The organism is Solirubrobacter phytolaccae (assembly GCF_027587195.1).
Taxonomy (GTDB): Bacteria; Actinomycetota; Thermoleophilia; order Solirubrobacterales; family Solirubrobacteraceae; genus Solirubrobacter; species Solirubrobacter phytolaccae.
In genome coordinates, this window is record NZ_JAPDDP010000006.1 from 1 (window position 1) to 57,671 (window position 57,671).

46 protein-coding genes (1 of these 46 running past the window's edge) are annotated in these 57,671 nt (G+C 72.3%); 18 read left to right on the forward strand and 28 right to left on the reverse strand.

What is annotated here, in order from left to right; all coding sequences use genetic code 11:
• A partial coding sequence (locus tag OJ997_RS04675) for a midas domain-containing protein (RefSeq protein WP_270023879.1) occupies positions 1-2,788 on the reverse strand: 2,788 nt, incomplete at its 3' end.
• Positions 2,789-2,958: 170 nt separating this feature from the next.
• Between OJ997_RS04675 and OJ997_RS04680 the strand changes: the two genes are divergently transcribed.
• The 4 genes from OJ997_RS04680 to OJ997_RS04695 are packed head-to-tail and all read left to right on the forward strand — an operon-like array spanning position 2,959 to position 6,829.
• Positions 2,959-4,347: an aldehyde dehydrogenase family protein gene (locus OJ997_RS04680; RefSeq protein WP_270023880.1), complete on the forward strand. Its 1,389-nt coding sequence runs from the start codon at positions 2,959-2,961 to the stop codon at positions 4,345-4,347.
• Entirely contained in the window at positions 4,347-5,168 is an 822-nt protein-coding gene (locus OJ997_RS04685) for a fumarylacetoacetate hydrolase family protein (protein WP_270023881.1), read from the forward strand. Before OJ997_RS04680 ends, OJ997_RS04685 begins: the two co-directional genes overlap by 1 nt.
• Before the next feature lie 3 nt (positions 5,169-5,171).
• Positions 5,172-6,155, forward strand: coding sequence for an alcohol dehydrogenase catalytic domain-containing protein (locus tag OJ997_RS04690; RefSeq protein WP_270023882.1), 984 nt, complete (start codon positions 5,172-5,174; stop codon positions 6,153-6,155).
• Entirely contained in the window at positions 6,152-6,829 is a 678-nt protein-coding gene (locus tag OJ997_RS04695) for an SDR family oxidoreductase (RefSeq protein ID WP_270023883.1), read from the forward strand. The genes OJ997_RS04690 and OJ997_RS04695 overlap by 4 nt, the downstream gene beginning before the upstream one ends.
• On the opposite strand, the gene OJ997_RS04700 is transcribed toward OJ997_RS04695, so the two are convergent.
• The 4 genes from OJ997_RS04700 to OJ997_RS04715 form a co-directional block, all read right to left on the reverse strand.
• The gene (locus OJ997_RS04700; RefSeq protein ID WP_270023884.1) at positions 6,795-7,091 is read right to left on the reverse strand and encodes a DUF3817 domain-containing protein; all 297 of its coding nucleotides are present in this window, start codon (positions 7,089-7,091) and stop codon (positions 6,795-6,797) included. The genes OJ997_RS04695 and OJ997_RS04700 overlap by 35 nt on opposite strands.
• Before the next feature lie 15 nt (positions 7,092-7,106).
• Positions 7,107-10,664: an Ig domain-containing protein gene (locus OJ997_RS04705; RefSeq protein ID WP_270023885.1), complete on the reverse strand. Its 3,558-nt coding sequence runs from the start codon at positions 10,662-10,664 to the stop codon at positions 7,107-7,109.
• Between the two features lie 193 nt (positions 10,665-10,857).
• Positions 10,858-11,805: an NADPH:quinone reductase gene (locus OJ997_RS04710; RefSeq protein ID WP_270023886.1), complete on the reverse strand. Its 948-nt coding sequence runs from the start codon at positions 11,803-11,805 to the stop codon at positions 10,858-10,860.
• Positions 11,802-13,076, reverse strand: coding sequence for a mandelate racemase/muconate lactonizing enzyme family protein (locus tag OJ997_RS04715; RefSeq protein ID WP_270023887.1), 1,275 nt, complete (start codon positions 13,074-13,076; stop codon positions 11,802-11,804). Before OJ997_RS04715 ends, OJ997_RS04710 begins: the two co-directional genes overlap by 4 nt.
• A 184-nt stretch (positions 13,077-13,260) precedes the next feature.
• Between OJ997_RS04715 and OJ997_RS04720 the strand changes: the two genes are divergently transcribed.
• A complete protein-coding gene (locus tag OJ997_RS04720) occupies positions 13,261-14,253 on the forward strand; it encodes a hypothetical protein (RefSeq protein WP_270023888.1) in 993 nt (330 codons plus the stop codon).
• A 38-nt stretch (positions 14,254-14,291) separates the two neighbouring features.
• On the opposite strand, the gene OJ997_RS04725 is transcribed toward OJ997_RS04720, so the two are convergent.
• The 4 genes from OJ997_RS04725 to OJ997_RS04740 all read right to left on the reverse strand — a co-directional run bounded on the left by OJ997_RS04725 (position 14,292) and on the right by OJ997_RS04740 (position 22,227).
• Positions 14,292-16,307 (reverse strand): M14 family zinc carboxypeptidase, encoded by a 2,016-nt coding sequence (locus OJ997_RS04725; protein ID WP_270023889.1) that lies wholly within the window; start codon positions 16,305-16,307, stop codon positions 14,292-14,294.
• 171 nt (positions 16,308-16,478) lie between these two features.
• Positions 16,479-19,877, reverse strand: coding sequence for an amidase family protein (locus tag OJ997_RS38235; RefSeq protein ID WP_270023890.1), 3,399 nt, complete (start codon positions 19,875-19,877; stop codon positions 16,479-16,481).
• A gap of 98 nt (positions 19,878-19,975) precedes the next feature.
• Positions 19,976-20,965 carry a tetratricopeptide repeat protein gene (locus OJ997_RS04735; protein WP_270023891.1) on the reverse strand — a complete coding sequence of 330 codons (990 nt, stop codon included), beginning with the start codon at positions 20,963-20,965 and terminating at the stop codon, positions 19,976-19,978.
• Positions 20,962-22,227 carry an ATP-binding protein gene (locus OJ997_RS04740; RefSeq protein ID WP_270023892.1) on the reverse strand — a complete coding sequence of 422 codons (1,266 nt, stop codon included), beginning with the start codon at positions 22,225-22,227 and terminating at the stop codon, positions 20,962-20,964. Before OJ997_RS04740 ends, OJ997_RS04735 begins: the two co-directional genes overlap by 4 nt.
• Before the next feature lie 70 nt (positions 22,228-22,297).
• On the opposite strand from OJ997_RS04740, the gene OJ997_RS04745 reads away from it, so the two are divergent.
• Together OJ997_RS04745 and OJ997_RS04750 are read left to right on the forward strand one after the other, a co-directional pair.
• On the forward strand, positions 22,298-22,768 hold the full coding sequence (locus OJ997_RS04745) for a DUF1707 SHOCT-like domain-containing protein (protein ID WP_270023893.1): 471 nt from the start codon (positions 22,298-22,300) through the stop codon (positions 22,766-22,768).
• Between the two features lie 9 nt (positions 22,769-22,777).
• The gene (locus tag OJ997_RS04750; protein ID WP_270023894.1) at positions 22,778-23,620 is read left to right on the forward strand and encodes an MBL fold metallo-hydrolase; all 843 of its coding nucleotides are present in this window, start codon (positions 22,778-22,780) and stop codon (positions 23,618-23,620) included.
• On the opposite strand, the gene OJ997_RS04755 is transcribed toward OJ997_RS04750, so the two are convergent.
• Complete coding sequence (locus OJ997_RS04755) at positions 23,604-24,500, reverse strand: epimerase (RefSeq protein WP_270023895.1); 897 nt, start codon at positions 24,498-24,500, stop codon at positions 23,604-23,606. The two genes, OJ997_RS04750 and OJ997_RS04755, sit on opposite strands and share 17 nt — an antisense overlap.
• Before the next feature lie 52 nt (positions 24,501-24,552).
• Here OJ997_RS04755 and OJ997_RS04760 point away from each other — a divergent pair, with 52 nt between their 5' ends.
• Together OJ997_RS04760 and OJ997_RS04765 are read left to right on the forward strand one after the other, a co-directional pair.
• Positions 24,553-25,089, forward strand: coding sequence for an ArsR/SmtB family transcription factor (locus OJ997_RS04760; protein WP_270023896.1), 537 nt, complete (start codon positions 24,553-24,555; stop codon positions 25,087-25,089).
• On the forward strand, positions 25,079-25,792 hold the full coding sequence (locus tag OJ997_RS04765; protein WP_270023897.1) for an SRPBCC family protein: 714 nt from the start codon (positions 25,079-25,081) through the stop codon (positions 25,790-25,792). Before OJ997_RS04760 ends, OJ997_RS04765 begins: the two co-directional genes overlap by 11 nt.
• Here the strand turns inward: OJ997_RS04765 and OJ997_RS04770 are convergent.
• Complete coding sequence (locus OJ997_RS04770) at positions 25,696-26,610, reverse strand: helix-turn-helix domain-containing protein (protein WP_270023898.1); 915 nt, start codon at positions 26,608-26,610, stop codon at positions 25,696-25,698. The genes OJ997_RS04765 and OJ997_RS04770 overlap by 97 nt on opposite strands.
• 59 nt (positions 26,611-26,669) lie before the next feature.
• On the opposite strand from OJ997_RS04770, the gene OJ997_RS04775 reads away from it, so the two are divergent.
• The gene (locus OJ997_RS04775; RefSeq protein ID WP_270023899.1) at positions 26,670-27,098 is read left to right on the forward strand and encodes a pyridoxamine 5'-phosphate oxidase family protein; all 429 of its coding nucleotides are present in this window, start codon (positions 26,670-26,672) and stop codon (positions 27,096-27,098) included.
• Here OJ997_RS04775 and OJ997_RS04780 read toward each other — a convergent pair.
• Positions 27,085-28,206 (reverse strand): Gfo/Idh/MocA family protein, encoded by a 1,122-nt coding sequence (locus OJ997_RS04780; protein ID WP_270023900.1) that lies wholly within the window; start codon positions 28,204-28,206, stop codon positions 27,085-27,087. The genes OJ997_RS04775 and OJ997_RS04780 overlap by 14 nt on opposite strands.
• On the opposite strand from OJ997_RS04780, the gene OJ997_RS04785 reads away from it, so the two are divergent.
• Positions 28,171-28,899, forward strand: a complete 729-nt coding sequence (locus tag OJ997_RS04785) for a ThuA domain-containing protein (RefSeq protein WP_270023901.1) — start codon at positions 28,171-28,173, stop codon at positions 28,897-28,899. The two genes, OJ997_RS04780 and OJ997_RS04785, sit on opposite strands and share 36 nt — an antisense overlap.
• Here OJ997_RS04785 and OJ997_RS04790 read toward each other — a convergent pair whose 3' ends face one another.
• Positions 28,900-30,183, reverse strand: a complete 1,284-nt coding sequence (locus OJ997_RS04790; protein ID WP_270023902.1) for an ammonium transporter — start codon at positions 30,181-30,183, stop codon at positions 28,900-28,902.
• Positions 30,180-32,345, reverse strand: a complete 2,166-nt coding sequence (locus OJ997_RS04795; protein WP_270023903.1) for a sensor domain-containing protein — start codon at positions 32,343-32,345, stop codon at positions 30,180-30,182. The genes OJ997_RS04790 and OJ997_RS04795 overlap by 4 nt, the downstream gene beginning before the upstream one ends.
• A gap of 85 nt (positions 32,346-32,430) precedes the next feature.
• Between OJ997_RS04795 and OJ997_RS04800 the strand changes: the two genes are divergently transcribed.
• The 5 genes from OJ997_RS04800 (at position 32,431) to OJ997_RS04820 (ending at position 38,622) form a co-directional block, all read left to right on the forward strand.
• Positions 32,431-33,195, forward strand: coding sequence for a hypothetical protein (locus OJ997_RS04800; protein WP_270023904.1), 765 nt, complete (start codon positions 32,431-32,433; stop codon positions 33,193-33,195).
• A gap of 37 nt (positions 33,196-33,232) precedes the next feature.
• Complete coding sequence (locus tag OJ997_RS04805; RefSeq protein ID WP_270023905.1) at positions 33,233-34,705, forward strand: calcium-binding protein; 1,473 nt, start codon at positions 33,233-33,235, stop codon at positions 34,703-34,705.
• 87 nt (positions 34,706-34,792) lie between these two features.
• Entirely contained in the window at positions 34,793-36,826 is a 2,034-nt protein-coding gene (locus tag OJ997_RS04810; RefSeq protein WP_270023906.1) for an MMPL family transporter, read from the forward strand.
• A 12-nt stretch (positions 36,827-36,838) separates the two neighbouring features.
• Positions 36,839-37,960, forward strand: coding sequence for a sensor histidine kinase (locus OJ997_RS04815; RefSeq protein WP_270023907.1), 1,122 nt, complete (start codon positions 36,839-36,841; stop codon positions 37,958-37,960).
• Positions 37,957-38,622, forward strand: coding sequence for a response regulator (locus OJ997_RS04820; protein WP_270023908.1), 666 nt, complete (start codon positions 37,957-37,959; stop codon positions 38,620-38,622). The genes OJ997_RS04815 and OJ997_RS04820 overlap by 4 nt, the downstream gene beginning before the upstream one ends.
• Here the strand turns inward: OJ997_RS04820 and OJ997_RS04825 are convergent.
• The 13 genes from OJ997_RS04825 to OJ997_RS04885 form a co-directional block, all read right to left on the reverse strand.
• Positions 38,619-39,527, reverse strand: a complete 909-nt coding sequence (locus OJ997_RS04825) for a hypothetical protein (protein ID WP_270023909.1) — start codon at positions 39,525-39,527, stop codon at positions 38,619-38,621. The genes OJ997_RS04820 and OJ997_RS04825 overlap by 4 nt on opposite strands.
• Positions 39,524-40,087 carry an RNA polymerase sigma factor gene (locus OJ997_RS04830; RefSeq protein ID WP_270023910.1) on the reverse strand — a complete coding sequence of 188 codons (564 nt, stop codon included), beginning with the start codon at positions 40,085-40,087 and terminating at the stop codon, positions 39,524-39,526. Before OJ997_RS04830 ends, OJ997_RS04825 begins: the two co-directional genes overlap by 4 nt.
• A 54-nt stretch (positions 40,088-40,141) precedes the next feature.
• Entirely contained in the window at positions 40,142-43,825 is a 3,684-nt protein-coding gene (locus tag OJ997_RS04835) for a 3-keto-alpha-glucoside-1,2-lyase-like domain-containing protein (RefSeq protein WP_270023911.1), read from the reverse strand.
• Between the two features lie 131 nt (positions 43,826-43,956).
• Entirely contained in the window at positions 43,957-46,008 is a 2,052-nt protein-coding gene (locus OJ997_RS04840; protein WP_270023912.1) for an MMPL family transporter, read from the reverse strand.
• A gap of 24 nt (positions 46,009-46,032) precedes the next feature.
• Positions 46,033-47,442 (reverse strand): sigma-70 family RNA polymerase sigma factor, encoded by a 1,410-nt coding sequence (locus tag OJ997_RS04845; protein ID WP_270023913.1) that lies wholly within the window; start codon positions 47,440-47,442, stop codon positions 46,033-46,035.
• Between the two features lies 1 nt (position 47,443).
• Positions 47,444-47,710, reverse strand: coding sequence for an SH3 domain-containing protein (locus tag OJ997_RS04850; RefSeq protein WP_270023914.1), 267 nt, complete (start codon positions 47,708-47,710; stop codon positions 47,444-47,446).
• A gap of 4 nt (positions 47,711-47,714) precedes the next feature.
• Positions 47,715-48,491, reverse strand: a complete 777-nt coding sequence (locus OJ997_RS04855; RefSeq protein WP_270023915.1) for a hypothetical protein — start codon at positions 48,489-48,491, stop codon at positions 47,715-47,717.
• 76 nt (positions 48,492-48,567) lie between these two features.
• Positions 48,568-49,905: an HD-GYP domain-containing protein gene (locus OJ997_RS04860; protein WP_270023916.1), complete on the reverse strand. Its 1,338-nt coding sequence runs from the start codon at positions 49,903-49,905 to the stop codon at positions 48,568-48,570.
• Positions 49,906-49,954: 49 nt separating this feature from the next.
• Positions 49,955-51,361, reverse strand: coding sequence for a glutamate--tRNA ligase (gltX, locus tag OJ997_RS04865; RefSeq protein ID WP_270023917.1), 1,407 nt, complete (start codon positions 51,359-51,361; stop codon positions 49,955-49,957).
• Between the two features lie 79 nt (positions 51,362-51,440).
• On the reverse strand, positions 51,441-53,975 hold the full coding sequence (gene valS / locus OJ997_RS04870; protein WP_270023918.1) for a valine--tRNA ligase: 2,535 nt from the start codon (positions 53,973-53,975) through the stop codon (positions 51,441-51,443).
• A gap of 38 nt (positions 53,976-54,013) precedes the next feature.
• Positions 54,014-54,649, reverse strand: a complete 636-nt coding sequence (locus OJ997_RS04875; RefSeq protein ID WP_270023919.1) for an alpha/beta hydrolase — start codon at positions 54,647-54,649, stop codon at positions 54,014-54,016.
• A 68-nt stretch (positions 54,650-54,717) separates the two neighbouring features.
• On the reverse strand, positions 54,718-54,918 hold the full coding sequence (locus tag OJ997_RS04880; RefSeq protein ID WP_270023920.1) for a hypothetical protein: 201 nt from the start codon (positions 54,916-54,918) through the stop codon (positions 54,718-54,720).
• Entirely contained in the window at positions 54,911-55,159 is a 249-nt protein-coding gene (locus tag OJ997_RS04885) for a hypothetical protein (RefSeq protein ID WP_270023921.1), read from the reverse strand. The genes OJ997_RS04880 and OJ997_RS04885 overlap by 8 nt, the downstream gene beginning before the upstream one ends.
• A gap of 262 nt (positions 55,160-55,421) precedes the next feature.
• On the opposite strand from OJ997_RS04885, the gene OJ997_RS04890 reads away from it, so the two are divergent.
• The gene (locus OJ997_RS04890; RefSeq protein WP_270023922.1) at positions 55,422-56,972 is read left to right on the forward strand and encodes a 3-keto-disaccharide hydrolase; all 1,551 of its coding nucleotides are present in this window, start codon (positions 55,422-55,424) and stop codon (positions 56,970-56,972) included.
• Positions 56,973-56,975: 3 nt separating this feature from the next.
• Here OJ997_RS04890 and OJ997_RS04895 read toward each other — a convergent pair whose 3' ends face one another.
• Positions 56,976-57,584 carry a TetR/AcrR family transcriptional regulator gene (locus OJ997_RS04895; RefSeq protein ID WP_270023923.1) on the reverse strand — a complete coding sequence of 203 codons (609 nt, stop codon included), beginning with the start codon at positions 57,582-57,584 and terminating at the stop codon, positions 56,976-56,978.
• Positions 57,585-57,611: 27 nt separating this feature from the next.
• On the opposite strand from OJ997_RS04895, the gene OJ997_RS04900 reads away from it, so the two are divergent.
• A protein-coding gene (locus tag OJ997_RS04900; RefSeq protein WP_270023924.1) for a hypothetical protein crosses the window boundary here: on the forward strand, positions 57,612-57,671 show its 5' portion. Its footprint extends 426 nt past the window's final position; the window shows 60 of its 486 coding nt (coding positions 1-60); its start codon is at positions 57,612-57,614; the stop codon falls past the right edge of the window.

Consider the following 57,671-nt stretch of genomic DNA (forward strand, 5'->3'; position numbering starts at 1 on the left):
CCGCCGCCGCCGCCGCGGGCTCGTCGTGCTCTGCCGGTGCCGTGCCGCCGGTCGCGGCCGCCGGCTCGTCGTGCTCCGCCGGTGCCGTGCCGCCGGCCGCCGCCTCCTCCGCCTCCGCGGGCTCGTCGTGCTCCGCCGGTGCCGTGTCCGCACCGGGTCCGGCGCCCGCCACAGGCGCGGCGGGTTCTCCGGCGGGTGCCGCTTCGGGGCCCGCCTGGGCGGCGGGTGCGCTCACGGGCTCAGCGTCGGCCTCTGAGCCGGCCTGCGCCACGGGTGGTGGCGCGTCGCCCTCGTCCGTCACCGCGGGGCCGGCCGCGGCTGCCGGCACGGCCTCAACTTCTGCGGCGGGTTCCGCGTCGGCCTCGTCCGCCGTGCCTTCGGGGCCGGCCGGTGCCGCGGGCGCGGCCTCGGCCGCTTCCGGAGCGGCGTCCGCGGCAGCTTCGATGGGCTCGGCCGTCTCAGCGCTCGCGGCGCCCCCGCTGAGCCCGGCGTCGCCGGCGGGCTCGGCCGTCGCGACGTCTGTAGCCGACTCGGCCGTCTCCGCGCTCGGCTCGGTGTCCGCGGCGGGATCGGCCGTCTCCGCGCTCGGCTCGGCGTCCGCGGCGGGATCGGCCGTCTCCGCGCTGGGCCCAGCGTCCGCAGCCCGCTCGGCCACCTCCGCGCTCGGCCCGGCATCCGCGGCGGGTTCGGCCGTGTCCGTGCTCGGCTCGGCGCTCGCGGCGGGGCCGGCGGTCTCGGCCGCCGGACCGGCGTCCGTAGCGGGCTCGGCCGTATCCGCGCTCGGCTCGGCGCTCGCGGCAGGGTCAGCGGTCTCGGCCGCGGGACCGGCGTCAGTCGCGGGCTCGGCCGTATCCGCGCTCGGCTCGGCGCTCGCGGCAGGGTCAGCGGTCTCGGCCGCGGGACCGGCGTCAGTCGCGGGCTCGGCCGTATCCGCGCTCGGCTCGGCGCTCGCGGCAGGGTCAGCGGTCTCGGCCGCGGGACCGGCGTCAGTGGCGGGTTCGGCCGTGTCCGTACTCGACCCGGCGTCCGCGGCTGGCTCGGCCGTGTCCGCGCTCGGCCCGGCGTCCGCGGCTGGCTCGGCCGTGTCCGCGCTCGGCCCGGCGTCCGCCGCAGGCTCCGCCGTGTCCGCACTCGGGCCGGCGTCCGCGGCAGGTTCCGCCGTGTCCGCGCTCGGCCCGGCGCCCGCGGCAGGCTCGGCCGTGCCCGCCGCGGGGCCGGCGCCCGCGGCCGGGGCGGCCTGCGGCTGGACCGCCGCTGCCGGGTTCGAAGATGCGGCCGCGGCGGGGTTGGGGTGCGCGGCCTCGTCGGACGCGGAGGCCGGCTTCGGCATCGGCGCGGGCTCGATCGGCTTCGCCTTCGCGGCCGCCACATCGGGTTTCGCGGCGGGCTCGGCCGTCGGCGTCGCGAGCTCGGGGTCGGAGTCCGTGTCGGAGTCGGTGTCCTCGCTCGTTTCGCCGCCCGTGGCCTGCTGGAACACGGCCTCGGCTTCCGAGCGCGGGTCGGTGGCGTCGCCGGCCGCGCCCGCCGCGGGCGGAGCCTCGTCCTGGGCCGCGCCCTCCGGGGCCTCGGCGGACGGAGCGGGTGCGGGCTCAGCGGCCTCGGCCTGGTCGTCCTTGTCGCCCGCGACCTCCGCGGACGCCTCCTGCTTGGAGTCGGCGTGCGCCGCGTCGACCTGGGCCGCCGCCTCCGGCCCCTTCGCGCCCACCGCGGGGGCCGGGCCGCCCGGCGCGTTGAGGTCGGCCGCGCCGGGGTCGGCGCCGACGATCGCGTCCACGGCAGCCGCGACCTCGGGCGGCGCCGCGTCGAGACCGGCCGCGGCCGCGACGGGGCCCGGCCCTGCTGCACCGTTCGCCGCGGTGCTGAGGCCGGCGGCGGCAGTAGCCGGGTCGAGGCCGGGAGCCGCGCCAGGGCCGGCCGCACCATTCGTCGCGGCGCCGTTCGCCGCGGCAAGACCAGAGGCCGGACCGGCCGCACCGTTCGGGGACATCGCCGGATCGAGACCGAGCGCCGCCGCAACCGGATCGACGCTCGCGGCGCCGTTCGCCGGGGCAAGACCGGGGGCCGGACCGGCCGCACCGTTCGCGGCCGTCGCCGGATCGAGACCGAGCGCCGCCGCAACCGGATCGACGCTCGCGGCGCCGTTCGCCGGGGCAAGAACGGGGGCCGGACCGGCCGCACCGTTCGCGGCCGTCGCCGGATCGACGCCCGCGGCGCCGTTCGCCGAGGCAAGACCAGAGACCGGACCGGCCGCACCGTTCGAGGCCGCCGCCGGATCGAGACCGAGCGCCGCCGCGACCGGATCGACGCCGGCGCGTCCGTTCGCCGCCCCGCCGTTCGCGGTGGCCGTCGCATCGAGGCCGGCCGTTGCGCCCGCGGCCGGATCGAGGCCCAGCGTGGCCGCGCCAGCGCCGGCCGCACCGTTCGTCGCGCCGTTCGCCGGATCGAGGCCGTTCGCCCCGGGCGCGCCGTTCGTGGGCGGAAGCGCTGGGAACGTGGCCGAGCTCGCGCGACGCTCGGACGCGGCGCGGATCGCGGCCGTGATCGCGTTGTCGCCGTCGTGGGCCTCGGACTTCACGCCCGAGACGTCCGGGTTCGGGGCGGGGCCGCCGTTCTGGGCGAGGTAGGAGGAGACCGCGGTGTTGCCCGCGCTCTGCTGCAGCGCGGAGACCTGGGCGGCGTTCGGGCGGCCGGGCGTGCCGAGGCCGAGGCCGAGCGCGCTCGCGGGAGCGGGCCCGGCGGACTGGACCGGGGCCGCCGGGGCGACCGGTTCTTCGACGTGCTCAGGCACGCCGGGCTGGGTGACCTACGGCAGACGGCACCGGAATCTGGGCGAAGAGTAACCCGGAGAGGTCAACACACGCGGCGCTATCGGGCACCCATAAGTGCAAGCTGCGCGGATCGTGCTTTCCGGCATCCGTCGGAGTGATCTCCGACCCCTTCGTACTAGCGTGCCGAGGTATGAGCACGCAGACGATCGAGAGCCGGTCACCGCAGGATCAGTCCGATGTGGTGGTGTCCGCGCCGGCCGCGGATCGCGAGGCGGTCGCGGCTACGTTTACGCGCGCCCGGGAGGCGCAGAAGGAGTGGAAGCGCAACGCCGTCGTGCGCGCCGACGCGCTCGCGGCCGCCGCTGCAGCCGTGGACGCGGCCAAGGACCAAATCGTCGACCTGATGGTCCGCGAGGTCGGCAAGCCGCTGACCGAATCGGTGATGGAGCACGGCCGCGCGGTCCGCATCCTGCGCTACCAGGCGCAGGCCGCGCTCGACCCCGACGGGGACACGCTGCCCGCCGCGCCCCCCGCCGATCCGCGCACGCTGCTGCTCGCCCGCCGCCGCCCCCGCGGCGTCGCCGGCCTCATCACCCCGTGGAACTTCCCGTTCGCGATCCCGCTGTGGAAGGCCGCGCCCGCGCTCGCGTACGGCAACGCCGTCGTGCTCAAGCCGTCCAGCGACGCGCTCGCCTCCGCGCTCCTGCTCGAGGAGATCCTGGCCAAGCACCTGCCCGAGGGCGTCTTCAACGTCGTCGCCGGCGGAGGCGAGACCGGCCAGGCCGTGATCGAGCAGGCTGACGTCATCTCCTTCACCGGCTCGACCAACGTCGGCCTCCAGGTCGCGCAGGCCGCGACCGCGCGCGGCATCCCCGCACAGGCCGAGATGGGCGGCCTGAACGCGAGCATCGTCCTGCCCGACGCCGACGTCGCCGCCGCCGCGAAGGTGATCGCCGGCGCCGCGATGGGCTACGCGGGCCAGAAGTGCACCGCGACCGGCCGCGTGATCGTCCTCGGCGACCCCGCCGAGTTCACGGACGCGCTCGCCGCCGCCGTCGACGCACTCCCCGTCGGCGACCCCAAGGACTCGAGCACCGTCGTCGGCCCGGTCATCAACCCGCCCGCGCGTGAGGAGCTCGTCACCGCCGCCACGGGCGCGCCGCAGGACGGTGGCCGCGTCGTCACCGGCGGCCAGGCGCTCGACGGCCCCGGCCTGTTCTTCTCCCCGACCGTCGTCGACGGCCAGGAGCCGACCGCCAAGCTCGCGCAGGAGGAGGTGTTCGGCCCGATCGTCACGATCCTGAAGGCCTCGAGCGCCGAGCAGGCCGTCGAGATCTCCAACAGCGTCGCCTTCGGCCTGGTCACCTCCGTCTTCACCAGCGACCTCGACAGCGCGCTGACGGTTGTGGATGGGCTCGAAACGGGGATGATCCGGGTCAACATGCCGACTTCGGGTGTCGACTTCCACGCGCCGTTCGGTGGCGAGAAGCAGTCCTCGTTCGGTCCGCGCGAGCAGGGCAAGGCCGCGCGCGACCACTACACGACGACCCACACGATCACGATCGGTCCCGCCGGCTGATGGCGCTCTGGCGGGTCCAGACCGCGGGCGGGGAGCGCCTCGCCCGCGGGACGGTGGAAGGCGGACCGGTCGAGCTGCTCGACGGCACGCTCGACGCGTTGCTGGCCGCCGGAACCCTCGACGCGCCGGCCGCCGGGCCGGTGCCCGCCGGTTCGGTGATCCTCGCGCCCGTCGCCGGCCAGGAGGTTTGGGCCGCGGGCGTGACCTACCAGGCCTCGCGCACCGCCCGCAATGACGAGTCCAAGGGCGCGCACGACTTCTACGACAAGGTCTACGACGCCGAGCGGCCCGAGCTGTTCTTCAAGGCCGCGCCCGGCAGAGTCCGTGGCCCCAACCAAGCCATCGGTGTCCGCGAGGACTCCGGCTGGGATGTCCCGGAGCCCGAGCTCGCGCTCGTCATCAGCGCGCAGGGCAAGATCCTCGGCTACACGATCGGCAACGACGTCTCGTCGCGCTCGATCGAGGGCGAGAACCCGCTCTACCTGCCGCAGGCCAAGGTCTACAAGGGCAGCTGCGCGCTCGGCCCGTGCATCGTGCCCGTCGACGAGGCCCCGCCGGCGGACGCGCTGGAGATCAGCCTGACCATCTCGCGCGGCGGCGACGCCGTGTTCGAAGGCTCCACCCAGACCGCGCTGCTCAAGCGCGGGCTGGACGAGCTGGTGTCATGGCTCTTCCGCGCGCAGGACTTCCCGGTGGGCGCGGTGCTGTTCACGGGTACGTCGGTGATCCCGGCGATCGAGTTCACGCTGCAGGGCGGCGACGAGGTGCGAATCGCGATCACGGGGCTGGGTGAGCTGGTCAACACCGTGGAGGTCGTATAAGCGATGCGCGCGATCGTCTGGCAGGGCCCGAACGAGATGACCGTGGAGGAGCAGCCGAACCCGCCCGATCCCGGGCCGGGGGAGCTGATCCTGCAGCCCGAGGCGGTGGGCATCTGCGGCTCGGAGATCGAGGGCTACCTCGGCCACATGGGCAACCGCACGCCGCCGCTGGTGATGGGGCACGAGTTCGCGGGCACGGTGATCGCGACCGGCGAGGGCGCGCAGGACCTGCAGGGCGCGCGGGTCGCCGTCAACCCGCTCTCCGGCTGCGACGAGTGCAAGCTCTGCCGCGCCGGCCACACCAACCTCTGCCTCGATCGGATCCTGGTCGGCGTCCACGTGCCGGGCGCGTTCGCGGACTTCGTGAAGGTGCGCGCGGCCGACGCCCGGCGACTGCCGGACGACGTGAGCATGCGCGTCGGCGCGCTGATGGAGCCGCTGGCGAACGGCGTACACGCCGTGCGGCTGGCGCCACCCGGAGCCGAGCGCACCGTCGTGATCGGCGCCGGCACGATCGGCCTCGTCACCCTCCAGGCCGCGCTGCTCGACGGACTGCCGCACGTGGCGACGGTCGAGCGAGACGAGACACGCCGCGCGCGAGCGATGACCCTCGGCGCGCACGCCGACGGCGCCGAGCCGGGTGAGGCGGACCTCGTGATCGACGCGGTCGGCGCCGAAGCCACCCGCCAGCTCGGCCTCACCCTCCTCCGCCCCGGCGGCACCCTCGTCTGCATCGGCCTCGCGAGCGACGACACGACGCTCGGCTTCCACGGCGTGATCCGCAGCCAGCACCGCATCCAGGGCTCCTACGCGTACACGATGCCCGACTTCGACCAGGCCTACGACTGGCTGACAAGCGGCGCCGCCAACCTGGGCGACGACCTCGAGCCGGTCCGCCCGCTCGAAGACGGCCCGGAGCAGTTCGCGCGGCTCGCGAACGGCCCGCCCCCGCCCGAGTTCAAGGTCTTCCTCGCGGGCACCGCATGAGCCGCACGGTCGTCGTGATCGGGGCCTCGAGCGGGATCGGCCTCGCGACCGCCCGCGCGTTCCTCGAGCAGGGCGACACGGTCCACGCGGCGGCGAGACGCGCCATCGACCTCGACGGCGCGACCACGCACCGGCTGGACTTCACCGACCGCGACGCCCTCGAGGCCTTCGCCACCCAGTTCGAGCACGTCGACGCGCTGATCATCGCCGCCGGGACGAACATCAAGGACCGCCGGCTGCACGAGCTCACCTACGAGGGCTGGGACCATGTCCTGAACGCCAACCTCACCGGCCCGTTCAACGCGCTCCACGCTTTCCTGCCCAAGCTCAAGGGCGGCACCGTCGTGATCATCGGGAGCGTCAGCGGCTCCTGGACCGACCGCTCCGGCCCGGCCTACCAGGCGGGCAAGGCGGCGGTGCTGGCGCTCACACGCGGCGCGGGCTTCGAGGTGAACGGCGAGGTGCGCTGCACGGCGATCCTGCCCGGCGTCGTCGACACGGAGATCCTCGACAATCGCCCGGAGCCCCCGGATGCCGAGACCCGCGCGCAGATGCTGCGGGCCGAGGACGTCGCGGCGGCGTGCCTGTTCGCGGTGAACCTGCCGCCGCGCGCGTTCGTCCCCGAGCTGACGATCCTGCCTACGGCGTTGCAGTCGATCGGGAAGACGACGTGAGCCAGCGGTCCACGACGTAGCCGCCGAACGGCACGACCGCGCCGACGAGGATCAACACGAACGTCTTCGTGTCCCAGCGCTGCTCGGGACGCAGCAGGACGGCCAGCGCCACATAAGCGACGAAGAGCGCGCCGTGGACGGGCCCCATGATCGGCACGAGGTCGGTGTCGGTGGTGCGCTTGAGCACCGAGGCCACGAGCAGGATCAGAAAGCTCGTGGCCTCGGCAAGCGCGACGATTCGGAAGTTCTTGAGCGTGATCACGCTCTAGAGGATGGCTTACCCTCGCGCGAACGTCCTCGCCGCGGTCCAGCTCGTCCCGTTCCACTCGCGCCACTGGCCGATCGAGGTCACCACGACGCAGTAGGTCGGGCTGCCGCAGGAGATCTGCGACGCCTTGCCGGTCGTGCCGGCGTGATGGGTCCAGGTCGTGCCGTCGTAGGTCCACATGCCGTTGCCGCCCTGGAAGCCGCCCGACGCGCAGAACGTGCCGGTCGGCGAGCAGGACACGGGGTACAGCTGCAACGTCTGGCCGCCGCTGGTCACGTTCGGCGTCGTCCAGCTCAGGCCGTCGAACACCCACGCCGGGTTGCCGTTGCCGCCGTAGCACTCGAGGGTGCTGCCGGCGACGCAGGCGAGCGCGTTGCCCTCGGACAGGAGGTCGTTGGTGGCCGTGACCGTCGTGCCGTTGAAGTGGCCCGTGAACGGGTTGCCGGTCATGACGCAGTCGTCGACCGCCGGGCACTCGACGCGGTTCCAGCCGTTGCCGTTGGTGGAGCCGTACGCGCTCGACCACGACGTCCCGTTCCACGTCCACACACGCGTCGAGCCGAAGCCGGTGATGCCACCCGCGACGCAGTACGTGATCGTGACGCAGTCGAGGTCGTTGATCTGCATGACCGCGGGCGGGCTCGGCAGCGTCGTCCAGGACGTGCCGTCGAACTTGCGCACGCCACCGTCGTAGCCGGCGGCGAGGCAGTACGTCGCCGTCACGCAGGAGACCCGCTGCCGGTACGCGGTCCCCGGCACCGTCGAGTCGACCGCGGCGCTCCACGTGCCGCTGCCGACCTTCGTGTAGGCCTTGGCGTCGGAGTCCATGGCGAGGCAGAAGCTCGCCGTCGGGCACGAGATGTCGATGAGGTACACGCCGGGCGTGTTGTCGACGAGGATCGACAGCGCCTTGGTCGCCGAGGCGCCGTTCGTGCCGGTGACCATGATCGTGAACGCCGGCGTCCCGGCGACCGTCGGCGTGCCCGTGAGCTGGCCCGTCGACGCGTCGAGCGTCACGCCCGTCGGCAGCGTCCCGGAGCTCACGCTCCACGTGTACGGCGCGGTGCCGCCGAGCACCGCGAGGGTCTCGTCGTAGGGCTCGTTGATCTGCGCCGTCGGCAGCGACGAAGTGGTGATGCTGATGCCCGCGGGCAGGATCTCCAGCGTCAGCGCCTTGGTCGCCGTGCGGCCGTCGCGGTCGGTGGCGGTGACGCTCAGCTGGTTGGTGCCGTCGGCCGACGGCGTGCCCGTGATCTTGCCCGCCGCGGAGACGCTCAGGCCGGCGGGCACGCCGGAGTTGGCCTGCCACGTGTACGGCGCGCGCCCGCCGGACGCGCTCAGCGTCTGGTCGTAGGCGACGCTGATCATGCCCTGCGCGAGGCTCGAGCCGGTGATCGCCACCGGGTCCACGTCGGCGATCGTCAACGCCAGATCCGCGGTCTTGGTGCGCCCGCCGGCATCGGTGACGGTGACGCGCAGTGGCCCGCCGAACGGTGCCGTCGGCGTGCCGGAGAGGCGGCCGGACGCGCTCAGCGTCAGGCCGGTCGGCAGCTGCGCCGCCGCCCACGTGTAGGGCGCGACGCCACCGCTCGCGGTCAGCGTCTGGTCGTAGGCGACGTCGGCCTTGCCGCCCGGCAGCGCACCGGTCGTGACGGCGAGCGGCGGCGGCTCGACCGCGACCGTGAAGGCGCGCGTGGCCGGGCTCTGGTCGACGCCCTGCACGCGCAGCGTGAACGAGTACGAGCCCTCCCGGGTCGGCGTGCCCGAGATCCGGTTGCCGACCAGCGCCAGGCCCGCCGGCAGCGTGCCCGCGCTCACGTCCCACTTGTAGGGAGCGATGCCGCCCGCCGCGTCGAGCGTGGCGCCGTACACGGCGCCGGTCGTGGCCCCCGGGAGTGCCGTGGTCCTGAGCACCGTCGCCGGCGTCTTGGTCTTGATCGTGAACGTGCGCAGCCCGAGCTGGCCGAGGGCGTCCTTGGCCGCGACCTCGAACGTGCTCGTGCCGTAGCCCGTCGCGGTGCCGGTGAGCTTGCCGTCCTTGTCGAGCTTGAGCCCGGCCGGCAGCCGGCCCGAGTTGAGCGCGTAGGTGAGCGGCCCGCGCGTGGACGAGGCGGCGACCTTCGAGCTGTAGGCCTTGCCGTTGTCGGCGTCCGGGAGCGTCTTGGTCGTGAACGCGGGGACCGGCGGCTTGTCGGCCTGCGCGATCGTCCAGTCCTCGGACCAGATGTTGCGGATGTTCTTGTCGAACGTGAAGTCCCAGACCTTGAAGCGCAGCCCGCCGCCGGCCTGCAGCCCGCCGGAGAGGCGCCACCACGGGTCCTTGTTCGTGTCGGCCTTGAGCTGCATGAACAGGTCGGCGGTCACGTACGGGCCGGCGACGTCATAGAAGTCGAAGATCAGCTTCGGGCCGATCGCGGCCTTGAGGTTGAGCGAGCCGCTCGGGGTGGGCTTGTAGGTCTTGAACGAGGACTCCGCCTTGCCGTACGGGCCGAGGCGGCTGCCGTCCCACTGCACGCCGAACTCGGTGGTCAGGGACTGCTCGACGTACGAGCTGAGCTTGGCGCCCACGGACGCCTCGCCGGTGACCTGGAAGTTGAGCTTGGGGACGATCACGACCGGCACGGGGCCGACGCTGAACGTCCACGGCGTGAAGCGGTAGTCCTGCGGCAGCAGGTTGAGCTCGAGCTCGCACTTGGCCTCGCCCTCGATCGAGACCGAGAGCGTCGCGTTCTGCTTGATCTTCACGCCGGCGTGGGCGTAGATCGTCAGCGGGTGCCAGAAGCCGCCCCAGGACAGGCCGATGCTCGTCCCGGCGTCGAAGTTCATGTCGCCGTCGATCGTCGCCTTGGCGCCGGTGGAGCAGCTGTAGGGGCGCTGGAAGCCCTTGTCGCCCTTGCCGGCGGCGGCGAACGCGCGCTTCCCGCCGTCGAAGCCCGGTTGCAGCTGCCGCAGCGCGCGTGCCGGATCGGCCTTGGCCATCGCCGCGTCGAACTCCTTCTCGGACATCGACAGCTGCGGCTCGGAGACGATCTCGGCCTGCGGGCCGATCGCGGTCAGCGGCGCCGGGCCGCCGCGGGCGATCGTGCGGCCGCCCTCACGCCGGACCGACTCGACCGCGACCAGCAGGCCACTCGGGGTCTGCGGGCCGACGCCGGCGGTGAGCACGGTGCCGGGCTGGACGAGCCCCTGGGGGTCGTCGACGACGATGTCCCGGACCTCCTTGGCATCACCGGTCACCGACACGATCGCGGACGGGTCGGCGATCCGGGTCGCGCTCGCGACCTGCTGGCGGTAGCGGACGCCGACCCAGCCGGAGATGCCCTTGCGCAGCCGGGCGCGGGTCGTGTGGAAGGTCGCGTAGGTCGTGACCTCCTTGCCGCCGATGACCGCCGCGACGACCGTGTAGCGGCCCGGGCGGACCTTGCGCCACGTCGTCGACTTGGCGATCACGCGCTTGAAGCCCTTCGGCCCGGTGACCGTGACGCGCGGTTTGCTGCCCTTGGGCGCGAACTTGACGGAGACCCGCAGCGTCGTGCGCGCCTTGTTCGGCGACTTGCGCTTGAGCACGATCGAGCGCGCCTGTCCCTGCTCCGTACACGCCGCTGGGGCACAGACTGGGGTTGAGGCTGCAGCGGTGGAAGGGATCGCCGCCAACGCAGCGGCGCAGGCGGCGACGACGGCACGACGGGAAATGCGCAAAGCGGACTCCGTGGTTCGAGGGGGCTGACCACTCGGTCGTCGCCCGCGCGCAAAACTTGAGCTACTGCAGGTCTATGACAACCTTGCCGACGGCGCCGGCCTCGACCGCGTCGTGCGCGGCGGAGGTCTCCGCGAGCGGGAAGCGGTGCAGCGGCTGGGTGGTGAGCGCCCCGACGTTCACGGCCTTGGACACGCCGCCGATCGCGTCGTGCTTCGCCGGCTCCGGGATCGTGTAGAGCAGCATGAACTTCAACGTCAGGTTCGCCGTCATCGCCGCGCGCACGGGCAGCTCGGCCGTCGGCTGGTCGGCCGCGTAGCTGACGATCGTGGCGTGGTCGTTGGCCACTGCGAGGTCCAGCTCGAGGTTCGGCCCGAGCGCGACCTCGACGATCCGGTCGACCTTGCCGATCTTCTCGGCGGCGCCGTCCTCGCGGTAGTTGACGATCACGTCGGCGGCGCTCGCGAGCTCCGCCTTCTCGGGGCTGGAGACGGTGGTGATGACCTCCGCGCCGCCCCACTTGGCCAGCTCGATCGCGGCGTGCCCGACCGCGCCCGCGCCGCCCGCGACGAGCACGCGCTTGCCCTCGATCGGGCCGTCGGAGAACAGGCAGTGGTAGGCGGTGAGCGCGGGCACGCCCAGCGACGCGCCGAGCTCGAACGTCGCGTCGCCCAGCGGCACGGCCTTCTCGACCGGCACGACCGTGTACTCCGCGGCCGTGCCGTACGGGTTCTGCCAGGCCGCGAGGTAGACCCACACCCGCTCGCCCTTCCAGGCCTTCGCGACGCCGTCGCCGACGGCGTCGATCACGCCCGCGCCGTCCTGCCCGGGCACCTGGAACGGGAAGTTCAGCGCGCCCGTCGCGCCCGCGCGGAACTTCCAGTCGGTCGGGTTCACGCCCGCGACGGCGAGCTTGACGCGCACCTCACCGGGGCCGGGTTGGGGCGTCTCGATCTCGCCGACGGTCAGGACGTCGGACGAGCCGGTCTCGGAGTAAGTGGCCGCGATCATTCGTCAAAGAATGGCTCACCCGCTCGCGCGTACTCACGGGCGAGGTCCAGGTTGAGCGTCACGCCGAGCCCGGGACGGTCCGGAACCGTGATCCGTCCGCGATCGATCACCGGCCCGTCATGGCCGACGGCGAGGTCGTTCCAGAACGGCACGCTCATCCCGTGCCACTCGAGCGCGAGGAAGTTCGGGATCGCCGCGCACACGTGCACGTTGGCCATCGTCCCGATCGGGGACGCGATGCAGTGCGGCGCCACGGAGATGTAGTGCGTGTCCGCGTAGTCGGCGATCCGGCGCGTCTCCAGGAGCCCGCCCGTCTTCTGCGGATCGGGCGCGGCGACGTCGATCGCGCCGTTCTCGAACGCTTCCCGGAAGCCGTGGCGCATGTAGCCGTTCTCGCCCGTGGCGATCGTCGTCGTGGTCGACTTGGTGACCCGCGCGAGCGCCTGCACGTTCTCCGGCGGGACCGGGTCCTCCAGCCACATCAGGCCGAGCGGCTCCAGCTCGTGCGCGAGCCGCTGCGCGTCGGCGACCTGGTAGCGCCAGTGGCAGTCGAAGGCCACGTCGACCTCGTCGCCCACCGCGTCGATGACCGCCGCCGCCAGCTCGACCATGTACTTGATCTCGGCGCGCGAGAGCGTGCCGGAAGCCGTGTCCTGCATGTACGGCGTGGGCACGTCGAGATCGAACTTGAGCGCGGAGAAGCCGAGGTCGGCGACCACCTGCTTGGCCCGCGCCGCGTACAGCTCGGGCGTGAAGACCTCGTCCGGCGCGGCCTTGGCGTACGCGCGGCCGTGCTCGGGGTTGCGGATCGCGCCCACCGCGACCGCGTCCGGCCCCTCCTGCCCCCAGCGCGCCGGCCGCTCGACCATCGTCGCGTCCATCGAGTGCAGCGCCTCGCCGGCGTGGCAGTCGGCGTACATGCGGATCGAGTCACGGAACTTACCGCCGAGCAGGCGGTGGATCGGCACGCCGTAGTGCTGGCCGACAAGGTCCCACAACGCGGCCTCGATCCCGCTGATCGCGTTGTAGACGATGCCCGCGGCCGAGCCCGCGCCGGAGCTCCCCCAGCGCAGCTTGGCCCATAGGCGGTCGACGTCGCGGGCGTCCTCGCCGATCAGCAGCGGCGAGAGATCGCGGATGATCGCGGTCAGCCCGGGCGCGCAGAAGCACTCGCCCAGGCCGCTCAGGCCCTCCCCCTCGGCATCGACGCGCACGTACGTCCAGTCGTAGTTCGCCTCGACGACGGCGGTGTGCACACCGGTGATCCTCATCGGCCGCATCGTGTCAAACCGCACCGCCCGAGGTCCTCACACCTCCGGTGGCGGTCTGGTCATCCAAACGACGGTTTCGGCGCCACCTCGACACATGTCCAGCTGGGTTCGGCGGCGACGAGCCCTAGCCTCGCCGGCGGTGACACACACAGCGAGAACTCTGGCCGCGAGCGCGCTGGCCACCATGATCTGCAGTGCCGTGGTCGCGCCGACCGCTTCGGCCGACGACGTGTACTTCTCGGTCGGCCTGAACCCGTGGGCCACGATCGGCCTGACCGTCGACGACTTCGCCAAGACCCGCATCGAGTACACACGCGGCGGGCGGGTGCTCGCGAGCAGCGTCAGCGGCTCTTCTCCCTACGCGTTCTACAACGAGCTCCGGCTCGGCGCCCTGGTCAGCGGGGACGTCCTCAACCTCTACCGCAACGGCAGCTTCAGCGGCGCCTTCACCTACACAGGCCCGCCGTCCATCGGCGCGGATGCGTGCGCCGGCCGCACGTCCTTCACCGTCACCGGCGATGAGGGAGCACGGATCGAGGACGCGGGTTCCTACTTCGCCGACGTCCCGGGCTCCCGCGGCGAGGCCCGGTTCACGAATGGCAATCCGGCGACGATCACGCTCGCGCGGCCGCTGTCGTCGGGCGAGACCGTCTATGCGGAGACAGTGCGCTCGAGCGCGTGGAACGAGGGCTCGAAGGTCTTCGTCCATTCGTACGGGGTGAAGACCATCGGCGCCTGTGCCGCTCCGGAGGTGCCGGCTGAGCCGCAGCCACCCGTGACCACGCCAACACCGACGCCCGAAGCATCGCCTGACTCGCGCCGTCCTGACGCCGGCCGGGAGTTCCAGCAGGCCATCGGCCGGACAGGCGCCCAGCTCGGTGCGTTCACCCCGGCCAAGCTGGCCCGCAAGGGCAAGCTGACGCTGGCCGTCGACGTCCCCGCCGCCGGTACGACGAAGCTCCGCCTCACGACCAAGGCCAAAGGTCGGACAGTGGTGCTCGGCTCAGGTACCGCCGTGTCGCGATCGGGTCAGACCACGAAGGTCACGCTGAAGCTCACCGCGGACGCACGTGCCCTGCTCAAGCGTTCGAAGCGCCTCAAGGTCACCCTCAAGGGGACGTTCATCGGGGGCGGCAGGACCACGACCCAGACGACCAGCGTCACGCTGAAGCGGTAGGGCGCCGCGCGTCGAGCGCGGCGCCCACCCAGCGGGTCCTACGGGTTCGTCGTGCTCAGCGTGAACGTCAGCGTCTTGCTGTACGTCCCGGTGCGGAGCGCGTCGGTGCGGCCGATGACCTGCTTGAAGCCCAGCGTCACGACGTCGCTGGACACCGGCGCGCTGTAGGTGTGCAGCGTCAGCGGCGTGGCCCCGAGCGGCGCGAAGGCGCCGGTCTTGGCCTGCAGCTGCAGCGGCTGCGGCAGCGAGAACGTGCCGTTGACGAGGTGGCCCGGGTTCGGGCCCGCGTCGGACACGCTCAGCGTCGCGTCACCGGCCGTCGAGGTGACGGTGGCGTCGGACGAGGTCACGTACTCCTTGTCCACACCGGGCTGGAACGGCCCGAGCACCGCGGGCGCGCCGAGCGACAGCGACAGCGTCGCCGGGACGGTACCGCCGACCGTCGACCCGTCGCAGGAGCCGTAGTACCGGACCGCCGTCCGCAGGAACGGCAGCACGGAGGCCGCGTCCAGCATCGGGGCGACCAAGCCGCCCAGCGGCTGCTTGAGCGGCACGAGCACGCCGTTGCCCCACGGCACGACCTTGATGCCGTGGATCGCGAGCCGTTCGGCGATCGAGCCGGCCTGGATCGGCGTCGGGCTGATGCTCGACCGCGGTGCGTTGTAGTCGGCCAGCGTCATGAAGTAGCCGCACGGCGACGGATTGAGGATCCGCTCCGCGAGCGGCGTGTCGACGTCGGGCTGGTCGTTCGGGTTCGCGCCGACGCTCGGCACGAGCGGCCACGGGTAGGACCCGCGCAGCACGGTGCGGTTGACGGTCTGCCCCGTCTGGTACGCCTCGGAAGCCTTGTTGAGCGCCACGATCTGGTTGAGCTTGGAGTAGAAGTACCGGTAGGCCTCCCAGTTCTCCCACAGGTGCGCGTAGGCCTTGCGGTTCTCGTTCGGGCGGGTGTTCGTGCCGCCCTCGGCCGGACGCGTCGTGCCCGGCGCGGCACGCGCCTCACCGAGCAGGCCGATGCTGTTCTTGAGCGCCGACGTGTTGCGCAGGATGCCCTCGTGGCTGTCGCCGCCGGTGCTGTACGGACCCATCCACCAGCCCGACTGGGCCGCGGCGCCGTACATCCATTCGTTGACGAGGAACTTGCCCTCGTTGAACAGCGGCTCGTACACGTTGAGGTGACGCGCGGTGAGGATCGGCAGGTCCTCGCTGTCGCCCTCGTGGTTGTCCACCGAGACGTCGGGCGTGTAGTCGCGGATGAGCTGCGCCTGCGCCTTGGTCTCGGCCTGCTCGATCAGCGCGTGGTCACGGTTGAGGTCCTGCCCGGTCGAGTTGCCGCGCTGGTTGAGCGCGCGGCCGTCCGGGTTGCTCGACGGCATGATCAGCACGGTGATCTTGCTGAGCATGTCGAGGATCGTCGGATCGTTCGTGGTCGCGAGCTGGCGAGCCATCGTGAAGCACGTCTCGCGGCCCGAGGCCTCGTTGCCGTGCACGTTGCAGTTGACCCAGAACGTCGGCCGGGCCGAGATCTCCGCCGCGGTGTCCGGCGGCTTCGGGTAGCCGAGGATGTACAGATCCAGCGGCCGGTTCTGGATCGTCCGCGTGAGCTCCACGCGGCGGAAGCGGTCACTCGCCGCGTCCAGCGCGACCGCGAACGTCTCTTCCTCAGCGGTGGTGGTGTACGGCCGCTGGAGCGGCTCGGTGGCCGCGGTGTCGCGCTTCTCCCACGCCGTCAGCAGCTCCGCTGGGCCGGGATGGCCGAGCGTGGTGCCGGTCACCGGCGTCGAGTACGGCTTGAGCACGGCGCCCGTGCCGGTGCCGAAGCGTGCCCGGACGCGCCAGCGGAAGCCGTCGCCGAGCTTGAAGCCGGAGTCCGCGAACGACGGCTTGTCCGGCGTGATCGTGCGCTGCGACTGCCAGACGCCGACGACCGTTCCGGCCGTGGTGTCGGGCGTCCCGAGCGGCGCGCGCTCGATCTGGTAGTCCGTCGCGCCGGCCACCGGGTTCCACTTGAGCGTGGTGAACCCGACGTCCTGAGTCGCAGTCAGGCCCGTCACCTGATCTGGCTCTTGCGCGGACGCCGCAGCCGGAAACAGCAGCATCGCGGCGCCGAGCGCCGCGATCAATCCCCTACTCCTCATGAACCCCCCCGGGTCTCGAAGTGAGCGGAACCTATCCGGAAGTCCAGGTCCCGCGCAGTGGCGGGCACCGCAATTGGGCCGACGGGGTTAAGGAGTGGTGGTCGAGAGCGTGAAGGTCAGCGTCCTGGAATAGGTGCCGGTCCGCAGGGCGTCCGTGGCCCCGATCGGCTGGCGGAACAGGATGTCGACGGTCCCGTGGCTGACCGGCGCGGTGAACGCGGGCGGCGTGAGCTGGACCTGCAACGGCCGCGGGAGCCGGAACGCGCCGTTGGTCAGGTAGCCGGGCTCGCTGGTGGTCAGCGTCGCCTCGCCCGCGGTCGAGATCACGTCGGCCCAGGTCGCCGCGGTGTAGGTCCGCTCGACGCCCGGGGCGAACGTCGGGAACGTGGCGGGCGGCCCGAGCGTGAGCGTGAGCGTCGCCGGCACCGTGCCGCTGACGATGGTCGAGACCGCGTCGGCGTTGGCCGGCGTGCTCGGCGCACAGGCGCGGGTGCTGACCGCGTACGCGTTGCCGGGGACGCATCGCCACAGGCTCGGGTTCGTCTCGCTCGGCGGCTTGCGGAGCTTGGTCGCCTGCTCGTAGGCGTACCCGAACGCGAGCAGCGCGGCCTCGCTGAACGCGGTGCCGTTGAAGGCGATCCCCACGGGGTCGCGCGTGGCCGACGCGTAGCCGGCGGGCACGACGAGCTGCGGGTAGCCCGCCCGCGCGCCGAGCCCGGTCAGCGTGCCGGACGGGGTCATGAGTGCGTCGAGCTGGTTGGCCGTCAGCACGTTGTCGATCGCGGCGCGGGCGCTCGCCCGGCCGGTGTCACGCGCGGTCACGTACGCCGCGTTCTGCGCGGGGTCGGTGAGGTCCGTCGCCTGGCTGGCGAGCAGCTGGGACTGGCCGAACTTGAGCGCTTCGCCCTCGTGGTCCTCGTTGAAGTCGATGATGTCCGCGAGCGACTTCATCGGCGCGCTCGCGGGCAGCCGGGAGAGGTACGCGTTCAGGTCGCGCTTGAACTCCGGCGTGAGGATGTCCCCGGTCCCGGCCGCGGTCGGCGAGGCGACCGTGACGGTGGTGGCACCGAGCGCCTGCACGGCGGCGATCGCCGCGACGTACTGCGCGTTCGTGTTGGTGATCACGCCGATCCGCTTGCCGGCGAGCGCGTCCGCTTTCAGGGCGCCGAGGTAGTCCGGGACGGTCGCGGGCGCGGCGTCCGTGGCCGGGTCCTGCGCGTCCTTGCCGGCGATCGCGCCGAGCTCGGCCGCCGCGTCAGCGACGGTGCGCGTCATCGGGCCCGCCGTGTCCTGGGTGGCGCTGATCGGGAGGATGCCGGTGCGCGAGACCAGGCCGATCGTCGGCCGCAGCCCGACGATGCCCTGCGCGGCGGACGGGGAGACGATCGAGCCGGAGGTCTCCGTGCCGATCGTGATCGCCGCGAGCCCCGCGGCGGCCGCGGCGCCGGAGCCGCTGCTCGACCCGCTCGGCGTGATGTCCGCGTTGTACGGGTTGAGCACCTGGCCGCCGAGCGAGCTGTAGCCGCTCGGCATCCCGTTGGTGAGGAAGTTCGCGAACTCGGACAGGTTGAGCTTGCCGAGCAGGATCGCGCCCGCGGCGCGCAGCTTGGCAACGACCGGCGAGTCGGTGGCGGGGATGCTGTTCTCCAGCGCGACGGACCCCGCGGTCGTGGGCAGGCCGGCGACGTCGAGGTTGTCCTTCACGAGCACCGGGATGCCGTGGAGCGGGCCGCGGACGGTCCCGGCGGCGCGCTCGGCGTCGGCCTTCGCGGCCTCCTGCAGCGCCTTCGGATTGATCAGCCGCACGGCGTTGATCGACGGCCCTTCGGTGTTCGTGAGCGCGATCCGCTGCAGGTAGGCCTTCGTGAGCTGGGTCGCGCTGAGCGTGCCGGCGGTCATCCGCTGCTGGAGGTCGGCGACGGTCGCGGTCTCCAGCGGGAAGTCGAGCGTGACGCCGGTGGCGACCTCGCGACCCGGCGGGCAGGAACGCGGCGCGCCGGCGTAGCAGCGCCAGCTGGCCGGGTTGATCTCGCTCGGGACCCTGCGCAGCTTGGTCGCCTGCTCGTAGGCATAGGCGAACGCGAGCAGCGCGGCCTCGCTGAACGCGGTGCCGTTGAACGCGACCCCGACCGGGGCGCGGCCGGCGGCGTTGTAGCCCGCGGGCACGACGATCTGCGGGTAGCCGGCCCGGGCGCCGAGCCCGGTCAGCGTGCCGCTCGGCGTGAGGATCGCGTCGAGGCTGTTGCTCGTGAGCGCGGCGTCGATGGCGGCGCGGGCGCTCGCGCGGCCCGTGTCCCGTGCCGTGACGTAGGCCGCGTTCTGCGCCGGGTCGTTGAGATCGGTCCGCTCGCTGGCCTCGAGCTGCGACTGGCCGAACTTGAGCGTCTCGTCGGCGTGCAAATTGTTGAAGGCGATGATGTCCGCGAGCGACTTCATCGGCGCGCTCGCGGGCAGCCGGCCGAGGTACGCGTTCAGGTCGCGCTTGAACTCCGGCGTGAGGATGTCGCCCGTCCCCGCCGCGGTCGGCGAGGCGACCGTCACCGTGGTCGCGCCGAGCGCCTGCACCGCGGCGACCGCGGCGACGTACTGCGCGTTCGTGTTGGTGATGACGCCGATCCGCTTGCCGGCGAGCGCGTCGGCCTTCAGACCGCTGAGGTAGTCGGGGACGGCCGGGGCGCCGGTCGTGGCCGGGTCCTCCGGGTCGCTGCCCGCGATCGCCTGCAGCTCGGCGGCGGCGTCGGCGACGGTGCGCGTCATCGGGCCGGCCGTGTCCTGGGTGGCGGAGATCGGCAGGATGCCGGCGCGCGAGACCAGGCCGACCGTCGGGCGCAGGCCGACGATCCCCTGCTGCGCGGAGGGCGAGACGATCGAGCCGGACGTCTCCGTGCCGATCGTGATCGCCGCGAGCCCCGCGGCGGCCGCGCTGCCCGAGCCGCTGGACGAGCCGCTCGTGCCGAGGTCGAGATCGTACGGGTTGAGCACCTGCCCGCCGAGCGAGCTGTAGCCGTTGGGCATCCCGCTCGTCATGAAGTTCGCGAACTCGGACAGGTTCGTCTTGCCGAGGATCACGGCCCCGGCGGCGCGCAGCTTGGCGACGACGGTGGAGTCACGAGAGGGGATCGAGTTCTGGAGCGCGACCGTGCCGGCCGTGGTCGGCAGGCCGGCGACGTCCAGGTTGTCCTTGACCAGCACCGGGACGCCGTGCAGCGGGCCGCGGAGCTTGCCGGTCGCGCGCTCGAGGTCGAGCAGGCTCGCGTCCTGCAGCGCGCGCGGGTTGACGAGGCGCACCGCGTTCAGGCCCGGGCCGCGCGCGTTGACGGCGGCGATCCGGTCGACGTAGGCGCGCGTGAGCTGGACGCTCGTGAGCTGGCCCGCGGCCATCTTGGTCTGCAGCTCGGAGACCGTCAGTCGCTCGAGGTCCAGCGCAGGGGCGGCCGCCTTCGCCGGAACGGCGACGAGCAGCAGGCCCACAAGCGCACAGGCCAACGACAACGACTTCATCAACGACACTCCCCCGGGTTGGACTCGCGCCCCCCACTCAATCCGGGAAGGCGGGGTGGTGTCAATAGATCAAACGTGCAGTTCTAAGCGGGCGGACGCCACGAACCGTCGCGGGTGCGGCGCCGATGCCGTCGCGCCGACCGGAACCCTTCCGCGAGCAGCAGCCACCACCACGGCCGCAAACGGAGCGGCCACGTCCAGTCCCAGCGCAGCGGTTTGAGGCGACGGGCGCGGCGGTCGTCGGCGAGCAGCCGGCGCGTGCCCGCGGTCAGGCGACGGACGGTGAGCGCGCGGACGAGCTCGAACACGGCGGCGAAGAGGAGGAAGGCCACGGTTCCGCCGCTCGCGCCGGGTACGAGCAGCAGGGCCAGCAGCGCGCACGCCGCGCTGAAGCGGCGGTAGACGAACGCGCGGCCCGCCGGCCCGGTGTGCAGCAGGTTCTCGCGGGCCTCCGCCAGGCGCGGGTCCAGCCGGGCGGCGGCCTCGAACTGCTCGCCGACACCGTCGCGCTGGTAGCTGCGCAGGCGAGCGACGGCGAGGTTGTTGAGCGCGTCGGCGTCCTCGGGGTCGAGCGCGAGCGCGCGCGAGAAGGCCTCGATCGCCTCCGCGGGCCGGTCCTGCTCGAGCAGGATCTCGCCGTACGTGGCGTGCGTGTCGGCGTCCTCGGGCTCGAGCTCGACGGCGTGGCGGGCGGCGGCGATGGCACCGGCCTCGTCCCCGGCGGCCTGCAGCGCATTCGCCAGCACGACGTGCGGATAGGCGAGCTCGGGGTTCAGCCGCGTCGCGAACAGCGCGGCCTGCCTGGCCTCCGGCGCACGCTTGAGCTTGAGCAGCGCGACCGAGCGCACCTGGTGGCCCGTGGCGAGCTCCGGCCCGCACGCGACGGCGGCGTCACCGGCGCGCAGCGCGTCCTGGAAGCGGCCGAGCTGCAGGTACGCGTGGCCGGCGAGCGCGTGCAGGGCGGCATTGCCGGGCTCACTCGTGATCGCGGTGTGCACGTGCCGCAGGGCTTCGTCCGGCCGGTGCAGCTCCAGGAGCGCGAGCGCCCGCTTCAGCGCGGCCCCCGTGCTCACAGCAGCTTGTGCGTGCGGATGTAGGCCAGCAGGTCGTCGAACTGGCCGCCCTCGTTCGCGTAGACCGCGTAGTTGTGGGCGATCCCGAACCAGGCGCGGGTGGAGGGCGCGGTCTCGCTCGCCGCCTGGTCGAGCTGCCCCTGCGTGATCGGGTGCATCGCGCCGGTCCGCACCGACTCTTGGAGCGCGAGCTCGGAGGCCGATTCCACAATGTGAACAATGTCCGCACCCGAACATCCATCGGTGCGGCGGGCGAGTTTGACGGTGTCGACGCCGCGGATCGGCCGGCCGGCGAGGGCCTTGCGGAAGATCGTCTCGCGGGCGGGAAGGTCGGGCGGGAGCACGAGCACGGTGCGGTCCAGCCGCCCCGGCCGGCGCAGGGCGGTGTCGACGTCCCACGGGTGATTGGTCGCCGCGAGCACAAAGACGCCCTCGTTGTCGGCCTGCGCGCCGTCGAGCTCCGCGAGCAGCTGGTTGACGACGTTGCGGCCGGCCGAGTGGCGCATCTGGCTGCGCTTCTGGCCGAGCGCGTCGAGCTCGTCCAGGAACAGGACGCACGGCGCGGCGCGGCGGGCCGACGCGAACGCGTCGTGCAGCCGGCGCTCGGACTCGCCGAGCCACATGTCGAGCACGTCGTTGAGGCCGAGGGCGAAGAAGCTCGCGCCGAGCTCGCCGGCCACCGCGCGGGCCAGGAACGTCTTGCCGCACCCTGGCGGGCCGTAGAGCAGCAGGCCGCCGCGCAGCGACTTGCCGTAGTACGCGCGCAGCTCGGGGTTGCGCAGCGGCGCCAGGAACGCGGCGTCCAGCCGCGCCTTCACCTGCTCGAGGCCACCGACGTCGTCGAGCGTGACGCGCGGGCGGTCCGGTGCCGGCAGCCCTTCGGGGTCGAGCTCGGTGAACCCCTCCGGGATCACGAGCGGCCCCTGCGTCTCGTCCTCGTCCACGGGCCCGATCCCGGCGTCGGTCTCGACCCAGCGGTCGGCGTCGAACGCGGCGGCCGTGTCCGCGAAGCCGCCCAGCAGCCGCGCGTAGCGCTCGGCCTTGTCGTGGTCACCGAGCGCCCGGGAGGCGTCGCGCGCGGTGGCGAGCGCCTCCGCGTGGTCGGGCTCGGCGCTCAGCGCCGCCTGGGCGTGCTCGAGCGCCCGCCCCGGGTCGCCCGCCATCACCAGCAGCGACGCGAGATGGACGCGCAGCGCCGGGTTCCCGGGCTCGACCGCGATCGCCGTCTCCAGCGCGGCGATGACTGAGGCGTCGACGGACACGGAGGTGGGGTTACCCGGAGACTTGTCGAGTGAGCCTTGCAATCGCGTCACGACCCGGCACACTTGATCTATGTCGTGGCAGCGCCCCTACTCGGAACTCCGTGCTTCGGACTCCGAGCGCGAGCGCGTCGTCGAGTTCCTGCGCGAGCACGCCCTCGTCGGACGCCTCAACCACGATGAGCTCGAAGAGCGCATCGGCCTCGCCTACGCCGCCATCTACCGCGGCGATCTCGAGCGCCTGATCGGCGACCTGCCACGCCGTGACCAGCCCGTGGCGCGTCGTTCCCGGCCGGACCAGGCCCGCGCCGTGGTGCACAAGCGCAACGAGCCGAAGCCCTTCATGGTCCTCGTCGGCATGTCGGCGATCGCGATCCCGATGATCGTCCTCACGGGCGCGATCATCGCGCTCGCCGTCGTCGTGATGATGTCCGCGTTGATCGTGCCGCTGCTCATCGTGGCCCTGCTGATCGCGCACGGCGCCAAGCGCCGACGCATGCATCACCGCCCGCACGGCGGTGGCATGGCCGGCGGCTTCAGCTAGCTCAACCGCGTGGATGGGCTCGCCGAGCTGGAAGCCCTTCCGCTCGGCCTCCCAGAAGGCCTCGAGCTCGAATGGCTCGGCGTCGCCGGGTACCGGCTCACGTACGAGGGAACGAGCATCCTCGTCGACCCGTACGTCTCGCGCGTGCCGCTCCGCAGCGTCCTGCTGAGACGACCCGCGCTCCCCGACGACGGCGTGATCGACCGCTACGTCAAGCCGCCCGGCCCCGTCGCCGGGATCCTCGTCGGGCACACGCACTGGGACCATGCCGTCGACGCGCCCGCTTTGGCGCGGCGCTTCGACGCGCCGGCGTTCGGCTCCGAGTCGCTCGCGCAGCTCATGCGACTGCACGGTCGGGCCAGCACGGTGGTCGAGCCGCGCAAGCGCTACGAGCTGGGGCCGTTCGTGGTGTCGTTCACGCCGAGCCGGCACTCGAAGCTGCTCTTCGGGCGCAAGGTGCCGTTCGCCGGGCCGCTCACCTGCGAGGACGTGCACGCGTTGACGCCGGGCGCGTACAAGTGCGGCGCGGTGTACGGCATCCGGATTGAGGTCGCGGGGATCGCGCTCTACCACCAGGGCAGCGCCGATCTCGACGACGACGCGCTCGGGCACGAGCCGGTCGACGTCTTCCTGGCGGGCGTGACCGGGCGGCAGGTCACGCCGCGCTACTGGGAGCGGATCCTGCCCAAGCTGGACCCGCGCGTGCTGGTGCCGACGCACTACGACGACTTCTTCGCGCCGCTGGGCACGCGGCTGAAGCTGATCCGCAAGGTCAACCTGGAGGGCGTGCCGGACGAGGTGCGCGCGGTCACGCAGGACGCGACGGTGGCGGCGCTCAGGCGCGTCGACTGACGAGGTCGCGCGCCGCGGCCTCCCACTCCGGGAACGCGAAGGCGAAGCCGGACTCGAGCAGCCGGCCCGGCACGACGCGGCGGCTCTTCAGCACCAGCTCCGTCTCGGTGCGCATGAAGAACGCGCCGACTTCGAGCATCCACTTGGTCGCGGGCAGCCCGACGCGTCCGTCGCGCAGCACGCGCATGAAGTCCCCGTACGGCACCGGGTTCGGCGACGACAGGTTCACGGGGCCCGCGAACGACTCGTCCTCGATCAGCCGCCGGACGGCACGGGCGAAGTCGACGTCGTGAATCCACGACACGTACTGGCGCCCGCCGGCGGCCGGACCGCCGAGGCCACGCCGCGCGAGCCCGTAGAGCGTGTCGAAGACGCCGTCGCGGTCCGGGCTCATGACCATCGCCGTGCGCATCAGCACCGTCCGCACGGGCGCGTCGGCGGCCGCCTCCTCCCAGCGCTTGGCGACGTCGATCGAGAACCGCCACGTGTCCGGCACGCCGACCTCGTCGCCGCCGAGCCGCCCGGACTCGTCCCACGCGGGCCCGTAGTTGTCGGCGTAGATCGTCGCCGTCGACGACTGGAGCCAGACGCGCGGCGGCGCAGCGCAGCCCCGCAGCGCATCGCGCAGCGCCCACGTCGACTCGAGCCGGGAGCGCATGATCGCCCGCCGGTTCGCCGGGGTGTAGCGGCAATCGACCGTCCGCCCGGCGAGGTTGATCAGCGCGTCCGCGCCCTCGAGCGCCTCGACCCAGGCGCCGAGCGTCCGCCCGTCCCAGCGCACCCCCTCCGACCGCGCGATCACGACGACCTCGTCGCCCGCGAACTCACGCTTGAGCACGTGACCGACCTGACCCGTCCCGCCTGCGAGCACGATCTTCATCGGTGAGTCACCGTAGCTTGACAAATATTCTTGTCAAGGGTTCAATGGGGCCATGCGGGACATCGAGCTGATCGACGACCCGGCCGTCGCCGCCGCCGCGCTGGACCCCATTCGGTCCCGTCTGCTGGCCGAGCTGGCCACGCCCGGCAGCGCCGCCAACCTGGCTGCGCGCGTCGGCCTCCCGCGCCAGAAGGTCAACTACCACCTGCGGGCGCTGGAAGAGCGCGGGCTCGTGGAGGTCGCGGAGGAGCGCCGCCACGGCGGGCTCACCGAGCGCGTCCTGCGCGCGACCGCCGCGTCCTACATCGTCTCGCCCGCGGCGCTGGGCCGGCGCGCGCTCGCGAGCCGCTACCTGATCGCGCTCGCCGCGCGGATGCTGCGCGAGGTCGCGCAGCTCGACGCCCAGCAGGACACGCTCGGCCTCGACGCCGAGATCAGGTTCGCCACCCCCGACGACCGCGCCGCGTTCGCCGAGGAGCTGACCGAGGCCGTCACCCGCCTCGTCGGCAAGTACCACGACGACGCGGGCAGGCCGCATCGCCTCGTCGTCGCCACCCACCCGATCCAGGAGGCCGGCAGTGAGACGTGAGAACCGCATCGAGGTCCCGGGCACGCCGGAGCAGGTGTGGGAGGCGATCGCGACCGGGCACGGCATCGAGACGTGGTTCGTGCCGGCCGAGGTCGAGGGCCGCGTCGGCGGCAAGGTGCGGCTGGACATGGGCACCGGCATGGCCGACTCGGGCGTCGTGACCGACTGGGACCCGCCGCGTCGCTTCGCCTACGAGGAGACGTGGGAGGGCGAGGTCGAGGGCAAGCTCGCGACCGAGTTCCTGGTCGAGGCGCAGAGCGGCGGGACGACCGTCATCCGGCTGGTCAGCACCGTCCAGGCGACCGGCGGCAACTGGGACGACATGCTCGACAACCTGTCCGCGGGCTGGGACGGCTACCTGCTGATCCTCAAGACCTACCTGGAGCACTTCGCCGGCCAGCCGTGCCGCACGGTCATGGTCGCGCGCTTCGACCCCGTGGACCGCGCCGACGCCTACGCCGCGCTCACGCCGCCATGGGAGGGCGAGGTCGTCCACGACGGCGAGCACGAGCGGATCGTCCGCATGACCGCGCCCGCCCCGGGCATCGGCCTCGTCATGGCGTTCGCGATGGGCGGCGCGACGATGAGCGCCGTGCACCTGTACCTCTACGGCGCGGACGCGCCCGACCTCGCCGACGAGTGGCGCGCGTGGTTGGACTCCCAGAGGATCGGATCGCCTTCGGAGACCTCCGCGCCGAGCTGACCCAGCACGCCGGCCAGCGCCTCGCGGCGGACCGCGCCGAACGCCAGCACGTGTGAGAGCACGCCGCCGTAGGTGAACGACTGCGGCGGCTCGCACAGCGCATCCACGAACGCGTCGTCGTAGGCGCCGCGGTCGCGGATGCGCTTGGCGATCCGCGCGAAGTCCCGCGCCGCGCGCTCGAACCGCGGCAACCACGGGCCGGAGCCGGAAGCCGGGACCGCGCGGCCGTCGATCGCCGCCACCCACACCTCCAGCGTGTACACGAGCCGCTCGCACATCAGCGCCGCGCTCGGCTCCTCGCCCTCGAACCAGACAAGCACCAGGCCGGGCCGGAGCTCGCGCTCCAGCTCGGCCGCATCGAGCGCCGCCGCCGCGCGCAGCAGCTCCCGCACCCGGTCGAGGTGATGCGCGACCATCCGCTCCGTCAGGTCGCCGGTGGCCGGCGCGCCCGGGAGCAGCAGCCCGGCGGGCGGGTGGAAGTGGATGCCGTTCGGCGCGGCGAGCTGGACGTCGCCGGCGAACGCGCTCGGCGGCGCGCCGTACGCCCGCGAGAAGGCGCGCGAGAACGCCGCGACCGACCCGTAGCCCGCGAGCTCGGCCGCCTCGGCCGCCGTCACGCCCGCCCGCAGCTGCCACGCCGCGCGCTCGAGCAGCAACCGCCGGCGCAGCGCCACCGGCGACTCGCCCGTGGCCGCCGCGAGCAGCCGGTCGAGGTGATCGCGCGAGAAGTGCGCGCGCTCGGCCAGGACGGCACCGTCGACGGCGTCGTCCAACGACGAGAGCACGAGATCGAGGAGGTCACGAAGGCGGTCGGCCATGTTGATCGCGTTCGACGTCTTACTGGACGGCGCGCCGAAGTGACGCCACCGTGCCGGTCATGGCCACCTGGAACGAGTTCGAGACCGCCGCCCCCGACCTCGCCGACCGCATCCGCGCGAGCTTCAAAGCCCACACGCACCTGACGATCGCGACGCTGCGCAAGGACGGCGCGCCGCGCATCTCCGGCACCGAGGTGCAGTTCGAGGGCGACGACCTCTGGATCGGGTCGATGGCCAACGCGCTGAAGGCGAAGGACCTCCAGCGCGACCCGCGGTTCGCGCTGCACAGCGGGTCGGTCGAACCGGACGAGGGCCTGGCCGACGCGAAGATCGCCGGCCACGCGCACGGGGTCCCGAACCAGGAGCACCACAAGTTCCGCCTGGAGGTCTCCGAGGCGTCGATCGTCAGCCTGGACGACGCCAAGGAGCACCTGATCATCGACCTCTGGACGGCCGACGGCGGGGTCAAGCAGATCAAGCGGAAGTGAGCGCGATCTCGCGCCGCGCCTCGGCCGACCGGTAACAGGCGTCGACGATCGAGGCGAGCCCCGCCGCGGCCACACCTTCGCCCCCGCGGCCCGCCCGCACGGTCTCCAGGAACTGCGCGACGACCGCGTCGTGCCCCGTCCCGGCCCGCGGGTGGAGCTCGGTGACCGCGGCCACGCCCGCGACGTCGCTGAAGACCTTCAGCGTCCCGATCGCCTCCATGTCGACCACGCGCAGGTCCGCGCCGCCCTCGGTGCCGAAGAGCGTGATCCCGAACTCGTCGCCGGCGGTGCGGTGCGCGGCCCAGCTCGCCTCGACCAGCAGCGTCCCGCCGTCGTCCAGGCGCAGGAACGCGGTCGCGAGGTCCTCGACGTCGAAGCCGCCCGCGCCGCCCGTCTTGTCGGACACCTCGGCGTCGCCGAAGCCGCCGGTGGCGAGCAGGTCGTAGGTGCTCGCGCTCACCGTCGTCACGCGCGGCTGTCCGAGCAGGAACAGCGCGTAGTCGAGCACGTGGATGCCGATGTCCAGCAGCGGCCCGCCGCCCGCCTGCTCGCGGTTGGTGAACCACGAGCCGAGCGTCGGGATGCCGGTCCGCCGCAGCCACCACGCCTTCGCGTAGTACACCTGCCCGAGCCGACCGTCCTCCACGACCCGCCGCAGCGTCTGGATGTCCCCGCGCTGGCGATGGTTGAAGGCGACGTCGAGCACGCGATCGGCGCGTTCGGCCGCGTCCACCATCGAAGCGGCTTCGGACGGCGTCCGCGCGATCGGCTTCTCGCACAGGACATGGAGCCCGCGCTCCAGCGCCGCGATCGTGATCGGCGCGTGCAGGAACGTCGGCACGGCGACGCTGACGACGTCCAGCGACTCGTCCGCGAACAGCTCCGCCCAGTCGCCGACGTGCCGCTCCACACCCAGGCGGTCCGCAAGCTCGCGGCGCACGGGCTCCTCCAGCCCGGCGATCCCGGCGAGCTCGACGCCGGGCAGCTTCGCGTAGGCCTCGGCGTGCTGGATGCCGGCCCAGCCGACCCCAACAACCCCCGCCCGCAGTGTCTTCGTGGTAGAGATCGGCGGATGGTACGCGTAACGGTGTGGGGCGAGAACGTCCACGAGCGGACCGAGGACGCCGTCCGCGAGCGCTACCCGGACGGCATGCACGGCGCGGTCGCGGCGGGGCTACGCCAGGTCCTCGGGGATCAAGTGGAGACTCGAACCGCCACGCTCGACCAGCCCGAGCACGGGCTCCCGCAGGACGTCATCGACCAGACCGACGTCCTGACCTGGTGGGGTCACATCGCGCACGACCAGGTCGAGGACGCGATCGTTGACCGCGTCCACCGGGCGGTCCTCGGCGGCATGGGCCTGCTCGTCCTGCACTCGGGCCACTACTCGAAGATCCTGCAGCGCGTGCTGGGCACGAGCTGCAGCCTCAAGTGGCGCAACGAGGGCGAGCGCGAGCTGGTGTGGACGGTCAACCCGGCGCATCCGATCGCGCAGGGCGTGCCGCATCCGATCGTCATCCCCGAGCAGGAGATGTACGGCGAGCACTTCGACATCCCGGAGCCCGACGAGCTCGTGTTCATCTCGAGCTTCGCCGGCGGCGAGGTGTTCCGCTCCGGCTGCTGCTTCCAGCGCGGCGCGGGCCGGATCTTCTACTTCAGCCCCGGCGACCAGGACTACCCGGTCTACTTCCAGCCCGAGATCCAGCGCGTGCTGGCCAACGCGGTCACGTGGGCGACCCCGCGCACCCGCGGCCCGGTGCCCGAGGCGCCGAACGCGCCCCGCGACTGGTACCTGACCTAGTTAGTCCGGCTCGCCCGCGGCGATGAACTGCTCGGGGTAGCCGTACATGCCGTGCTCGACGATGTCGAGGCCCTCGCGCTCCTCGTCGGGCGTCACGCGCAGGCCGACCGTCGCCTTGATCGCCCCGAAGGTCACGTAGGACAGCGTGAACACGACCACGAACGCGATCGCGACACCGAGCGCCTGCACCCCGAGCTGCTCGAACGAGCCGTTGTAGACGAGCCCCGGCCGGCCGGGCAACCCGGCGGCCTCGATCAACCGGGGCGAGGCGAACAGGCCACAGCTGAGCGTGCCCCAGATGCCGGCGATGCCGTGCGCGGAGAGCGCGCCGACCGGGTCGTCCAGCACCCGGTCGATCGCCAGCACGGACACGACCACGAGCACGCCCGCGACGAGCCCGATGATCGGCGCGGCCCAGAACTCGACGAAGCCCGACGGCGCCGTGATCGCCACCAGCGCCGCGACGGCGCCGTTGCCGACCATGCCGACGTCCAGCCGGCCGACCATCAGCGTGACCGTCACCGCCGCCCCGACGACCCCCGCCGCCGCGGCGAGGTTGGTGACGAAGATGACCTCGGCGAAGCGGTTGCCGTCCGTGCCGAGCGTCGAGCCGCCGTTGAAGCCGAACCAGCCGAGCCAGAGGATCAGCACGCCGAGCCCGAACAGCGGCATCGAGTGGCCGGGGATCGCGCGCGGCGTGCCGTCCGGCGCGTACTTGCCGCGGCGCGGGCCGAGCAGGAGCAGCGCCGCCAGGCCGCCGGTCGCGCCGGTCAGGTGCACGACGGTCGAGCCCGCGAAGTCCTGCATCCCGTCGCCGATGTCGCTCAGCAGCCCGCCGCCGAAGATCCAGTGCGCCATCAGGGGATAGATCAGCGCCGCGAACACGACGCCGTAGAGCGGATAGGCGATGAAGCGCACGCGCTCGAGCGTCGTCCCCCACACGATCGCCAGCGAGACCGCGCAGAACACGAGCTGGAAGAACGCGAACGCGCTCCCGGCCCCGTCCAGCGGCCCGGGGATCGGGCTGCCCTCACCGAGCACGTGGCCGATCGAGAGGAAGAAGCCTGAGGTGCCGGCGAACCAGCCGTCGCCGCCGAACGCGAGCGCGAAGCCCGCCAGCCACCACGCGAGCGAGACCGTCGCGAAGTTGATCAGCACCTTCGCCACGACCGTGCCCGCGTTCTTGCCGCGCGAGAAGCCGATCTCCAGGCACGCGAAGCCCGCCTGCATGAACATCACGAGCACGCCCGCGACCAGGACCCAGGTGACGTCGAGCTCGCTCATGCGCGTGGCAACCGATCGGCGGGAACGGGGCGCCCGAGCAGGAAGCCCTGGGCGAGCGGGCAGCCGTGCTCGCGCAGGAACTCGAGCTGCGGCTCGGTCTCCACACCCTCGACCACGGCGTTCATGCCGAGGGCATTGGCGAGCGAGAGCATCGCGGCGACGATCGAGCCGGCGCTGCGGTCCTCGGGCACGCCGGCGAGGAACGAGCGGTCGACCTTCAAGGTGTCCACGGCCAACGCCCGCAGGCGTCCGAGCGAGGAGTGCCCGGCGCCGAAGTCGTCGATCGCGACCTTCAGGCCCGCCTCGCGAAGCTCCTCCAGCAGCGACGTGTGGCGGTGCTCGTCGCTGAGCACGGCGCTCTCGGTCAGCTCCGCGGTGAACTGCTCGCGCGGCAGCCCGTGCGCGTCGATCGCGGCGGCGATCGAGGCCACGAGGTCCGGCCGGCGCAGCTGCCGCGGCGAGAGGTTGAAGCCGAGCCCCGGCACGAAGCCCTCGTCGCGCCAGCGGGCGGCCTGCGCGCACAGCTCCTCCACGACCCACTGGCCGATCGCGTCGATCAGGCCCGTGTCCTCGGCGACCGGGATGAACAGGCCGGGCGGCACGAGGCCCTGCTCTGGGTCCTGCCAGCGCACGAGCGCCTCGGCGGACACCAGCGCGCCGGTCTCGACGGCGAAGATCGGCTGGTACTGCAGCAGCAGCTGGCCCTCGCTGATCGCGCGCCGGAGCCGGCTCGTCACGAGCAGACGGGCGCGCGCGTCGTCGCCGCCGTCGGGCTCGTAGAACGCGACGGTCCCGCGGCCGCTGCGCTTGGCCTGGTACATCGCGGCGTCGGCGAACTTGAGCAGCGTCTCGGGGTCCTCGGCGTGCTCAGGCATGAGCGCGACGCCGATCGACGCGCCCACGTGGAAGACCGCGTCCGAGAGCTCGAACGGCACCTCGAGCGCCTCCGCGATCCGCTCGCCGGTCGAGCGCGCCGCCTCGCGCGGGTCCTCGTCCTCGCCGCAGTGGAGCAGCAGCAGGAACTCGTCACCGCCCTGCCGGGCCAGCACGTCGCCGCTGCGGGTCAGCTCGGACACGCGCTGGGCCGTCCCGAGCAGCACCGCGTCGCCCGCGGCGTGCCCGAGCGAGTCGTTGACGAGCTTGAAGTTGTCCAGGTCGAAGTACAGGAGCGCGAGCGACGTCTGGCCGCGGCGGGCGCGCGAGGCCGCGCGGTTGAGCTGCTCCTCCAGCAGCGCGCGGTTCGGCAGGCCGGTGAGCCGGTCGTGGTAGGCGAGGAACGCGACCTGCGCCTCGGCCCGGTCGCGCGCCGTGATGTCCTCGCCCGCGCGCAGCACCGCGGTCACCCGGCCGTCGTCGTCGAGCAGTACCGCGTTGCGCCACGAGACCTTGCGCGACTCGCCGTCACGGGTCTGCACGAACGTCTCGAGCGTCTCGCCCGGCGTCTCCACGCGTGAGACGACGCGGTGGAAGGCGCGCCGCGAGTCCAGGCGCTCCGAGGACGGCACGACCGCGTTGAACCAGTCACGGCCGAGCAGCTCGTCCTCCTGGAAGCCGAGCAGCTCACACCCCTGGCGGTTGATCAGCTGCACGATGCCGTCGGGATCGAGCACCACGACGAGCGTGCTCGCGACGTCGAGGAAGCGCTGGGCGCGGTCGCGCTGCTCGCGCAGGTCGCGATCGGCGACGACCCTGGCGGTGACGTCCGCGAACGTGCACACGAGCCGGGCGCGCTCGCCCACGCGGTCGCCGGTCGGGCGCACGTTCAGCGTCACCCACTGCGGCTGGCCGTCGGGCGCGATCCGCTCGTAGGTGGCGTGACGGGTGACGCCGTCGCGCAACGCGGCCGCGAGTGGGCTCTCCAGCCGCCCGCCGAGCCCGGCGCCGGCCGCGGCGAAGTCGTGCTGCTGCAGACGTTCCTCGCTGATGCCTAGGATCCGCAGCGCGCTCGGGTTCCAGTTGATCGGGCGCAGGTCGCCGTCGGTGACGATCACGCCCTCGTCGAGCCCTTCCACGACGACGCGGCCGAGGCGCTCGGCGGCCCGCTGCGCCTGGTGGGCGCGGTGCTGCGGCCCGGCCTCGACGACGACCCCGCGGCTGACCAGCCGCTCTACCGGTCGCTCTCGTCGTTGTCTTTCACCGAACGGCGCGACCAGTCGAGGCATGTGATCGCGCGCATGGTAGAGATGGATTCGCGCGCGCTCACCGGTTTGGAGCGAATGAACGGAATCTCGCAGTACGGTTTAGCCCATGACGGCGATCTGCAGCGTCTGCGGCGAGGAGCATCCGCTCGCCGACATGGTCACCGCCCACATCGAGCCGGAGGACGTCCCCGCCGACGCCCGCGCGGCCACGCCCGAGCCACACGACTGGTGGCTGGCGGACGGTGAGGCCCTGCACGCCGAGCACCCGCGCTCGTTCTTCATCCCCACCCGCGAGCGCCGCGAGGCGCTGCAGCCGGGGGAGCTGATCAAGCTCGAGTTCCAGTACGGCCCGCACGCCGACAGCGAGGGCGAGGGCCACGTCGAGCGCATGTGGGTCGAGGTGGTCGAAGCCGGCCACGGCATCCTGCGCAACGGGCCGTTCCGCATCCAGGGGCTGGAGCTCGGCGACCACGTCAGCTTCCACCCGGAGCACGTGATCTCGATCGACTACTCCGACGCGGAGCTCGGCTACGCGCAGGACGAGCGGCCGATCGTCGACGAGCACATCCTGCGCGAGGACCGCGCGCCCGACGTCGTGGCGCGGGCACCCGGCCCTGACGGCGGGGACACGTGGTGGATGCTCCTGCGCGAGGACTCCTCCCAGCCTGTCGAGGAGCGGATCAACTTCCTCACCGACAAGTTCCCGGCGCTGGTCGAGCCGTTGCGGGCGGGCGAGGGCGTGTGGGAGCGCGACGGCGAGACCTACCGCCGCGTGGACGCGACCACCGGCGAGTGGCCGTCGCTGCTCGCGTTCCTGGCGAGCGCGGCCGAGCAGCTGCGCCTTTCGATGGAGCAGGACGCCCCGGATTGATGACGCCACGGCACCCCGTTCACGAGACGGTGAGCGGATGCTGTTCCGAATCCTCCCCACTGCAGTCGCGGCGCTCGCGCTGCCCGCCGCTCCCGCCTACGCCACCAAGGCCGAGCTCTCCCCCGACGGCCAGTTCCTCGACATCACCGAAAGCGCCCCGGGTGAGGTCAACGACATCATGGCCAGCCTGCACCGCTCGGGCGGCGGCTTCCGCATCGAGCTGATCGACAACCAGCCCGTCGCGGCCGGCACCGGCTGCACGCACGACGCGCAGCGCGGCATCACGAGCTGCACCGACCCGGTGCAGCAGATCCGCGTCTCGGTCGGCGGCGGCGACGACCGCGTCCAGGTCACCGAGATCGGCACCGACGTGACCTTCGGCGAGGGCGCGCTCGCCGTCGACCTCGGCGACGGCAACGACACCTTCCTCTCGCGGGACACCAACGCCGCCCCGGTCGCGCACGGCGGCGCCGGGAACGACACGTTCGAGGGCGGCATGAACGTCGACCGCTTCTTCGGCGGCGAGGGCGACGACTCGCTCAAGGGCGCCAACGGCGCCGACCAGCTGCACGGCGAGGGCGGCGCCGATGCACTCGTCGGCGACGGCCCGTCCGACCACGGCATCTTCGGCGACGTGCTCGACGGCGGTGACGGCCTCGACACCGTCACCGACTACGTCTATGCGGGCCAGACGAAGGACGCGCCGGCGATCGCGCTCACGCTCGACGGGGCCGCCAACGACGGACGTCCGGGCGAGGGCGACAACCTGCTCGCGGTCGAGCGCGTCAGCTCCGGCTCCGCCGGCTCGTTCACGGGCGACGCGGGCAACAACGAGTTCACCGGGCCGGAGGTCGGCGCCGCCGGCACGCTGCTCGGGCTCGGAGGCAACGACACGCTGATCGCCGGCGACGCGCACGGCGACGTCGTGGACGGCGGCGCGGGTGACGACCTGGTCGAGGGCGGCTTCGGCGACGACAAGCTCGTCGGCGGCCCGGGTCGCGACATCGTCAACGGCGACCGCAAGTCGCGCTGCAACGAGTACCACTGCGACTACTTCGGGGCGGGCAACGACACGATCGACGTCCGCGACGGCGAGGTCGACTCCGTGACCTGCGGCGTCGGCACCGACCGCGTGATCGCCGACGCCGGCGACACGATCGCCGCCGACTGCGAGACCGTCGAGCGCGCGCCGGCGACCGGCGGTCCGGAGACCAAGACGAACGGTCCGCAGCCGGGCGGCGCCTCCGCGTCGGTCAAGAAGATCAAGCTCGCCAAGGCGCTGAAGTCGGGCCTGACGGTGACGGTCAAGGGCGTCACCGGCAAGGTCAAGCTCACCGCCAAGCAGGGCAAGAAGACCGTCGCGAGCGGCTCCGCCAAGACGAAGAGCGGCAAGGCCACGGTGAAGCTGAAGTTCACGAAGGCGGCCAAGAAGGCGCTCAAGCGCAAGCGCAGCGTGAAGCTGACGATCACGGGCTCCGGCGTCTCGGTGACGTACACGCTCAAGCGCTGACGTACTCCCGGGGGAGCAGTCGGGCCCGCCCGAAGTGACTCCCCCGGGCCGATGTGCAAATGGCCGCCGCGAACGAGCATGCCGGACATGCTCGAACGACTCGGAAAGCTCTCCGCGGCGCGCCCCTGGCGCACGCTCTCCATCCTGCTCGCCTTCCTCGTGCTCGCCGGGGTGGTGGGAGGCCCGGTCGCCGGGCGGCTGAACGCGGACGGCGGGTTCACCGCGGGCTCCTCGGAGTCCAGCCGCGCCGACGGGCAGCTCGAGCGCGCGACCGGCGAGAGCGCCTCGGGTGAGATCGTGCTGCTCGTCCGCGGCGGCGAGGCGGAGGCGCAATCCGCCGCGACCGAACTGGCGAGTGTCCCCGGGATCGCCCACAGCGACCCCGGTCCGGTGTCCGAGGACGGTGCGAGCCGGCTCGTGATCGGCACGCTGAAGGCCGGCACCGACGACGAGAGCATCGCCGAAGCGGCCATCGCGACCTTCGACGATCGCCGCGACGTCACCGTCGGCGGTGGCCCGGTCGCCGGGCACCAGATCGGCGAGACGGTCTCCGAGGACCTCGGGCGCGCCGAGATGCTCGCGTTCCCGCTGCTGCTGTTGCTGTCGCTGCTGTTCTTCCGCGGACGCGCCGCCGCGCTGCCGCTCATCGTCGGCATCACCACCGTGCTCGGCACCTTCCTCGTGCTGTCGGCCGTGAACCTCGTCTACAGCCTCAACGTCTTCGCGCTGAACCTGGTGATCGGGCTCGGGCTCGGCCTGGCGATCGACTACACGCTGTTCCTCGTCACCCGCTACCGCGAGGAGCTGAGCAACGGCGCCGAGCCGCGCGCGGCGATCAAGACCACGATGCAGACCGCCGGACGCACCGTCGCCTTCTCGGCCGCGACCGTCGCCGCCGCACTCGCCACGCTGACGCTGTTCCCGCTCGGCTTCGCGCAGTCGATGGGCATCGCGGGCGCCTCCGTCGCGGTCGTCGCCGGCCTCGCCTCCCTCGCCGTCTCCCCCGCGCTGCTCGCGCTCTGGGGCACCAAGCTCGCCCGTCGCGAGAGCGCTTCCGGGCAGGACCGCTGGCACCGCTTCGCGCACGCCGTCATGCGCCGCCCGGGCATCATCGCCGCCGTCACCGCCGCGGTCATGCTCGCCGTCGCGCTGCCCGCCGCGGGCGTGAAGTGGACGCCGGTCGACGAGACGGCGATCCCGAAGGACAAGAGCGCGCGGATCGTCTCCGACGCGATCGCGGCCGACTTCGGCGGCGCCGGCTCCACCCCCGTGACCGTCGCGGTCACCGCGCCCCCGTCGGACGCCACCGCGGTGAACGCCTTCGCGAGCCAAATCGGCGCCGAGGCCGTGTCGGTGAGCGACGACACCTGGCGCCTGACCGTCGACGTGCCCGGCGACCCGGCCGGCGCGGTCGCCCGCGACAAGGTCGAAGACATCCGGGCGCTGAGCCCGAGCTTCGACACCGCCGTCACCGGCCCCGCCGCCGCGTTCGTCGACCAGCAGGCCGCGATCGGCTCCCGGCTCCTGCTCGCCATCCTTGCCCTGTGCGCGCTGACCTTCGGGCTGCTGTGGCTGATGACCGGCTCGGTCGTGCTGCCGCTGAAGGCGATCGTGATGAACGCGCTGACCGTCGGCGCGGCGCTCTCGCCGCTGATCTTCATCTACCAGGGCGGCCGCTTCGAGGACCTGCTCGGGTACACGTCCAACGGCGGCGTCGAGCCGACCGACTTCCTCGTCACCGCCGCGCTCGTGTTCGCGCTCTCCACCGACTACGGCGTGTTCCTGCTCGGCCGGATCAAGGAGGCGCGGGACGCGGGCGAGAGCGAGCGCGAGGCGGTCGCGATCGGCATCGCGCGCACCGGCAAGGTCGTCACCGCCGCGGCGATCCTGCTTGCGGTCGCGATCGGCGCGTTCTCGACCAGCTCGATCCCGTTCATCCAGCAGATCGGCATCGCGGTCGCCGCGGGCGTCCTGATCGACGCGTTCATCGTCCGCAGCCTGCTCGTCCCGGCGCTGATGGCGCTGCTCGGCAAGTGGAACTGGTGGGCGCCGCGGCCGCTGCAGCGCCTGCACGACCGCGTCGGGATCAGCGAGAGCGGCCCCAAGGCCGCTGCCGCCTGACAGGATCCGCACGTGCACCCGACGCTGAAGCGCTGGCTCCCGGTCATCGTCCTGCCGCCCGTCCTGCTGGTGGACGGGCTGCTGATGGAGAAGCCCGGCCAGCACGTGGACGCGCTCGGCGTCGTGGTCACGTACCTCGCCGTGCTGCCGCTGGTGTGGCGGGCCCAGCTGAACTTCCTCATCATGGGCCCGCTGCTCGCGGCGGGCGTCGCCGGGATCATGTTCCTGTACATCCCGGGGAACACGGTCGTCGCGATCCCGGCCTGGGCCCTGTACGAGCTGGCCAGCCAGCACGGCCGGCGGCAGACGATCATCGCCGCGGCCCTGCTCCCGCCGCTCGTCCTGGCCTCGATCGTCCCGATCGAGCACGAGCTGGAGACGATCGTGTCCCTGACGCTGAAGAACATCGCGCTCTGCGAGCTCGCGCTGGCCATCGGCTACGTCGTCTGGAACAACCGCCAGGCCGCCGAGCGCGAGGTCGCCGCGCACGAGGCCGAGGCGGACGCGCGGCTCGGCGAGGAGCGGCTGCGGATCGCGCGCGAGGTCCACGACGTGGTCGCGCACGCGATGGTCGCCATCAACGTCCAGTCCGGCGTCGCCGCGCACCTGCTCGACCAGGACACCGAGCAGGCCCGCGAGGCGCTGCTGCAGATCAAGCGCACGAGCGGCGAGGCGCTCAACGACCTGCGGGCGACGCTCGGCGTGCTGCGCGACCCCGACCAGGCGGCGCCGGTCGGCCCGGCCATGGGGCTCGACGACCTCGACGGCGTCGCCACGCAGCTGCGCGCGGCGGGCGTGGAGGTGACGGTCGACGTCGAGGGCGTCGAGTGGGTGCCGACACCGGTCGGCTCGGCGAGCTACAGGATCGTGCAGGAGGCGCTGACGAACGTGCTCCGGCACGCGCGCGCCTCCCGCGCCGCGGTGGTGGTGCGCGCCAACGACGCGACGGTGACGATCGTGGTCACCGACGACGGGTCGGGCACCGGGTCCGGCGGCGGCGCGGGCGCAGGCGTGCGGGGGATGCGCGAGCGGGCGACGGCGCTCGGCGGCGTGCTGGCCGCAGGCCCGATGGCCGACGGCGGCTGGCGCGTCGAGGCGGCGCTGCCGCTGCAGCGCGCGCGGACGGCGTCGTGACCCGCGTCCTGCTCGCCGACGACCAAGGCCTCGTGCGCGCCGGCTTCCGCGCGCTGCTCGCCTCGCAGGCGGACATCGACGTGGTCGGCGAGGCCGCGCACGGCGCGGAGGCGGTGTCGCTCGCCCGCGCGGAGCGGCCCGACATCGTGCTGATGGACGTGCGGATGCCGCAGATGGACGGGCTCGAGGCGACGCAGCGGATCACCGCCGACCCCAAGCTGGCCGGCACCCGCGTGATCGTGCTGACGACGTTCGAGCTCGACGAGTACGTGTTCGGCGCGCTGCGGGCGGGCGCTTCCGGGTTCCTGCTCAAGGACATCGACCCGCCCGACCTGCTCGCGGCGGTACGGATCGTGGCCGGCGGCGACGCGCTGCTCGCGCCCCGCCTCACCCGCCGCCTGATCGAGGCGTTCGTCGCGCAGGAGCAGACGGCGGTCACCGAGGGCGACGAGCTGGCCGAGCTGACGCCGCGCGAGCGCGAGGTGCTCACGCTGGTCGGCCGCGGGCTGTCGAACGCGGAGATCGCGTCCGAGCTCGTCCTCTCCCCGCTGACCGCCAAGACCCACGTCGCGCGGCTGTTCCAGAAGCTCGACGCGCGCGACCGGGCCCAACTCGTGGTCGTCGCCTACGAGTCGGGCCTGGTCATCCCTGGGACGAGCTAGCAGCCCAGGGCGTCCTTGTAGGACTCCTCGACGCTGAGCACCTTGCCGCCGACGACGGTGCCGTCGCCCGCGAGCGCGTCGACGTACTGCCCGAGCACCTCGTGGTAGTGGCCCTGCTTGGCCATCTCCGCCAGCACCGCCGACTGCTGGACCTTGCGCAGCTCGACGACGGCCTCGGCGCGCTCCTTCTCGCCACCCTCGACCCAGAGCTTGATCCACCCGCACGCCACCTCGGCGACGACGGCCGCGCCGAGCTGGTAGCGGTCACGAGGCGCGCCGCTGAAATCCAGCGCCGTGCGGTCGAAGCCCGGGGGCGGGTTCATGTCCTCGAGCATCGCGTCGACGACCTTGTCGCTCTCGGACGGCTGCACCACGCTCGCCGGCATCGCCGCGAGCCACTCGTCCACGGAGACGGAGCGCAGCTCGGCGCGGGCCTCCGCGGACGCCTCGCCGCGCAGCTCCAGCGCGTAGCCGTCCTGCTCCCAGGCGAGGATGCCGTCCTTCTGGGGCTGGGGATCGCCCTTGCGCCAGGAGAGCTGGACGGTGCGGGCGCCGTCCGTGAAGTCCATCTCGCCCATGCCGACGTCGAACTGGTCGGCGCGCGTGACCTTCCAGTCGCCGACGAGCAGCCGCGGCACGGACTCCGCGACGCGCACGAGCTCCGCCGCCCACGCGCGGTCGTCGCGGCCGCCGCCGGGCAGCAGGAGCAGGAACGCGGTGAGCGCGGAAGCGACCAGCGCGCCGGCGAGCGGGATGAGCCGCCGCCGGGGCGGCGTGGGGCGCCGGCGGACCGGGCGCGCGAGGATCGACTCCCGCAGCTCGGCCTCGAAGGTGTCCAGCGGGAGCGCCGCGAGCTCGGAGTCGGTGATCGGGTCCGCGCGGCGAAGCGTGTCGTCGAGGCTCATGCGACGGTCTCCTGCGCGATCGAACGGACGGTGGCTGGGTCGCCCTCCCAGCCCAGGGCGGTCAGCTCGGCGCGCAGCCGGCGGCGCGCCCGGTGCAGGCGACTGCGGACCGTGACCGCGAGGGTGCCCGTGGCGACGGCGATCTCGCTCGGCGTGAGCCCTTCCCAGCCCGCGAGCAGCAGCAGCTCGCGGTCGTCCTCGGTGAGCCGGGCCAGCGCGCGCCGGACGACGTCGTCCTCCGGTTCGGCGGGCATGGTCACGGCGAGCTCGGCGGCCAGCCGGTCGGCCAGGCCCGTGCGGCGGCGCTCGCCGCGACGCTGGTTGGCGAGTACCCGGCGCGCGACGCCGAGCAGCCACGCGCGCGCGGCCTCGCCCTCGGGCACGTCGCCCAGCTTGCGCCAGGCGACCAGGAAGGTCTCGGCGACGACGTCGGCCGCGTCGGCCGGCTCGTCGACGCGCCGCAACGCGTAGCCGAGCACCAGACGCCGGTGGGTGTCGAAGAGCGCCCGGAAGCGGCGCTCGGCGTGTGATCGCTCCATCAGCCCGGAGATGTCCGTCACGGGCGTGAGCGTTGCATGCGGGCGCCCGAAGGCGCCCGCATGCGGATCACTGCGCTACGGGGTGGTCGTCGACAGCGTGAACGTCAACGTCTTGCTGTACTGGCCGGTCCGCAGGCCGTCGGTCTTGGCGACCGGCTGCTTGAAGTCGACCGTGACCTCGCTGCCCGAGACCGGGTCGGCGAAGCTCTTCAGCGTGAGCGGGCTGCCCGAGAGCGCCGCGAAGGCGCCGGTCGCGGCCTTGACCTGCAGCGGCTGCGGCAGGGCGTGGGTGCCGTTGACGAGCTTGCCCACGTTGGTCGTGCCCGGGTCCACGACGGTCAGCGCGGCTTCGCCGGCGGTGCTGGTCACCGTGGCGATCGTGCTGGCCGTGTAGTCGCGATCGACGCCCGGGATGAACGTGCCGAGCGAGGACTGGCCGCCGCTGAGCGAGACCGCGAGCGTCGCCGGGACGCTGCCCACGAGGTCGTGGTTGGTCTGCGACGTGGTCGCCTTGATCGTGACCGTCTTGGTCCCGATCTCGGAGACGTTGCCCGCGGCGTCCGTGGCGCGGTACTCGATCACGTGCTCGCCCTTCGCGGACACCGTGACCGGCGACGTGTACGCCGTCCAGGCGCCGCCGTTGACGCGGTACTCGATGCCGATCGTGCCCGGCTTGTCGTCCTGGGCCGCGAGCGTCAGCGTCACCGCGCGATCGTAGGTGCCGTCCGCGCCCGGCGTGGCCGGGTCGAGCGTGCTCGTGATCGTCGGCTTGACGTTGTCGATCAGGCCTTCCTTGATCCGGATGTTCCGGTACCAGACGTTGTCGCCGTCACCGTGGTTCTGGAGGCCGATGTAGCCCGCCAGGTCCCGCGCCGCGTTCGTGACCGTGTAGTCGTTCACGACGACGTCGTTGAGGATGACCTTGATGTTGTCGCCCTGGACGAGCAGCTCGTACGTGTTCCACTGGCCGAGCGGCTTGAGCGCCGTCAGGACCTTCGCACGGTCGGCACCCTGGATGCCGTAGATCGAGCCGGTCAGGTGGACCAGGTCGTCGGTCTCGTCCATCTGGATCTCGTAGCCGTTGTCGACCGCGACCCACGGGTCGTTGTTCGGGTTCGGGAAGCCGACGAAGACGCCACCGTTGGAGTCGTCGTTGAGCTTCCAGTCCAGCTTGAGGCTGTAGTTCGTGAACTGCTTGGGCGTGTACCAGTTCAGGCCGAGGCCACCGACGCTCTTGATCGAGCAGTCGTCGACGCGGCCGAACGAGCCCGGGCCGGCCAGACGCCACTTGGTCAGCGACTCGAGCGTGCCGTCGAACAGGCCGACGTAGCCCGGCTCGAGCGTCGCCGGAGCGCAGATGTCCTTCGACTCGCCGAGCTTCAGCGCGTCGAAGTTGACGTTGCCGTCCGTGCCCGACTCGAACACGAACTTGATCTGGTTGACGCCCTTCGTCAGCGCCAGGCTCTTGGTGCTGAAGGCCCACGCCTTCCAGTCCGTGGTGGACGTGGTCGGGAAGACCCAGTTCGGCTGCTTGACGTTGTTGACGTACAGCGCGACCGACTTGTCCTTGGTGGACGGGTTCGGGCCGTTCGCGTAGCGCACGTTCACCGGGAAGGTGCCGTCCGCGTCAGCGGTGACCTGGAACGTCATCGACGCGTTGGTGTTGCTGAAGCCGCCGACGAAGCCCGAGCCGGAGTAGCCCGAGTGCTCGGTGGCGACGGACGCGCCGCCGGCGAGCACGGCCTCCTCGGCCTCGTAGTAGCCGGTCTGGGTCGGCGTCGCCGTGTAGCCCGGCAGCGAGTTGAGCGTGTACCACGCCTCGGTGTTCCACAGCTCCTCACCGGTGGCGGAGGCGAACGGACGCTGCGAGCGCACGTGCACGACGCGGCCCGGCTTGAGGCCGTCGACGTGGATCGTGACGGTCTTCTTGTCCTCGGAGATCGAGGCGTCCTTGACGAGCAGGCTCTCCTCGTCGACCTTCGGCCCGCCGTACTGCGACGTCGGGATGTAGCGCCACTGCTTGAACTTGTAGGCGTTGGCGAGCTTCGCGACCGCGGCGTCGCCGACCGGCTGCGTGTAGATGATCTTGAAGCCGCCCTCGATCACTTCCATCGTCTTCATGTCGAAGACGTTCTTGCCGTTCGGGGTCAGCTTCTGCAGGCCGTAGCGGAGCTTGCTGTCCTCGCCCCAGTTGCCGCCCTCACCGGTGCCGCCGACGTAGATCGCGCCGTCCGGGCCGATGATCGTGCGGTTGACGCCGACCTCGAGGCCCGCGGAGTGGCGGAAGACCGCACCCTGGAACTCGCCGTCGACCTTCTCGAGGAAGCCGCGCTGCAGGCCGCCGTACGTGACGTCGCCCCACAGCATCTGGCCCTTGAACTCGCCGTCCTTGATCAGGACGGGGTTCGAGGGGGAGTTGGCGATCTCGTTGTGCGGCATCCACAGCACGGGCTGCGTGACCGGCTGGTCGTCGAACGGGCCGCGGCCACCACCGGCGAAGTTGGTGTAGTGGTTGAAGAAGCGGCCCTGCTTGATCTGGACCATCTTGTTCGCCGGCAGCCAGGCACCCTGGTTGTCGTTGACGAAGATGCCGCCCTCGGGGCCGAAGCCGATGCCGTTCGGCGTGCGCAGGCCACCGGCGACGGTGGACACCTGCCACGTCTTGCGGTCGATCTTGATCGCGGTGCCCGGCGTGACGCCCGGCTGCGGATCGGTCGTCGCGCCACCGTTGTTGATGGCGACGGAGCGGGCGACGTAGAAGTAGTCGTCGTCGTGGATCAGGCCGAAGGCGAACTCGTGGAAGTTGCCGCCGTTGGGCCAGGACGCGAGACGCTTGTGCTCGCGCAGGCCGTCGCCGTTCTCGTCGGGCGTGAGCTCGGTGAGCCCCTCGCGCTCGGAGACGTACCAGCGGCCGTCGATGATCTGGATGCCCATCGCGTTCTTCAGGCCGCCGGCGACCTTGGTGTAGGTCACCTGGTCCTTGGTCGTCGCACCCTGGACGTGATCGAGGACGTAGACCTCGCTGGACTCCGGGTTCGGCACCCAGCCGCCCGAGGAGACGTCACCCGTGGTCGTCATGACCATGCGGCCGTCCGGCAGGAAGTCCATGCCGGAGACCTTCGGCTGGAAGGCCGTGGGGCGGATGTCGGTCAGGTCGTAGTTCGGGTTGACCGTGTCCAGGCGGAGGCCGTCGCCGGCCGTGTCCGTCGCGCCCTCGCAGTACTTGCTGCCGGGGGCGACGACGCGCACGACGCTCGCCTCGGTCGACAGGACCGAGCTCGGGACGACGACGAACGAGCTCGAGCCCGGCGTCTTCCACTCGAGCTTGAGGATCTGCTCGTTGACGCCGTCGACGTACTTGATGAGCAGCTTCTTGACGCCGGCGGTCAGCGTCGCGGCGCCTTCCTTGGTGGTCGACGAGTGCATGCCGTCGTTGTTGACGACCTCGTTGCCGTCGAGCCACAGGACGGAGCCGTCATCGCTGGTGAGGCGGAAGGTGTACTCGCCCGCGGTCGCGATGGTGAGGTTCGCGAGGACCTCGGTCTGGAAGTTGTCGATGGCCCCGAACTCGGACGTCTGCGTCCAGTCGATGGTCTGCATCAACTTGTCGACGTTCGGCGTCTGGCCGCTCTTGAGCGTGCACGTGCCGTTCGGCGCGCTGGGGAACTGGTACGTGCGCATCGTCACGCCCGGCTCCTGCGGCGGCAGATCCTGCGCAACCGCCGATCCTGCGAACGCGCCGAGCGCGCCCGTCACCACGACGGCAACTACACCGACGCGGCCCCTCCAACTAGCGGACAAACGTCCTCCTCCTGGATGCAAAATGAAACCTGGTCATTGACGGTACAAAGGTTTCGTTTGCAACTGAAGAGCTTTTGTCAGGTGATCGGCTAAACCATCCGTCCAGTTTCTCGTGTAAGCACTCCAGGCCACCAGTTCCAGCGTCCCAGCAGGGACATCGTGGCCGGAAGCAGCAGTCCTCTCACCACCGTCACATCAAGGAAAACGGCGATCGCCATGCCCACGCCGACCTGCTTGACCTGGACCAGCTCACCGAGCGCGAAGCCGAGGAACACGATGCCGATCGAGACCGCCGCGGCGGTCACCACGGGGCCGGAAGCGGTGATGCCGGCGAGCACCGCGCGGTCGTTGTCGCCCGTGCGGTCCCACTCCTCCTTGATGCGGGCGAGCAGGAACACCTCGTAGTCCATCGAGAGGCCGAAGATGAACATGAACAGCAGCAGCGGCGTGGTGATGTCCAGCGCCCCGGGGAACACGAGCACCAGCGCGCCGAGCGTCGCGCCGAGCGTGAGCAGGTTCAGGACGAGCGCCTTGACCGGGATGAGCACCGAGCGCGTGAGCGCGAACAGCAGCAGCGCGGTCGGGACGAAGATCACCAGCAGCGCGAGCGGCAGCCGTGAGCGCGTGGACTCCTTGGCGTCGATCAGCTCCGCGGCCGGTCCGCCGACGAGCACCGGCACGGACGCGCCGTAGTCGCGGACGTTGCGCACGATCGACTGCGCCTTCGCCCCCGCCGACGGGCCCTGCGGGTTGATCTCCACGACCGTGACGCCCGGGTGCGGGTCCGCGAGCTGCACGTCGTCGCGGCCGCCCTGCGTCCACAGGTAGCGCATCAGGTCCTGGATCTTGGGGTCGTTGGTCTCGGCCTCGATCACGACCGTGACCGGGACGGCGGCGAGCGGGAAGTCGCGCTCGAGCCGCTCGGCGACCTGGCGCTCCTGCGTGCGCTCGGGCAGCGCGCTGGCGTCCGAGTTGTTCACGTCGAGCCCGGTGACCGGGACGGTGAGCGCGATCAGCGCGACCGTCGAGACCAGCGCGACCGGCACGCGGTGGCGCTGGGAGAAGGCGGCGAGGGTCGCCAGCAGGCCGCGGCCACCCGCGCGCGGCCGGCGCCACACCCATGTCCTGGTGCCCGGCGCGGGGATCCGACCATGCGCGATCGCGATCAGCGCGGGGACGAAGGTGAGCCCCGCGACCGTCGCGAGCAGGACCGCGAGCAGCCCGCCGAGCGCCATCGCGGCGAGCACGGGCGTGCCGAACACGGCCAGGCCGGCGAGGGCGATGGCCACGGCCAGGCCCGAGACGAGCACGGCGCGGCCGGCCGCCGCGACGGTGCGTTCCAGCAGCTCCTCGAGCGGCGCGTCCGGTGTGGCCGCGCGCTCCTGGCGGAAGCGGGCGATCACCAGCAGGCTGTAGTCGACCGCGAGCCCGAGCCCGAGCAGCGTGACGACGTTGACGGCGAACTCGCTGACGGCCACGCTGCCCGCGAGGACGTTGAGCGCCAGCAGCGCGGTGGCGATCGTCGCGAGCGCCGCGAGCAGCGGCAGCAGGCCGGCGATCACGCCGCCGAGGAAGAGGATCAGCACCGCGCACAGCACGACCAGCGCGATCGACTCGCCGAAGACGGCGTCGTCGACGGCCTGGTCGGCGAACGTGCGCTCCGCCAGCAGCTCCCCGCCGATGAGCACCTCCGGGGCGTCGATCGCCCGCAGCCGCTCCACGATCTGGTCCGCGAGCTCGAGCGCACGCTCCTCGCTGTACTTCGGGTCGATCTCGATGACCGCGACCGAGCTGTTGCCGTCCGCGGAGACGAGCCCGCCGGCCGTGTACGCGTCGCTGACGTCCACGATGCCGGGCGTCTGCCGCAGCCCGTTGAAGACGGCGGTGGCGGTCTCCACCAGCGCGGGCGTGTAGAAGTCCTCGCCGCTGATCACGGCGACCACGGTCTCGCCCTCGGGATCGAGCTGGTCGACCCGGTCCTCGGCGCGCACGGACTCCGCGCTCTTGCGCAGGTCGTCGACCGTCTGCGTGCGGTCGAACACGCCGCCGCCGACCACCCCGCCGACGAGCGCGAGGACGATCCAGACGCCGACCACCGGCAGCCGCCACCGGGTGGCCGCTCTCCCCCACCTTCCGAGCATCGGGCGAGATCGTAGAAGGACGCACTACGGATGTGACACGAGCGCCTCCTCGCAGAGCGCCGCGGCGGCCACCCAGCCGCGCTCGCCGGTGTCCGTGCGGACACGCGCCCAGCGGCCGTCGAGGGCGCGGATCTGCACGGGTTGCTGCGCACGGACCGAGCCGACGGTCGGCGCGTCGGTCCGCGGGCGAGCCCGCAGGTAGCGATGGGAGGCGCAGGCGCGTGTCCACGGCGCCGCGCCCGCCGCGCGCGCCCCGGTGGCGAGCACGGACCCGCGCGCGTCGGCGCGCCGGCACAGCGTGCCGACGATCAGCGTGCCGGCACGGCCGACGGTCCCGCGCTCGAACACGAGCCGCGCAACGCGCCCGGTGCCGGCGATCGTCCCCGGGGCGTAGCCGACGCCGATCCGCAGCCCCTGCGGCGGGAGCATCCCCGCGATCCGCGTGCCCTCCGGGCAGGAGAGCGTGACCGCGGCCGGCGGGCGCTGGCCGCGGGTGAAGGTGAGTGCGCGCGAGACCATCGCGGTCCCGCTCGGCAGCGGCGTGCCCGCGGCCAGCGTGCCGCCGGGCACCGCGGGCGAGCGCACGGTGACGGGTGAGGGGTCGCCGGGGCCGAGCATCAGCGGCGCGGCGATCGAGGCCGACGCCGCGACCGCCGCGAACCCGCCCGCCGCCTTGCCGGTCGGGCCGAGCTTGATCGTCAGGCCTCCGAGCAGGAAGGCGAGGCCGAGCGGCGGAACGAGCGCCAGCGTCTCCCGCCGGACCGTGCGCAGCTGCTCGCGCAACGCGCGGCAGGCGCGGCACGTGACCAGATGGCGATAGGTCGCCGCGGACGCGCGACGGCGGGCGTCGTGCGCCGCCAGCAGGTCGCCCTGGACGGTGAGGCAGCTCGTGTCGCGCGCCTCGCGGCCCTTGATCACGTTCAGCCGCGCGCGGTGCACGAGCTGCTTGCTGGCCTGCGGCGTGACGCCGAGCTCGAGCGCGAGCTCGTCGTGGCCGAGCCCGTCGAGCTCGCGCCGCAGCAGCGCGTGGCGCTGCGCGGCCGGCAACGCGGCGATGTCCGCGAGCAGGCCGTGCACCGCGTCGCGCTGCTCGAGCACCATGTGCGGCGACGGAGCGAACGAGCCCTCGGGCTCGGGATCCTCGACGGCGATCGGCGCGAACCGCGCGCGGCTGAGCTCGTCGAGGCTGCAGTTGCGCACGAGCCGGTGCAGCCAGGAGGCGAGGTGCAGCGGCTCGTGGTCACGCTGGATCGCGCGGTGCGCGCGGATCAGCGCCTCCTGGACGACGTCCTCGGCGTGCTGGCGGCGCCCGCCGAGCATCCGCGCGGCGTAGCGCTCCAGCCGCTTGGCGTAGCGCTGATGGATGACGTCGAACGCGGCGTCGTCGCCGGCGCGCAGGCGACGCACCAGCTCGGCGTCCGCGATCCGTCGCACCTCAACAGCCACGCACGCTCCGGGACGTGATCCAGCCGGAGATCGGCGCGGCCGAGCGCACCCGGATCCACCGGCGCGTGCCGTCGCGTTTGAGCACGACGACGCGGTCGCCGCGGTAGAGCACGCCGACGGGCAGCCCGCGCGGGCTGTCGAGGACGGTCACTTCAGGCAGGCAGATGCGCTCGACGGACGCGGCAGCGGCGGCGGCCGGAAAGGCCGCCGCCGCCAGAGCCACGCCGGTCACGGTGCCCGTGAGCCGGAGGCGCACTCGCTTACCGGCGCGCCGGCTTCTTCGCCTTGGCCTGCTTCTTGGCCTTGGCCTTCTTGCTCTTGCTCGAGGCCTTCTTCTTGGAGGCCGCCGACGGCTTGCTGCCGGACTTGGCGCCGTCGAGGATGCGGCGGGCCTGCTCCTCGAAGGTCACCTGCTCGGCGTTCGCACCCGCGTCGCTCAACGTGAGCAGGTGCTCGTTGCCGGCCAGCGGCAGCGTGTCGAAGGACTCGACGGTCTCGGTCTGCTTGTAGCTCTGCCCGCTGCTGGTGCCGGTCGTGATGCGCCGGTAGGGCGCCAGGTTCGCGGCGTCGACGACGTAGGTCGTCGCCACGCGCGCCTCGCCCGGCGCGCCGGACGTGGTCGCGAGCGTGAGCGCCGCGCGCCCGAGGAAGGTCGTCTCGCCCGTCTTGGCGAGCCAGCCCTTGCCGATCATCGTGCGGATGTCGTCACCCTGCGACGGCAGCGAGCGCACGAACGTGCCGCGCGAGGACATGGCGCCGTCGCCCGTGATGGTCGCGAGCTCGTTGCGGGTCGCGTCGAACGCGGTGAACTTCAGGGGATCCTGCGCGGCCTCGTAGCGCAGCGCGCCCGTCGCCGTGTCGGTGATCACCTGGTGGGCACGGTCGGCGGCGACCCAGCGCTCGAACCGCTCCGAGCGGTTCTCGTAGCCGCTCTCGAAGCTGATGGTCGAGACGGAGTGCTCGATCGTGGCGGCCGCGGCCGTGGCGGGCGCCGCGAGCGCGGCGGCGGCCGCGAGGCCCAGGATGGTGCGCTTCATGCGGATGAAGCTCCTTGGTCGAAAGACGTTGTCTGCGTGGATGACTCCGTCTCTCGCCCGGCGTCCCGGACTTTGTTCAGGCGGCGACGGCCGCGTGCGTCTGCGCCCAGCTCTCGAGCGCCGTGAAGTGCTCGCTCGAGAACGCGGTGCCGCTCTCGCGGCGCATGATCGCCAGGGCTTCGTCGGGCCCGAGCGCGTCGCGGTACGGGCGGTCGGCGGTGAGCGCCTCGAACACGTCCGCGACGGCGAGGATGCGCGGCATCCAGCCGAGCTGCTCCGCGGTCAGGCCGAGGTGGTAGCCACGGCCGTCGAGGCGCTCGTGGTGGGCGCCCGCGTCGAGCGCGAAGTGGCGGAACGGCGGCACGCGCTCGAGGATGCGGATCGTCAGCTCCGCGTGGCGGCGCATCGCGGCCCACTCCTCCTCGTCGAGCTTGCCCGGCTTGTCGAGGACGGTGTTGGCGACGCCGAGCTTGCCGAGGTCGTGCAGGAGCGCGGCCCGGCGCAGGTCGCGCGTGGTCTCGGGCGCGAGGCCGAGCGTCTCGGCCACGCCGACCGAGATGCGCGCGACGCCGACGGAGTGCCGGCCCGTGAACGGCGACTTGGCGTCGACCACGGTGGCGAACGCCTCCGCGACGCGGTCGAGTCCGTCCTCGTCGGTCATCAGCACGCGGTCGGCAGGCTCGAAGGCCTTGGAGACCTCGACCGCGTCCCCGCCGAGCGAGTCCCAGAACGCGCGGTCGGACCGGGTGGAGAGCAGCGCGGCGACGAGCTCGGGGTCGAACCAGCGGCCCGCGCGCTCGGCGGCCATGTCCAGCGCCGCGTCCAGCCCGCGGTGGGCCAGGTGGATCTCGACGGCCTGGGCGAGGCCCATGACCCGCGCCGCGATCGGGATCTCCGCGCCGGCCCGGCCGAACGGCGCTCCGCCGCCGTCCCAGTGCTCGTCGAGCGCGAGGATGGCCGCGGCCGTGCTCTCGGGCAGGTCGATCATGCGAGCGATGTCCGCGCCGCGCTCGCAGCGGATCGCGACGAGCCGGTCGGTGGTGTCGCCGCCGAACGCGAACCCGCCGAACCGGCGCAGGCGGGTGAGCAGCGACGCGTCCGGCAGCGTGGCGCGGAACGCGGTCGCGGCGTTCACGCGCGTGGAGCGGTAGTCCGTGCGCTTGCGGTCGCGCTTGAACGCGCGGTCGTCGGAGCCGAACAGCTCGTACACGGTGCCGGCGTTGGCCGAGCAGCCCGCGTCCTTGAGCAGCAGCGCGTAGTAGAGGCTCGAGAGCTCGTCGTCGCAGACGCCCGCGACCTTGGCGATCCGCATGCCGATCGCGCACGAGCGCGCGGCGTGGCCCGCGGGCTGGCCCTCGGTCACGTCCAGCGCGTACGAGAGCGCCGAGATGATCTCCGAAAGGCGTACTTCCACCTTCCGGGTTGTCGGCAGGCCGACCGGCCTGCCGCACCCCACTGGACGATTAGGCGCTTGCGCGCTCGCGCGCGGCGGCGAGCCGCGCGAGGGTGCGCTCACGGCCGAGCGCGGTGATGCCCTCCCAGAGCGGGAGCCCGATCCGCTGGCCCGTGACCGCGATGCGGACCGGCGCCTGCGCCTTGGAGAGCTGCACCTGGCCCTCCGGGTTGATGAAGCCGGCCGCCTCGCCCGCGCCGCGGACCGCGGCCTCGACGCCCTCGGGCGTCCAGTCGGCATCGGCGAGCAGGGTCTGCACGTGGTCGAGGACCTTGTGCGCGCGCTCGTCCTTGATCGCCTTGGTCCAGGCGGCCTCGTCGAGCTCGGGCACGTCGACCCAGAGGAAGGACAGGTAGCTGTCGACCTCGTCCAGCCGCTTGATCCGCTCCTGCACGAGCGGGGCGAGATCCTCTAGCAGGGCCTTCGCCTCGGGCGTGTCGGGCACGAACTCGCTCGCACGGGCGATGAAGTCCTCCCGCGTGAGCGCGCGGATGTACTCGCCGTTGATGTGCAGCAGCTTCTTGACGTCGAAGAACGCGGGCGAGGAGCTCACGTCCTCGATCCGGAACATCGCGACGATCTCCTCGATCGGGCGGATCTCGATGTCGTCCTTCGGGCCCCAGCCGAGCAGCGCGAGGTAGTTGCGCATCGCCTCGGGCAGGTAGCCCTCGGCCTTGAAGTCCGCCACGGACACCGGGTCACGACGCTTGGAGAGCTTCTTGCGCTGCTCGTTGACGAGCAGCGGCAGGTGGGCGAACGTCGGCACCTCGCCGAAGCCGAGCGCCTGCCACAGCAGCAGGTACTTGGCCGTGTTGTTGACGTGGTCCTCGCCGCGGATGACGTGGTTGATGCCGGTCTCGGCGTCGTCCACCGTGTTCGCGAGCACGAACAGCGGCGCGCCGGTCGAGCGCGAGACCACGAAGTCGTCGACGTTGATGTTCTCGAACGTGACCTCGCCGCGGACCTTGTCCGGCCACGACGTCTTGCCGTCCGGCACGCGGAAGCGCAGCGCGCTGCCGGGCGCCTTCTCGAGCCCGCGGTCACGGCAGTGGCGGTCGTAGCCCGTGCGGCCGTCCTTGCGCGCCTTGTTGCGCGCGTCGATCTCGTCGCGCGTGCAGTCGCACCAGTAGACGGCGCCCGCGGCCTCGAGCTTCTCGACGGCGGCGAGGTGCCGGTCCAGGCGATCGCTCTGGTGCACGATCTCGCCGTCCCAGTCGATGCCGAGCCAGCGCAGCATGTCGAGGATGTTGTCCGTCAGCTCCGGGCGGTTGCGCTCGGCGTCGGTGTCCTCGATGCGCAGGACGAACTCGCCGCCCGACCCACGCGCGAACAGCCAGTTGAACAGCGCGGACTGCGCCGAGCCGACGTGCAGGTAGCCCGTCGGCGACGGCGCGAAGCGGCAGCGGGGCGTGCTCATACGGCCTCGGCCTTCGTAGCGGCGCGAGAGCGAGCCGCCAGGCGAGTTCTCGCCGAAGCATGCGAGCGCGTAGCGCGAGTCATGCGACCGGTTCCAGTTCCGCGGAGACCTGGAGCTCCTCGCCCTCGTTGAGGATCAGCTCGTCGACGTTGCCGGCGCCGCGCAGGTCGGCCTCGGCCAGCCGCAGCGACGCGAGCCGCTCGACCGTGTCGGCGATCGTGAGCTGCAGGACGTGCGTGCGCAGCGAGCGCTGCTCGGACGTCTTGGCCTTGTGGACCGCCGACAGCACCTCGGCCGCGACCTCGAAGACGGCCACGTCGCCGTCAGCCGCCAGCCCGCGCAGCTCGTCGCCGCTCGGCCAGCTACTGCGGTGCACCGAGCCCTCCTGCCACCACGACCAGACCTCCTCGGTCACGAACGGCAGGAACGGGGCGAGCAGGCGCTGCAGCGTGGACAGCGCGATGCCGAGCGTGGTCTTCGCGGACGCGCCGCCGGGACCGTCGCTGTCGTTGTACGCGCGGTTCTTGACCAGCTCCAGGTACTCGTCGCAGAAGCGCCAGAAGAACGCCTCGATGCGCGAGAGCGCCCGCTCGTAGCGGTAGGCCTGGAAGGACGAGGTGGCGTCGTCGACGACGTCGGCCAGCTGCAGCAGCAGCGAGCGGTCGATCGCCTCGGTGACCGTGCCCTCCGTGAAGGTGCCGACGCCGAGCACGAACTTGGACGCGTTGAGCAGCTTGATCGCGAGCCGGCGGCCGTTCTTGAACACGGCCTTGTCGACCTGGGTGTCGGCGCCCGGCGCGGCCTTCAGCGCCCAGTAGCGCATGCCGTCGGCGCCGAACTCCTCGATCAGCGGCTTCGGCGTCGTGACGCTGCCGCGCGACTTGGACATCTTCTTGCGGTCCGGATCGAGGATCCAGCCGTTGATCAGCGTGTCCTTCCACGGCTCGACGCCGTGCTCATAGTGCGAGCGCACGACGGTCGAGAACAGCCACGTGCGGATGATCTCCGGGCCCTGCGGACGCACGTCCATCGGGTACGTGCGCGCGAACAGGTCCGGGTCGTCCTCCCAGCCGCAGGCGATCTGCGGGCTGAGCGAGGACGTCGCCCACGTGTCCATCACGTCCGGGTCGCCGGTGAAGCCGCCCGGCTGGTTGCGCTGGTCCTCGGTGTAGCCCGCGGGCGCGTCGCTCTGCGGGTCCACCGGGAGCGCCGACTCCTCCGGCACGATCGGGTGCTCGTAGTCGAGCTCGCCCTCGGCGTCCAGCGCGTACCAGACGGGGAACGGCACGCCGAAGTAGCGCTGGCGGCTGATGAGCCAGTCGCCGTTGAGGCCCTCGACCCAGTGCTCGTACCGGGTCTCCATGAACTCCGGGTTCCAGTTCAGCGCGCGCCCGCGCGTGAGCAGCGCCTCGCGGAGGTCCTCGTCGCGGCCGCCGTTGCGGATGTACCACTGGCGGCTCGTCACGACCTCGAGCGGCCGGTCGCCCTTCTCGAAGAACTTGACCTGCTGCTGGACGGGCTTGGGCTCGCCGATCAGGTCGCCCGACTCGGTCAGCAGCTCGACGATGATCCGCCGCGCCTGCTTGGAGTTCTTGCCGCCGAGCTGCTCCCACAGCGGCTCCTTGCCGGCCAGCCACTCGGGCGCCTCGACCTGGAAGCGGCCGTCGCGGCGCATGGCGGCACGCAGCGGCAGGTTCAGCTCACGCCACCACGTCACGTCCTTCGTGTCGCCGAACGTGCAGATCATCGCGATGCCGGTGCCCTTCTCCTGCTCCGCGAGCGGATGCAGGACGATCGGGACCTCGATCTCGAACAGCGGCGACTTGACGGTGGTGCCCGCCAGCGGCGCGTAGCGCTCGTCCTCGGGGTGCGCGACGAGCGCGACGCAGCTCGGCACGAGCTCCGGACGCGTGGTCTCGATCTCGATCACGCCGTTGCCGTCCGTGCGCGCGAACGCGAGCTTGTGCATCGCGCCCTGCTGCTCGCGGTCCTCGATCTCGGCCTGCGCGACCGCGGTCTGGAAGTCCACGTCCCAGACGGTCGGCGCCTCCTGCGAGTACGCCTCCCCGCGCGCGAGGTTGCGCAGGAACGCGCGCTGCGCCACACGGCGGGCGCGGTCGTCGATCGTCGCGTAGGTCAGCTTCCAGTCGACCGACAGGCCGAGCGTGCGCCACACGTCCTCGAAGCCCTTCTCGTCCTCGGCGGTGAGCCGGTGGCAGAGCTCGATGAAGTCCGGCCGCGAGATCGCGCGCGTCTCGCCCTTGGGCAGCGGCTCGTCCGGGATCTGGCCGTTGGGGACCGTCGGGTCACAACGGACGCCGTAGTAGTTCTGCACGCGGCGCTCGGTCGGCAGCCCGTTGTCGTCCCAACCCATCGGGTAGAAGACCTCGGCGCCGTGCATCCGCCGGAAGCGCGCGTTCGCGTCCGTCTGGATGTAGCCGAACGCGCTGCCCAGGTGCAGCGAGCCGCTGACCGTCGGCGGCGGCGTGTCGATGCTGTAGACCTCGCCGCGCTCCTTCGTGCGGTCGAAGGCGTAGGTGCCGGACTCTTCCCATACGGCGTCCCACTTGGTCTCGAGGCCGGTGAGCGACGGTTTCTGCGGGATGTCGGGCACGCGTCGGATCGTAGCGGCCGATCTTGCTCTGACCGGGCTCAGCGGGCGCCCACCGGGGCGAGCAGCGTCTCGAGCACGAACTCGACCGCCGGTTCCACGAACTCGCGGCCGTGGCTGAGCATCGCGTGCTTGCCGCCGACGACGTTCACGTACCGGACGTCGGCGTGCCCGGAGAGCGCGTCGGCGAGCGCGCGGGCCCGCTCCGGGCTGGCGATCCGGTCGTGGTCGCCGTGGACGATCAGGAGCCGCCGGCCCTCGAGGCCCGGGGCGACGTCGGTCGGGTAGACCCAGGGGGCGAGCGCCACCGCGCTCGCGACGTCGCGCGCGCCCGCGGCGAGCAGGGCCGCGCGACCGCCGAGCGAGTGGCCGACGAGGCTGGTCGGGAGCCGTGTGCCGAGACGCTCCGCGATCTCGTCGAGCGCCCAGTGGGCGTCATGCACGGGCGTGTGATGCGCGTCCCAGCCGCGCCGGGAGTTCAGCAGCCGGAACACGGCGAGCTCGCCCTTCCCGCGCCGCGCGAGCGTGCGCGCGATCGGGATCATCCGCAGCACCGAGAGCTGGGTTGGGCTGACCATCATGCGGTCGCGGCGCGCGGCGCCTCCGTGGAGGACGAGCACGACGCCCTTCGGGGCGTGTGGCACGCGGACCGGGATCAGCTTGGGCTGCAACTCCATCCCGCGGCACTACCCAACGGCGCCGGGCGATGGATCGGGAGGGCGCGGGCGCCCTCCCGGGAATGTTCCTAGCTCTCCCAGCCCTTGCGCGCGGCGAGCGCGTCGCGCTTGTCCTGGCGAGCGATCTCGGTGACCGCCTCGGTCTCCTTCTCCGCGCGGCGGCGCACCGCGGCCGCGCACGCGGCTTCGTTGCTCTTCGCGATCGCGTCGCGGGTGGCGCGGTAGGCGGCTTCTCCGCGCAGGGGCGGTTTCTTTGCGGCTTCAGCCATCGGTTCGCTCCAAGGCCGACGCAGGAAGGACGTAACGCCGTGGCGGGCGGGAGGCGAGGCCTCGACCGGCGGCTTCGTTGCGCTCGGCGTACAGGCCGAGGCGAGGCGGGGAGATGAGCGGCACTTCCGGCTCGCCGCCGTGCGACAGGATCCACGACTCGATCTCGTCGGCCTGACGGCCTTCGGCCATGATCGCGGCGCGCTCGATGACGACTGCGCCGTCACCGTCGGGTCGAGCCAATCGCGAGACGGTGTCACGGACGGCCCCGGCGGCTTCGCCGGCCTCGCTGGATGTGCTGGCGGGCATAGGCCCTCCTCGTTAGTGCGAACGCCGAAGGCGGCCGCGGGTCGCAGAGAAACTCCGCGCTATAGGGCAACCCTACCCGGTCGCGCCGGGTTCGTCGCGGCTTGCGGTCGGGTTGGACGTCTGACTTAAATGTAAGTAAGGTCTGACGGACAAGGAAGTCATGACCTTCGGGTCTGTTTCGAGGAGATGATCTGTGATGCAGATCTTGCGTTCCGGTGCGGCGCTCGGCGTCGCCCTCGCGTTGGCGGTTCCCGCTGTCGTCCAGGCAGCCGAACCCAGCTACACGACGATCTTCGACGGCACCGCCACCGGCAGTGACGCGTCGTTCGACAAGTGGGCGTTCGCCGGTGGCGGCGCCGTCGCGCTGCAGGCCGACGGCACGATGCGTTCGTCCGGCGGGTTCGGCATGCGCTGGTACACCGTCAAGCCGTTCGGCGACGTCTCGCTGAAGGTCGACTACCGCGACGCGCGCGGCAGCGCGCCCGGCAACTCCAACGGCGGCGTGCTGGTGCGGTTCCCGGACCCGCGCGTACCCGCCGCGGAGACGCCCGCGTCGTGGTCCTACGACTGGAAGGGCGCGAGCGGCCCGTTCCCGCCCGCCAAGCAGTACGCCGGTGAGCCGGGCTGCCAGCGCGCGGTCCCGTCGGTCCTGCCGCCCGACTGGGCGCCCGCGTGGGTGCCGGTCGTCTGCGGCGAGGAGGTCCAGATCAACGACTCGCCGGACGTCGGCGCGCCCGACCCGCGCAAGACGGGCTCGATCTACGGCTTCGCCGATCTCGACGCGACGCGCTCCGGCGCGGACGTGCGGTCCGGCCAGGTCGGCACCTGGCACACCATGGAGATCCGCACGGTCGGCCAGCAGTACACGGTGCTCGTCGACGGCAAGGTCATCAACCAGTGGGACGGCGCGGTGCCGATGCGCTTCCCGGACCGCGGCCTCGGCGACCCGCCGACGATGGCGCGCCAGCTCGCGCAGGGCTACATCGGCCTGCAGGCGCACGGTGACGGCGACACGATCGACTACCGCGACGTGCGGGTGAAGGAGCTGTCCGCGGCGCCGAAGAACACCGTGGCGCCGGCCGTGACCGGGGACGGGTTCACCGGCCGCGCGTTGACCTGCACGCCGGGGACGTGGGCCAACGTCGCCGCCGACCAGGCGTACGTGGTCGAGTGGCTGCGCTCGAACGCGCCGGTGAGCGACGCTCCCACCGACGCCGAGATGGGCACCGTCAAGGCCGGCTCGGGCGCGTCGTACACGCCGACCGCCGCCGATCTCGGCAAGGTCGTCTGGTGCCGCGTGTCGGCCACCAACGCCGAGGGCGGGACGACGTGGGCGACCGCCGCCGCGCCGGCGATCACGTTCGCCTCGGATGTGCCCGGGACTGTCGGCGGCAGCGTCGGCGCCACGCTCTCATTGACGCTCGGCACGCCCGCCTCGTTCGGCGCGTTCACGCCGGGCGTGGAGCGCGAGTACACCGCGTCGACCGACGCGACCGTGGTCTCCACCGCCGGGGACGCGACGCTGTCCGTGGCCGACACGGGTTCGAACCCGGGGCAGCTCGTCAACGGGGCGTTCACGCTGCCGCTGCCGCTGACCGGGCTCGGCGTCGTCAAGACGTGGACCGGCCCGACGACCAACGAAGTCGTGCCGGTGACGTTCAAGCAGCTGATCCGCTCGACCGACGCGCTGCGCACCGGGTCCTACACCAAGACCCTGACCTTCACGCTCTCCACGACCATGCCCTAGGAGTCAGGACTCGCTCGCCGGCCGCTTCAGGAACAACCTGAGCAGGTCGGCGAGCGTCTCCTCGAGGTCGACCGATCCCTCGTCCAGGTACTCCTGGAGCTGCAGGCCGTCGGCGACCGCGACCGCCACCGCCGCCAGCCGGGCGGGCGGCACGTCGTCGATCATCCGCCCCGCCGCCTGCTCGGCCGCGATCCGCCCCTCGAGCCCCGCCCGCGTGTACCGGTAGCGCTCGACGAAGAACTCGTGCGCCGGATGGTCCGCGTCCATCGCCTCCGCGGCGAGCACGAGCAGCATCCGGATCAGCCCGCGGTTCTCCACGCTCGCGCGCACGTACGCGCGCATGGTCGCGATCAGGTCCCGGTTGTTGGCCGCGAACAGCTCGACGCCGCGCCGCTCGTTGTCGCGCTCGTGCTGCTCGAGCACGGCGACCAGCAGCTCCGCCTTGCTGTCGAAGTGGTAGAGGATGCCCTGGCGCGACACCCCGGCCTCCGCCGCGATCACGTCCAGCGGGACGCTCCGGAAGCCGCGGCTCGCGAACACGCCGATCGCGACCTCGATGATGCGCTCGCGCGTCCCGCGGCCCTGCGGCGTGGTGAAGGTCCTGTCGGCCATGCCGCGAGAAGGCTACGGGGTAGGGTCGTGACGATCGTGCCCGCCGTCGACGTCTTCCGCGCGCCGATGCGCGCGCGTGACCGTGAG

What these genes read in the sequence shown, in the direction of transcription:
- OJ997_RS04855 (WP_270023915.1), bottom strand. Translation starts at nt 48,491, where the DNA reads ATGAAGCGCACCATCCTGGGCCTCGCGGCCGCCGCCGCGCTCGCGGCG.
- OJ997_RS04720 (WP_270023888.1), top strand. Translation starts at nt 13,261, where the DNA reads ATGATCTGCAGTGCCGTGGTCGCGCCGACCGCTTCGGCCGACGACGTG.
- OJ997_RS04840 (WP_270023912.1), bottom strand. Translation starts at nt 46,008, where the DNA reads ATGCTCGGAAGGTGGGGGAGAGCGGCCACCCGGTGGCGGCTGCCGGTG.
- OJ997_RS04790 (WP_270023902.1), bottom strand. Translation starts at nt 30,183, where the DNA reads ATGAGCGAGCTCGACGTCACCTGGGTCCTGGTCGCGGGCGTGCTCGTG.
- OJ997_RS04695 (WP_270023883.1), top strand. Translation starts at nt 6,152, where the DNA reads ATGAGCCGCACGGTCGTCGTGATCGGGGCCTCGAGCGGGATCGGCCTC.
- OJ997_RS04690 (WP_270023882.1), top strand. Translation starts at nt 5,172, where the DNA reads ATGCGCGCGATCGTCTGGCAGGGCCCGAACGAGATGACCGTGGAGGAG.
- OJ997_RS04715 (WP_270023887.1), bottom strand. Translation starts at nt 13,076, where the DNA reads ATGAGGATCACCGGTGTGCACACCGCCGTCGTCGAGGCGAACTACGAC.
- OJ997_RS04760 (WP_270023896.1), top strand. Translation starts at nt 24,553, where the DNA reads ATGCGGGACATCGAGCTGATCGACGACCCGGCCGTCGCCGCCGCCGCG.
- OJ997_RS04810 (WP_270023906.1), top strand. Translation starts at nt 34,793, where the DNA reads ATGCTCGAACGACTCGGAAAGCTCTCCGCGGCGCGCCCCTGGCGCACG.
- OJ997_RS04745 (WP_270023893.1), top strand. Translation starts at nt 22,298, where the DNA reads ATGTCGTGGCAGCGCCCCTACTCGGAACTCCGTGCTTCGGACTCCGAG.
- OJ997_RS04880 (WP_270023920.1), bottom strand. Translation starts at nt 54,918, where the DNA reads ATGGCTGAAGCCGCAAAGAAACCGCCCCTGCGCGGAGAAGCCGCCTAC.
- OJ997_RS04795 (WP_270023903.1), bottom strand. Translation starts at nt 32,345, where the DNA reads ATGCCTCGACTGGTCGCGCCGTTCGGTGAAAGACAACGACGAGAGCGA.
- OJ997_RS04785 (WP_270023901.1), top strand. Translation starts at nt 28,171, where the DNA reads ATGGTACGCGTAACGGTGTGGGGCGAGAACGTCCACGAGCGGACCGAG.
- OJ997_RS04895 (WP_270023923.1), bottom strand. Translation starts at nt 57,584, where the DNA reads ATGGCCGACAGGACCTTCACCACGCCGCAGGGCCGCGGGACGCGCGAG.
- gltX (WP_270023917.1), bottom strand. Translation starts at nt 51,361, where the DNA reads ATGAGCACGCCCCGCTGCCGCTTCGCGCCGTCGCCGACGGGCTACCTG.
- OJ997_RS04800 (WP_270023904.1), top strand. Translation starts at nt 32,431, where the DNA reads ATGACGGCGATCTGCAGCGTCTGCGGCGAGGAGCATCCGCTCGCCGAC.
- OJ997_RS04685 (WP_270023881.1), top strand. Translation starts at nt 4,347, where the DNA reads ATGGCGCTCTGGCGGGTCCAGACCGCGGGCGGGGAGCGCCTCGCCCGC.
- OJ997_RS04775 (WP_270023899.1), top strand. Translation starts at nt 26,670, where the DNA reads ATGGCCACCTGGAACGAGTTCGAGACCGCCGCCCCCGACCTCGCCGAC.
- OJ997_RS04680 (WP_270023880.1), top strand. Translation starts at nt 2,959, where the DNA reads ATGAGCACGCAGACGATCGAGAGCCGGTCACCGCAGGATCAGTCCGAT.
- OJ997_RS04805 (WP_270023905.1), top strand. Translation starts at nt 33,233, where the DNA reads ATGCTGTTCCGAATCCTCCCCACTGCAGTCGCGGCGCTCGCGCTGCCC.
- OJ997_RS04825 (WP_270023909.1), bottom strand. Translation starts at nt 39,527, where the DNA reads ATGAGCCTCGACGACACGCTTCGCCGCGCGGACCCGATCACCGACTCC.
- OJ997_RS04770 (WP_270023898.1), bottom strand. Translation starts at nt 26,610, where the DNA reads ATGGCCGACCGCCTTCGTGACCTCCTCGATCTCGTGCTCTCGTCGTTG.
- OJ997_RS04890 (WP_270023922.1), top strand. Translation starts at nt 55,422, where the DNA reads ATGCAGATCTTGCGTTCCGGTGCGGCGCTCGGCGTCGCCCTCGCGTTG.
- OJ997_RS04710 (WP_270023886.1), bottom strand. Translation starts at nt 11,805, where the DNA reads ATGATCGCGGCCACTTACTCCGAGACCGGCTCGTCCGACGTCCTGACC.
- OJ997_RS04755 (WP_270023895.1), bottom strand. Translation starts at nt 24,500, where the DNA reads ATGAAGATCGTGCTCGCAGGCGGGACGGGTCAGGTCGGTCACGTGCTC.
- OJ997_RS04875 (WP_270023919.1), bottom strand. Translation starts at nt 54,649, where the DNA reads ATGGAGTTGCAGCCCAAGCTGATCCCGGTCCGCGTGCCACACGCCCCG.